This window comes from Bradyrhizobium sp. AUGA SZCCT0222, from assembly GCF_018130205.1.
In the GTDB taxonomy this organism is placed as follows: domain Bacteria; phylum Pseudomonadota; class Alphaproteobacteria; order Rhizobiales; family Xanthobacteraceae; genus Bradyrhizobium.
Map to the genome: position 1 here is coordinate 1 of NZ_JAFCLX010000025.1, position 57,671 is coordinate 57,671.

Below are 57,671 nucleotides of genomic sequence, written 5' to 3' on the forward strand. Positions count from 1 at the left end.
GAATGGGCGATTCGTCATGATCAGAATCGTACATCAACTCGCGAAAAAGCCGAGTTTCTTGCCCAGCCTCGACGGGCAAATCACTTCCGATTTACGGAAATTGTGTCAAGCCCCAAAACAAAAAATATTTCTGTTTACCAGAACTCCAATCAGGTGCATATGTTTGCCCATCCCGTCCCACTCAGAGGGCGTCGGCCGTCGTCACGGACGTTGGGCGGGTTGCGGTGGACGCCGATGTTGCGGAGACGTAACGCGACAGAGGCGTACGGCGAAGACGCGTGGTCCTGGCGCCCGTTGCTGGCGTCAAGTTCCTGAGAGGCCAAAAGCCGATTAGGGGCGACGGAGTCAATCGAGAACTCGTCTCCGGGGAGAGCGCGTTATAAGCCGTAAAGCCATTGCGCAGGGAATGTCGGATGTTCTCCGCTGCCCTGTATGCTCGTGTGCAGCCTACTTAGCACAATCCGCACACGAGACCGCGGGTGCAGCGCGCATCCGGCATTCCCTGCGCCCTCTGTTTGCAGAGGGCGGGAAGGTTACTGGCAAAGCTCGGGCGCAATGCGTCGCGAGATCGCGGCCACATATCCTCGTCGTCCCGGACAAGCGAAGCGCGATCCGGGACCCATAACCACAGGGAGAAGTTTTGCGAGCGGTCTCTGTTACCGAGCTTCATCGAGAGATCACGCGGTATGGGTCCCGGCCTTCGCCGGGACGACGTGAGAGATGGCGACTTCATCACCCCCCTCACCGCTCCCTGCCCGCTTCGTCGAGGGCCTGCATGATCGGCGAGAGCAGATACTGGATGACCCGCCGCTGGCCGGTCTTGATCTCGGCCTGCACCGAGAGCCCGGGGCCGAGCGCCTGCTTGCGGTCGCGGACGCGGATGCTGGTCTCCAGCAGGCGGATGCGGGCGGCATAGACGAGGCCGGGCTGGATCGGCCGGTTCTTCTCGTCGCGCTGCGGTCCGTTCGATTGCGATTGCGACAGGTCGATCGCATCGCGGCTGATGCCCTCGACGATCCCAGGCACGAGGCCATGGTCGGTGAAGGGGAACGCCTCCAGCTTGACCCGCACCGGCTGGCCTTCGCGGATAAAGCCGATGTCCTTGTTGAGGACATGGGCCTCGACCTCGATCTCGGCACCATCAGGGACGATGATCATCAGGGCCTGCGCCGGCTGCACCACGCCGCCGATGGTGGTGACGGCGAGCTGCTGCACCGTACCAGTGACCGGCGCGCGCAGCTGCAGGAACTCGCGGCGGCGCGTGGTCTTGCGCAATTCCTCGGCCGCGAGCTGCGCCTTGTCGCGGGCCTGGACCAGTTCGCTCACCGCGGTCTTGCCAAAAGTCTCGCGCAGCTTGCGGATCTCGGCCTCCAGCGAGCTCATCGCCGCCCGCGCCTTCACCGTATTGGCAAGCTGCACGTCGATATTCTGGATGTGTTCGATGCGCTGCTGCTCGTATTCGAGCAGCTTCAGGCGCGCGTAATTGCCCTGGTCGGTGAGCTTCCTGCGGGCTTCGAGCGACTGGTCGACCAGCGGGAGCGTGAGCCGGAGCTTGTGGATTTCGACTTCGGTGGACGCCAGTTCAGCCGCGCGCTGCGCGATCTGCTGGCGCAGGCTGGCGATCTGCGCCTCGTATTCCGCGATGCTGGTGCGGACGAACTGCTCCTCGACCGCGACGGTTGCGGGTGGTGCGTCTTCCGGCGCGGCGAAGCTGGTCGGATGACCGTCGAGATAGGCGAGCAGCGCCGCGTTGCGGGCATGCACCAGCCTCGACGCCAGCAGGTTCTGGCGCGCCTGCGACTCATCGGCCGTCGCCAGCGTCGGGTCGAGTTCGACCAGCGGCTGGCCCTCCTCGACATGCTGGCCGTTGGTGACATGGATGGCGCGCACCTGGCCGATTTCCATCGGCTGGATGGTCTTCACCTTGCTGGACGGGATGATCTTGCCGCTCGCCACGGCCACGACGTCGACGGTGCCGATGATCGACCAGACGAGACCCGCCGTGAAGAAGGCACAGGTCATCAGCAGCAGCATGCGCAGGCCGGGGCTCGCCGGCTTCTCCATGATCTCGAGGGCTGCGGGCAGGAATTCGTGATCGGAGATCGGCCGCTTGTTGCGATCGGCCTCGTTCTGCATGCCCCAGCTCGTCCGCAGCACCGCCCAATGCTTGGCGAGCGTCGGAAAACGACCGGCCAGCCACGCCATCATGTGCCGAGCCCCATTTGCTTGGTGTAGAGCTGCGCGTAGCGGCCCCCCGATTGCAGCAGCGTCGCATGATCGCCGATTTCGGTGATCTCGCCGGCCTCGACGGTGACGATGCGGTCGCACTTGCGGACGGCGGAGAGGCGATGGGCGATGATGATGACGGTGCGGCCGCGGGCGATGCCGGCGAGGTTATGCTGGATGACTTCCTCGCTCTCGGCGTCCAGCGCGCTGGTCGCCTCGTCGAGGATCAGGATGCGCGGATTGCCGATCAGCGCCCGCGCAATCGCGATGCGCTGGCGCTGCCCGCCCGAGAGGTTGCCGCCGCGTTCGTCGATCACGGTGTCGTAGCCATGCGAGAGGGCGAGGATGAAGTCATGCGCGCCGGCGAGCTGGGCGGCGGCGATGACGCGCTCCATCGGCAGGGTGGTATCGACCAGCGCGATGTTCTCGCGCACCGAGCGGTTGAACAGGATGTTCTCCTGCAGCACGACGCCGATCTGCCGCCGCAGCCAGGCCGGATCGACCAGGGCAAGATCGACGCCGTCGACCAGCACCCTGCCCTGCTCCGGAACATAGAGACGCTGCACCAGCTTGGTGAGCGTCGACTTGCCCGAGCCGGAGGGCCCGACGACGCCGAGCATCTCGCCGGCCTGGACCGACAGCGAGACGCCGCGCAGCGCTTCGGGCGCATCGGGACGATAGCGGAAACGAACCCGATCGAAGCTGACGGCGCCCTTGATCGGGGGAAGGCTTGCCCGGTTGGGATTGTGGTCGGGCTCGGCCGGCACGTTCAGCACGTCGCCGAGCCGGTCCACCGAGATGCGGACCTGCTGGAAATCCTGCCAGAGCTGGGAGAGGCGCAGGATCGGCTGCGCGACGCGCCCCGAAAGCATGTTGAAGGCAACCAGCGAGCCGACGGAAAGGTCGCCGGCAATCACCGCCTTCGCGCCGAAAAACAGGATAGCGACCGTGGTCAGCTTGGAGACCAGCTGGATGAGATGGCTGCCCCAGTTCGCCAGCGTGGCCACCTGAAATCCGGTGGCGGTATAGCCCGCGAACTGCTTCTCCCATTTCGCCCGCATCTGCGGCTCGACCGCCATCGCCTTCAGCGTGCCGATGCCGGTGACGGTTTCGACCAGGAAGGACTGATTCTCCGCCCCGCGGCGGAACTTCTCGTCGAGCCGGGCGCGCAGTGGCGGCGTGATGATGATGGAGATGGCGAGATAGAGCGGGATCGACAGCGTGACGATCAGCGTCAGCAACGGGCTGTAGGCATACATGACAGCGAAAAAGACGATCGTGAAGAACAGGTCGATCACGACGGTGACGGCGTTCGAGGTGAGGAATTCCCTGATACGATCGAGTTCGCGCACGCGGGCGACGCTGTCGCCGACGCGGCGGGCCTCGAAATAGGACAGCGGCAGGTTGAGCAGGTGCCGGAACAGCCGTGCCGAAAGCTCGCTGTCGACGCGGTTGGTGGTGTGCGCGAACAGCCAGTTGCGCAGCGCCGACAGCCCGGTTTCGAAAATCAGCACGGCCGCCAGCCCGATCGCCAGCACGTCGAGCGTCGTCAGCGACTGATGGACCAGCACCTTGTCGATGACGAGCTGGAAGAAGATCGGCGAGATCAGCCCCATCAGCTGCAGGAAGAAGGATCCGATCAGCACGTCGCGCAGCGCGCCGCGATATTTCACGAGGGCGGGAATGAACCAGCTGATGTCGAAGGGACGGGTGGCGCCGGCCATCAGCTCGCGCGTCGTCATGAGCAGCAAGCGTCCGGCATATTTGCCGTCGAAATCCTCCGCCGACCACACTTCCGGGCGGTCGCCATCGCCGCGCTGGATCAAAAAGCGCGTTCCGTCCGGCTGCTGGTCGATCTTGAGCAGGATGGCGGCCTCGCCGTCCTTCAATTCGGCGAGCGCCGGCAAAGGCACCTTGTGGAGTTCCGCGACTGCGCAAGGCTTGATCTTGGCGACGATGTTCAGGCGCTTGGCGATCCGGGCCAGGTCTTCCAGGCGGTAGCCCTCACCCGGCGCGCCGTGGTCATGGGCGATCTGGGCCGGATCGGCCGGCACGCCGAGGAATTTGGCGACCAGGATGAAGGAGAGCAGCGATACCGGGAATGCGGGACGATAGCCGTCCACTGCGTCCGCAGTCACGTTACGAGCATCGGCAACTATGTTCATCCGGACGTCACACCCAGCCAGCAGATTCCGGGTTCCGACGGACACTCGTACAGGATGTTGTCAGCCCCCCGCCCTTCAATGACTCGCGCAGAAAGCGAATGCAATGCAATGCATTCGATCCCGACCCGTCATCACGGCGCGCCCTTTCGAGCCACGGCGAAGGGGCTAACGCCATAGGCTTCGCGGAAATAGCGGCTGAAGCGACCGGACTTCCGTGATCTCCCGGTGCATATATCGTGCAAATATCGACTTCCAACCAATTGAAAAGATTGGACTCTCGCTCCAATCCATCATGGGGGCCGCGGCGTGAGCAAGTCTGTCTACGCCGCTTTTTCCAGGGTCATGGCCGCTCCGGTTGGAAGCCAAATCGTCGCATTTTGCATTCTTGATGCACACGCGAACCGAGTACACACCGTGGCAACCCACAAGGGTGGCTCTTTCAACTTGACCGTCCATCCCGCGTCGGTTGCGGTTCGGGTTCGCCGGCCCGGGTCGCGATCGCCGAGAAACTGATCGAGTACGGGTGCGAGCGGCTGTTCGGGCTGCTCGACCGGCACGGCATCAAAGCGACGGTGTTCGTGCCGGGTGCCCGCGCGGCTTCACTCAACCGCATCGGATTCGGACAATGCAGTTTCGCTGGAAGCATTCTTTCCCAATTCACGTCGCAACATTAGCGACGCTGAGGAAACGATGAGTCAGCCGGGCGACATCGCCCAGCTGGTCGAAACCGCTCTCATGCTGCCGAATAACGCCTCGGTCTCCGAACTGCTGGTCCACTGCCAGTTCGAGCCGATGCTGTAGCGATCATTTCGACCGCTGCGATTGGGCCGCGCGTAGCACTGGCACATGTCCGGATTCAAGTTCGCGGCTTGTCGAACCAGATCGCTCAGCCCATCTAAACGTGGGTCTTGCTCCCGCAATGGGAAACATGCTCACCGCCGCTTGCCGATCAGCTTGAGCGCGCCGGCGGCGGCCTTCTCATCCGTCACCAGCACTTTGCCGATCCGCCCCTGCAGCGCCGCCGCGATGACCGGCACCTTGTTGGTCCCGCCCGCAATCAGCATCACGGTCGGCGCCCGTGCCAGCTTCTCGATCGGCAATGCGATGGCGCGCGAATTGATGCCGTGGTTGATCTGCCGGCCGGACTGCTCGAGATACTGGCCGAGCACGTCACCGACGGCGCCGGCGGCGCGCAGATCCTCGATGCCGACATCGGGCGGCAGCCCGTGCCGCACCAGGAGCGAACGCGGCGAGAGGTCGCCCATGCTCAGCAGCGCAAGATCGATCCGCTCGACGCGGTCCAACACCTCCGCATAGACCTCCTGTGCCATGAAGGTGTCACGCGAGCGCCGGCTGCTGGCATAGATCGGGGCCGCCAGATAGCTGCACTTGGCGTGCAGCCGACGCGCAAGTTCGCCCGCGATCTCGAAAGTGTTGAGTTCGAGCCCGCGTGAGAGCCCGCCCATCATCGAGACGATCCACAGATCCGGATACTCCGCGGGCGTCACATGGCGGATGGTTTCGCGCAAGGTCGCACCCCAGCCGATGCCGATGGTGAGTGGCTTCTTCTCTTCCAGGAATTTCGACAAATAGGCACCCGCCGCCATTCCGATCAGGCTTGCCACCAGTTCGGGATTTTCCGGACTCGGGATCACCACCGCGTCGTCGAGCCCGCATTGCTGCCGCAACTGATGTTCGAGCTCGGTACAGCTTGCGAACGCCGAGTTCAGCCTGATACTCACGATGCCGCTGTGCCGCGCCTCCGAAAGCATGCGGTTGACGCGCGCCCGCGTCAGTCCGAGCCGCTCGCCGATCTCGGCCTGGGTCAGGTTCTCCATGTAATAGAGCCAGGCGACCCGCAGGATGGTCTGGTCACTCAAAGCGCAATCTCCTCGAGCAACCGCAAAAGCTCGTCATGGATGTGACCATTTGAGGCGATCTTTTGCAAATCGTCAAACTGCGAAGCCTCGCCTGCGATCGTGGTCACGCGTCCGCCCGCTGCGCGCACCAGCGGCATCGCGGCGGCGTGCGAGACGAGATCGGCCTTGATCGACACGAAGGCGTCGAGCCGACCGGCGGCGATCCATGTCATCTCGAGCGCGCCCGAGACCACGATGCGGACGCCGCGAACCGCCGAGCCGAGCCGCTCGATGATGGCAGCGGCCATCCGCACCTCGTCGGGTTGATAATGCGAGGTCAAGATCACCGATACCACCGCATCGGAAAGCGACCGCGTGCTCGACACCCGCACGGGTTCGCCGTTCACGGTGGCAAGCGCGCCCTGCACGTAGCGGGCGCAGACATCGGCCAGCGGCGATTGAACCAGACCGACCAACGCCTCATCGCCATCATGGTAGGCCGCACTGACCGAATACCACGGCAGCCCGGAGGCGTAATTCACGGTGCCGTCCAGCGGGTCGACGATCCAGCGCGGTCCGCTTGCGTTGCCGCTGAAGCCTCGCTCCTCCGACAGGATCGCCGCCCCTGGTGTCAGCGATCTCAATCCATCGATCACGATCCTTTCCGCGGCAAGGTCGGCGTCGGTGACGATGTCACGTAGTTCCTTGCGTGCGGTCGCAAGCGGCGCGCGCTGCATCGCGACCAGCGTCGCGGCCGCCTCCGCCACCACCGGCTCGGCGCCGCGCATCAGCGCCATCAAATCCGTCCTGGCGGATATCGGCATCAGGCTGCCTTCACGCCGGGCGCACCATCCTCGACCACGAAGGTCGCGAGCCGGCGCACACCGCTGCTCACGTCCTTGACGTCGTCGAGCGCCTCGAAACCGACCGTGCACGATCGCGCATCGAGTTCGACGGTCGCATAGCCACGCTTGTCGTCCCGCGCATAGGTCAGGGCCGGATTGTCGACGAGCGCCTTGGCCAGGCTGCTCTCGCTCGGCCCCTCGGAAGAGATCGAGGTGCCGACGAATTCGGTCGCGATGGTCGCTTCATGCGGCTGCGAATAATCGCGCTTGAGATCGGCGGCAAAGTAAGCGTGGCGGTCGCCCCCGATGACGACCGGGTTGCGCAATTTGTGCGACACGATCGAATCGAGCAGCCGGCGGCGGGCATTGGGGTAGCCGTCCCAGCCATCCATCCAGAAGCGGTTGCCGTCGTCCGCCTTGCGCTTGCCTTCGGCCATCAGAGTCTGCTGCGCCACGACAGTCCAACGCCCGCGACTGTCGCGCAAACGTGCGTCGAGCCACCGCTCCTGCGGCCGCCCGAGCATGGAGCGTTCCTCCTCGGTTCGTTCCGGACAGTCCGGCACCGTGGTCGGGCGCCCTCCCTTCACACAGGCGGGCGCGGAACGGTACTGCCGGTCGTCGAGCAGCATGATGTCCAGCATGTCGCCGAAACGATAATGCTCGTAGATGGTCGCATTCGGCCCGCGCGGGCGGGCGGATGGCGGCAACGGCATATGCTCGTAATAGGCCTGATAGGCGGCAGCGCGGATTTTCATGAACTGCTCCGGATCGCGCGTCGTGTAGGAGCGGTCATTGGCGTAATCATCCGCGACCTCGTGGTCGTCCCAGATCGACAACCACGGAAAGGCGGCGTGCGCCGCCTGCAGGTCGGCGTCGGATTTGTAGAGTGCGTAGCGATTGCGGAATTCGGCAAGCGACGTCGGAATCCCGACGCCGTGCTGACGTACGTGACGCGAGCCCCAGGACTTTTCGTAGATATAATCGCCGAGATGCACGACCAGATCGAGATCGCGCGCCGCCATGTCGCGATACGCGGCGAAATAGCCCTGCTCGTACTGCTGGCAGGAGGCAAAGGCGAAGCGGAAGCGGCTGTTGCCCCCGGCCGGCGCGGTGCGGGTACGCCCGACCGGGCTCACCGCCGCACCGGCGCGAAACCGGTACCAGTAGACGCGGCCCGGCCGCAGGCCTGTTGCCTCGGCATGCACCGAATGCGCGAGCTCCGCCGTCGCCTGCACGACGCCCTTCGTGGCGATACGCGCAAATCCTTCATCCTCCGCGACCTGCCACTCGACCTCGACCGGCGCAGGCGGCATGCCGCCCTCCTCGAGCGGTCGGGGCGCGAGCCGTGTCCACAAAATGACGCGGTCCTCGTGCGGGCAGCCGGAGGCCACGCCGAGCGTGTACGGGTCCGCGTTGAACGCCACCGGCGCACCGCGCACGATCCCGAATGGCGCGGCCATCGCGGCACTGGCCAGTGAGCCTGCGAGGAATCGCCGGCGCGGGATCGTGATGCCGCTCATGACGGCGCAGACGTGGACGTCAGTTCGCGCCTGATATTCACGGCGAGATCGGGCCGATCGGTGGTGATCTGCCGCACCGGCTGGGCGAGCCAGTGGGCGATATCCTGCGGCTCGTTCGTCACCCAGGCACCGAGCCGTTCGCGACCGAAGACTTTCAGCGCCAGCGGCAGGGTCAGCGTCAGCAGCGACTTCTCGACCGCCACGATGCAATCGGGTATCGCGGCGAGACGGTCGAACGCCGGCGAGATGCCGCCCATCATTTCCGCCGACCTGCGGTCCAGCGAGGCCAGCACCCGCGCCTGCGGCGACAGTCTCCGCAACGTCGCGATCACGTCAGGGACAAAGCAGGTGAGCACCGCGCGCTGTTCCAGCCCGCGCCGCTTGACCGCCTCGATGAGCCGCCCTTCGATTCCCGGATAGGGATTGCCGAAGGCGTCGGTCTTGATTTCGATGTGAAGCTCGAGCGGTGAGTCGCGGTACACGTCGAGCACGGCATCGAGCGTTGGGATGCATTCTTCGCCGGCCTCGCGCAGAGGGATGGCAGTCAATTGTTTCAGCGTCCGAACGCCGACCGGCCCGGTGTCATGCGCCGTGCGATCGAGCAGCGGATCGTGGATGACGACCAGCGAACCATCGACGCTCTGATGAATATCGAACTCGACCGCGTCAACACCAAGTCCACGCAGATTGCGAAAGCCGAGCAGGCTGTTCTCCGGCCAAAGGTCGCGGGCGCCGCGGTGTCCAGCGATAAAAACCATGATGGGTCCCCTATTTACTGCTGTCAACGAGCCCTTTGAGGAACCAGCGCTGCAACAGCAGAATCACCAGCGTTGGCGGCAGCATCACGAGCAGCGCGCCGCTCATGGCGATGTTCCAGGCCGGCTCGCTGTCGGCGCGCGGGATCAGGTTCTTCAGAGCGATCACGGCGGTCGCCATGTCCTTGTCGGTGGTGAACAGCAGCGGCCACAGATACTGGTTCCAGCCGAACAGGAACAGGATAATCGCGAGCGCGACGATGTTCGAGACCGACAGCGGCAGCAGGATGCTCCAGAAGAATCGCAGCGGGGACGCGCCATCGAGCCTTGCCGCCTCGCATAACTCATCCGGCACGGTGAGGAAGAACTGTCGGAACAGGAAGGTCGCAGTGGCGGACGCGATCAGCGGCAGGATCAGCCCCGGATAGGTGTTGACCATGTTCCATTCCAGCGCGATCGCCACATCGTGGCCGCTGATCCATTTCCAGAGATCGGCAACATGCAGCATATCGGCGAGCCACTGCAGCGGCAGCGCGGCGTTCGCCACCGCCTCGAACGTCGGCACGATCCGCACCTCGATCGGCAGCATCAGCGACATGAAGATCAGCCAGAACGCCAGCATCCGGTAGCGGAACCGGAAATAGGTGATGGCGAAGGCGGAGAGCAAGGACACCACGATCTTTCCGGCAGTGATGCCGAGTGCCACCACAATGGAATTGAGAAAGCTGCGGCTGAAGTCGGCTTTTACCCAGGCCGTCTGCAGATTGGCAAAAAACTGATCGCCCGGCAGCCACGGCAGCGGCACCTTCTGCACCTCGGCGATCGTCAGCGAGCCCGCGACGAACGCGAAGTAGAGCGGCACGCACACCAACATCGCGCCGGCGATCAGGATCGCGTGGCAGATCATGTCGAGGATGGGTGCGCGCTCCACCATGCGGTCAGACCCCGTAATTGACCTTGTGTTCGAAATAGCGGAATTGCAGCAGCGTGCAAATCAGCGCGAAGGTCATCAACAGCACCGACTGCGCCGCCGAGGAGCCGAGGTCGAGGTTGATGAAGCCATCGACGAAGACCTTGTAGACCAGGATGTTGGTCGCGCCGGCCGGCCCGCCATGGGTGACGGCATCGATGATCGCGAAGGTTTCGAAGAAGCCGTAGATAAAATTCATCACGGCGAGAAAAAAGATAGTCGGCCCGAGCATCGGCAGCGCGATGAGAAAGAACCGCCGTATCGGCCCGGCGCCGTCGACGGCGGCGGCTTCCATCAGCGAGACCGGCACCGCCAACAGGCCGACCACAAGGAAGATGTAGTCGTAGCAGATGTGCTTCCATGACGCGGCCATGATCACGAGCCACAGCGCGTCGTTCGGATTGCGATTGGGATCCCAGGAAATCCCGAGCGCGTGCAACATGTGTGCGAGCGGGCCAACGACCGGATTGAACAGGAACGCCCACAGGATGCCGGCGATCGCGGGCGCGATCGCATAGGGCAGCAGGATGAGCGTCCGGTAGACCGACCGCGCGCGCACCACCCGGTCGGTGGCGAATGCCAGAACGACGGCAATCGCCAGCGTAATCACGTTCTGCGCCACCGTGAACCAGGCCGTCGTCACGAGCGATTGGCGATACTCGCCGCTCGCAAACAGCGTCTTGAAGTTGTCGAACCACACGAAATGGACGGTGGTGCCGAACGGATCGCTCAACAGGACGGACTGCGTCAGCGCCCGCAGCGACGGGATGAAGAAGAAGAACAGCAGGATCAACACCTGCGGCAGCAGCAATAGCGTCGGCAGGCCGGCGCCGCGGCCGAAATTCGCTCGCTTCAGTCCGGGTTCCCGATCAGGCTGGCCACGCTTGGGCGCCCGCGCCTTACCGGCCCGTTCCGTCGCTACACTACGCCCGGCGGCAGGTTCGCCGGGCGACTTGTGCTGCGATCTGGTCAAGCCGGAAGGTCGGTCTGCCGGCGCTTCCGGCCAGATCGGCGAAGTTGCGATCGGGCTACTTGCCTTCATTTCGCTTCGGGGGCCCACTCGGTGCCTTTTCCGGCGTTGAGCTTCTCGAACTGGCGCAGGATCTCGTTGCCGCGCTTGACGGCATCGTCCATCGCCTGCTGCGGCTGTTTCTGGCCGGTGAACACCGCTTCCACCTCGCTGCGCTGCGCCAGCATCGTCTGCACGAAATTGCCAAAGCGGAAGCCGCGCGAATTGTCGTTGGGTGTACCGCGCGAGAGTTGCAGCACCGCGATCTCGCGTGTCGGATGATCCTTATAGTAGCCGCGCTCGCGCGCCAGCGCATAGGCCTTGTTGGTCGCCGGGACATATCCGGTCACGCCATGCCACCACACCTGCGTCTCCGCCTGGGCAACGAAATCGAGGAAGGCCGCGACCGCGTCGTAACGTTCCGGCGTGTGCCCCTTCATCACCCAGATGGCGCCACCGCCAATGGTGCTGTTGAGCGGAGGATTGATATCGCTCTCGTGCGGCAGGAAGGTGGCGCTCCAGTTGATCTTGGCGTTGCGTTCGATATTGCCGTGCGACGCGGTCGAATTGACGAAGGTCGAGCAGCGTCCGGAGGTGAACAATTGTTCCGGGCTAAAGCCCTGACCAGCGATCTGCATGACGCCATCATCGAGCCATTTTTTCAGACGCGTTACTTGCGAGACCACCTTGGTCTTGTTGTAGACGAATTCGGTGCCGAGTCCGTCGAAGCCGTTGGCCAACGTTCCGTAGGGCTGGTTGTTGATGGCACTGTAGTTTTCCAGCAGGCTCCAGAAGAAGTCGCCCGGCAGCACCGTGCCACACTCACTGACGCCCTTGGCCTTGATGGCGTAGAGCTGGGTCTCCAGCTCCTGCCAGGTCTCGGCCGGCTTGTCGAAGCCGGCTTTCTGGAAGTGGTCCTTGTTGTACCAGAAGATCGGCGTCGAGGAATTGAAGGGCATCGCCGACATGCGGCCCTTGTAGCTCCAGAAACTCGCCACCGGCTTGATGAAGTCGGAGAAGTCGACCTTGTAGCCCTTCTGGTCCAGAAGTTCCTGCACCGGCACCACGGCGCCGGACAGCAGCATGGTCATGTAGCCACGTTCGGCGATCTGCACCATTTCCGGCGGCCGCTTGGCACGATAGGCCGCGATCACGCCATTGGTCACTTCGTCGTAATTTCCCTTGGCGACCGCCACGACGGTATATTTATCCTGCGATGCGTTGAATTTCTCGACCAGTTCGCTGAGCCGTTCGCCCAGTACGCCGCTCATGGCGTGCCACCATTGCACCTCGACACGCGCCGCCTGAGCGGGCGCGGCCAACGCCAAAACCCCGAACAATGCCGCAATGAATGCAATCTTCTTCACGGGTGATCCTCCCTCAGCGGTCCAGTGAGCCGGCGCTTTAAAACCCAGCTTCGATCATTTGTATTTCTATAATGACATATGTGTCGCTTTGATGAAAGGGGGGCCGGGTGCAGGGATTTTATTGCGGGGGAGCGCTCGCGCTCGAGCCCGGCTGGTCAGTGTATGGTGGTGTATGGCGCAATCGACCGGAGCGCGGCGGCGCATTGGCCTTGAAGACCCCCACCATATCGCAGGAGTGGCGAGCAACTTGCTCAATCAGCCAAAGGATGCGCTGATGATCGGAGGCGTCGGTCTTGCTCGTGAGTCATGCGTCGATGACGAGATCGGAAAGTGGAACGGCCTGACATGTCAGGCAATGCCCCTCATCCAACTCCGAACAATCGACGAGATGGCGAACCTCGCCGGTCTTTACCGGAACGGCGCAGCTCTCGCATTGGCCGACACGGCAGCCGCTTGGAATCGCAATGCCCGCGCTTTCGGCCACCGCGAGAATGCTGGCCAGCGGCGCCTGCGGCGACCAGTTCAATGTGCGTCCAGAGCGGGCAAAATGAATTTGGCGCGACATGAGGCCATCGAGCGCAGGCGGCGGGGGCGAGCGGAAGCGCTCCTTGAAAATCTCGAAGACCGGCACGCCGCGCGCCTGCAGGCCTGCGGCTACCTCTTCCATCATCGCATCGGATGCGCACATGTAGATGCGCGCGCGCTTGCGCAGCAATTCCGCGTCGATATCCGACACGGTGAACCGGCCGAGCCGATCAAAACGGTCGCCGCTCCGTGGGCGGGTCAGATGCGTGACCAGCGTGAGATTCGGCAGGCGCTGCCGCAGCGCTTCGAGCCGATGATGGAACGGGCGGCTTGCGCCATCCCGGCAGCCATAATGCAGCGTGACCTGCGGCTCCTCGGCGGCGCCCTCGAGCGTATCGAGATAGGACAGGAACGGCGTGATGCCGATGCCGCCGGCAATCAGGACGACCGGAAACTCGTTGCGCAGCGGCAGCACGAAGCCACCCTTCGGCGACTGCAATTCGACGGTGTCATCAGGTGCGAGATCGTGCCTGATCGCCGTCGACACCTGCCCGCCCTCGATGTGCCTGACACCGATACGATAGGCATCGGGTGCCGGGATCGCTGCCCCGGTCAGCGAATACGAGCGGATCGCCTCGCCAATCCGGACGCCGACATATTGGCCTGGCCGGAATGCCGGAAGCGCCCCACCGTCGACCGGCCGCAATGTCAGCCCCACCACATCGGCAGATTCCTCGCGGCGCTCCGCAACGACGAATGAGCGCCAGCCCTGCCAGGCGGTGCTCTCGTCACGTTCGACGTCGCAGGTAAAGGAACGCAGCGCCAGCGATCCGCTGAGCGGATCGCGCCCGCGTTCCGAGATGATGGCGTTGAAACTGGCGCCGACAGGCCGCGTCTCGTCCGGCAGATAGCCCGGCAGGCCGAGATCCGGCGCAGGCTGCCACCAGCCGTAATCGCTCGCCACCACGTCTTGCGCGAGCGCGTCGTTGAAAGCGGCGCGGATCCGGATCGTGCCCTTGCGACTGCGCACCAACATCCAGTCGCCCTCCAGGATATTCTTGCGGCGGGCGAGTTCGGGATGGATCTCGGCGGTCGGCTCGGCGCGCTTGCGGCGCAGCGCGTTGATGCCGCGATGCTGGCTGTGGCAGAAATAACCGCTATTGGCGGAAAACAGCGTCAGCGGAAACGCGTCATCGCGGCGCTCGGCCGGCTCGATGAAACGCGGTACCGCCGGGTAGCCATGGCGATGCAGCAGTTCCGAATAGAGTTCGGCCTTGCCGGTCTGCGTGGCGAAGCCGGTCGTCTGGTATTTGCGATGGCCATGCTTGAGCGGCACGCGAATGCCTTCGGGCCTGGCCCGCAGCGTTTCGAGATCGAGGCCAAGGGGGGCGAGCAGATGCTCAAACCCCTTCTCGACATCGCCGCCAAAGAACAGTTCGCTCATGCCAAGCCGCTTGGCGAGCTGGAAGACGATCCACATATCCGAACGGGCCTCGCCCTGCCGCGGAATCATCTGCGGACGGAGTTGCACCAATTCCTGCGCCTCGGGCGAGATTTCGAAGCCGAGGCGCAATGCCTCATGCTCCCACGGGCTCGACACCGGCAGCACGATATCAGCCATCTCGGCTGTCGGGTTCAGGAACAGATCGCAATGGACCTGGAAGTCGAGCGCCTTCAGCGCCTCGCGCCCGCGCTCCGGCGCCGGATGCGACACCAGCAAATTGGAGCCGAACGCGAACAGCGCGCGCACGCGGTAGGGTTTTGCTGTCAGCGCCGCGTCGTAGAAATCGCTGGAGGTGATCCAGCCGTCGGCCGGCGGCCCGAGCGGCCGCGCCGACAGTCCGAGCGTGCGTGCGCGCGCCTCCGGCGGGATCATCGCCATGGAATGCAGCGACGGCACCGGAAGGCTCGGCATCCTGACATTGCCGCCCGGCGCATCGAAATGGCCGGTCAATGCATAGAGCGTTGCGACCGCGCGTTCGGTCTGGGAGGCATTGGTGTGCTGTCCGAGGCCGGTCCAGCCGTGATAGCAGACCGATGATGCCTTCGAGATCGCAGCCGCGAGTTCCTCAACTTGCGCCGCCGGGATGCCGGTGATGCGCTCGACCGTCGCGGGATCGTAGGGTTCGGCTGCCGCGACATAGTGATCGAAACCGGTGCGGCAGGCGATCGGGCCCTGAGGGCCGCTCACATCGAAGCATCCTTCGAGCGCGGCAGCCGCGAGCCCGCCCTCGGCCGGCACTGCTTTGCCCGCGACCGCGTCCCAGACCAGAAAGCCGCCGCCTTCAAGGCCGATATCGCCGGGGCGCAGGAAGCAACCGTCGCTATCGCGGATCAGGAAGGTCGCATTGGTCCAGTGCCGCACGAAGTCGGCGTCGTAGGCGCGGTTGACGATGAGCCAGCGCGCAAGACCGAGCGCCAGCGCCGCATCGGTGCCCGGGCGGATACGCAGCCACAGATCGGCATCGCGCGCTGAACCGGTCCGGCGCGGATCGATCACCGCAAGCCTGGCGCCCCTCGCCCGCGCGGCGCTGATTGCTTCTGCCTGGGCAAGCCAGACATTGGCGGGGTTGTGCCCCCAGAGCAGGATCAGTTCGGAGTTGCGATAATCCGCCGTGGGCAGACCGCACCCGAAGGTGAAGGCGTGGGCGTGGTCCTTGTGCCAATTGCAGATCTCCGTTGAGAAGCAATTGTTCGGGCTGCCGAAGCCGCGGATGAAGCGCTGGATCCAGTCGAGGCTGTCTGATGTCGACGACGAAGAGCCGGAGGTTACCGCGAACGCAACCGATTCCGCCCCACTCTCTTCCCGGTAGCGCCCCAGCCGCTCGGCGATCTCGGTCAGCGCCTCGTCCCAGGGAATCGGCACGAAGGCGGGATCGGCGGCGCCCTTCGGCGCGGTGCGTCGCAATGGCGTCTTCAGGCGGCGGGCCGAATGCGCGATCTCCGGCGCGGCCCTGCCCTTTGGGCATAGCGCCTTGCCGGTTGGGTGCGCCGGGTTCGGTCGTACCGCGACGAGCCTGTCATCCTCGACGACGTTGATCGTGCCGCAGCGGGAGCGGCAGAGCGTGCAGAAGCCAGGCTTTTCCTGCGTCGACATGGTCAGGCCTCGTTGCCGCACACCCTCACTCGGGAGGCTGCGCGCGTGAGTTCGGATTGGCCTCGTTCACCAGCAGGCTCGCGGCCGCAAGATCCTCGATCGCCGCGCCGACCGATTTGAACAGGGTGATTTCGTCGCGGTCAAGGCGGCCGGCTTTCGCGCCACTTGTCAGTTCATGCAGATCGCCGCAGATCCTGTCGGCGCTCCAGCGGCCGGCGGCGATCGGTTGCAGCAGGTCTCCTGCTTCGGCGAGCGCGCCAGGATAGGTATCGATGAAGACGCGGCAGCGCAAAATGGCCGCGTCATCGCTTTCGCGCATCTGCGGCGTAAAGGCACCGACCAGGTCGAGATGGGTTCCAGGCCGCAGCAGCGCGCCTTTGACCAGTGGCTCGGTCGACGTCGTGGCGCAGCTCACGATGTCGGCCTGCGGCAAGGCCAGGTCAAGGTCAGTCACCGGAACTGCGTTCGCGCCCTGCCGGACAAGCGTGTCGGCCAGAGCCCGCGCGCGCTCCGGATTGCGTCCCCATACCATCACCTTCTCGATCGGACGCACAGCGCGGTGAGCGGCGGCGAGATGACGCGCGACATGGCCGGTTCCGACGATAAGCAGCGTGCGGCTGTCCGCGCGCGACAGATAGCTGGATGCGAGCGCTGACGCAGCGGCCGTGCGGCGATTGGTCAGCGCCTCGCCGTCGATCGTCGCGCGCGGCTGGCCGGTCTGGCCGTCGAGCAGGAAATAAAGCGACGACACCGCACCGAGACCGCGCTCGGCATTTTGCGGAAACACCGTGACGAGCTTGACGCCGACGGCTTCGCCGCGGATCCAGGCCGGCATCGTCAGAAGACGCGCCGGCGCTCCATCGACGCCGACTTCATAGGCCTGCCGCAACGGCATCGGCTCGCCGTCGCGCTTGAAAGCCTCGCGCAATGCCTCGATCAGCTCGGGATAGCCGAGCGCGGCATGGACGTCGGCAGCGGAGTAGCTGCGCAGCATCGGGTTTATTCCTGTCCTACAATATCATGAGAGTGCGGTGATGCCGGTGCATATCCAGATGACCTCGGCATCTTCCTTGCTGATCGACACGATGGCGTGGCCCATCTTGCTGTCGAAATAGGTGCTGTCGCCAACCGCGAGCGTGACGGGGGCGTAGAATTCCGTGAAGACCTGGACAGAGCCGGACAAAACGCACAGGAACTCCTCGCCCTCGTGACGCACCCAGCCGGGGAACTCGTCGAGGCTGCGCGCCCTGATCCGCGCCTTGAATGGCAGGATATGCTTTTGCGAAAGGTCGGTCGCCAACACCTCGTAATCATAGGTGTCGGTGCGGTGCGGCTTGCCCTCGCCGGTGCGCGTGACGCTGCGACGGCCGAACGGCGCATTCTGGCGGCGCTGATCGAACAGCTCGACGATGTCGAGATCGACGCCGCGCGTGATCTTCTGCAGCACGTCGTAGGTCGGCGACATCTGGCCGTTCTCGATCTTCGACAGGGTCGAGCGCGCGACGCCGGTGCGCTCGCTGACCTCTTTCAAAGTCCACCCCTTGTCGATCCGTAACCGCTTCAACCTGTGACCGAGGTCATCGCTTCCCTCGGCCGGCGCGGCGTCGGCCGAGAAGCGGGCCGGTACAACCACTGTTGCCGTGGCCTCCCTCAGCGACGATCGCGTCGCAGTCTTCTTCATCGCGGCTCTCTCCCTTTTTTATCGCGGAAGTAAGGTCCCGGCGGCGGCCGTCGCCGCCGGGACCTTGCCTCACTTCTTGACGAGCGGACATTCGCTTTGGGCAAGAGACTGGAAGGCCTGCTCGCCGGGAACGGTAGCCAGGACATTATAGTAGTCCCATGGCTGCTTCGATTCGGAAGGTTTCTTGACCTGGACCAGCAGCATGTTGTGGACCATGCGGCCGTCCTCGCGCACCTTGCCGTCCTTGGCGAAGAAGTCGTTGACCGGCAGCTCGCGCATCTTGGCGGCGACGGCCTTGGCCTCATCGGTGCCCGCGGCCTGGATCGCCTTGAGATAGTGCGTGATCGACGAATAGACGCCGGCCTGCACCGACGTCGGCATGGCCTTGCGGGTCTCGAAGAAGCGCTTGGCGAAGGCGCGCGTCTCGTCGTTCTGGTCCCAGTAGAAACCCTCGACAAACGAGATGCCCTGCGCGGTCGGCAGGCCGAGGGCGTTGACATCCGTAATGAACACGACCGGCGCGGCGATGGCCTGCCCGCCCGCGATGATGCCGAACTCGTTGGCCTGCTTGATCGCCGTCGTCATATCCTTGCCGGCGGTGGCAAGCAGGATGACCTTCGCCTTCGATGCCTGCGCCGGCAGCAGGAAAGACGAGAGATCGGCTGCGCCGAAGGGATGGCGGACGTTACCCAGGACCTTGCCGCCATTCGCCTTGATCGCTTCGCTCGCGATCTTCTCGAGCGAATGCCCGAAGGCGAAATCGGCGGTAACGATAAAGAACGTATCGTTGCCCTTGTCGATCAGCGCCTTCAGCGGTCCGACCGCGTTTGAATAATTGTCGTAGACCCAGTGAAAGCCGGTGGGCGAACACTGCTTGCCGGTCAGGTCCGTCGTGCCGGGCGACGCGAACAGCGCCACGCGGCTGGTCTCGCGCGTCAACTGCTGTACCGCAAGCGCGATGGCGCTGTTGGTGACGTCTGAGATCGCGTCGACCTTCTCGTTCTCGATCCAGCGCCGGGCAATGCCGACGCCGACGTCGGCCTTCTGAAGATGGTCGGCGCCGATGATTTCGATCGGCTTGCCCAGAACCTTGCCGCCGAAATCCGCTGCCGCCATCTGCGCCGCCAGCAGCGAGCCTGGCCCGTTAAGGTCGGAATACTGGCCGGACATGTCGGTCAGCACGCCGATCTTGACGACGTCGTCGCTGACCTGGGCTGCGGCCTGGCCGGTGATGGCGCCGAGGCAGAGCGCGGCGGCTACACCACACAAGAGTCTGGAAGGCATCTTTCGCATGATCTATCCCCTGTTGTCGGATCCGCTCTTCCGAGCGGGGTTTGGTTCGGTCCTGTTCCACTTCCCCGGATGACGAAGTTTCTTATCGAGACGTCTCATTCCTTCGTCGCGACGGCCACTTTGCGAAGTACGGCTTGTGTCGCCGCTGGTGCCCGGCGCCGGCGATGCCAGAACTCGATCAGTTCGCCGACGATGCCGCGCCGGAAGGCGAGCACGCAGACGACGAAGATCAGGCCGTGAATGACGGTGACCCATTGTCCGAATGCCGCCAGATAGTTCTGCATGGCGACGACGATGAAGGCGCCGACGAGTGGGCCGTAGAGCGTGCCGACGCCGCCGAGAAACGTCATCAGCAATACTTCGCCCGACATCGACCAGTGCACGTCGGTCAGGCTGGCGATCTGGCTGACGATCGCCTTGGTCGAACCCGCAAGCCCCGCCAGCGCCGCCGAGAGCGTGAAGGCAACGAGCTTGTAGCGGCTCGTATCAAAGCCGAGCGACTGCGCGCGGGCGTCGTGATCGCTGATCGCCTTCAGCACGCGCCCGAACGGCGAGCCGACCAGGCGCATGATCAGGAAGAAGCCGCCGAGAAATATCGCCAGCACGAACGTGTAAAGGTTCGCCGGCCGCGAAAGGTCGATCAGGCCGAACAGCATGCCACGCGGAATCGCCTGCAGCCCGTCCTCGCCGCCGGTGAAGGGCGCCTGCAGCGCGACGAAATAGACCATCTGCGCGAAAGCCAGCGTCACCATGGCGAAGTAGATGCCGCTGCGGCGGATGGCGAGCCAGCCCGAGACAAAGCCAAGCACGGCCGCGGTTGCCGTTCCGGCCAGAATGGCGAGTTCAGGGGGCAGCCCCCAGGTCTTCGCCACATGGCCGCAGACATAGCCGGCGGAGCCCAGGAACATGGCGTGGCCGAACGAGACCAGCCGGCCATAGCCGGCGACCAGGTTGAAGGCGCAGGCGAACAGGGCGAAGATCATCGCCTTCATCATGAAGCCGGGATAAACGACGATCGGCGCGGCCGCGAGGCAGGCGGCGACCGTCAGGAAGATCAGGGTTTGCGTACGCGCTGACGGCGCCGGCGCCGACAGGCTCGACTGCGGTTGCCCCTGCGCGGCCTCGGGCTTCGATCCGAACAGCCCCGCCGGGCGGATCAGCAGCACCACCGCCATCACCACGAAGACAACCGTCGTCGAGGCTTCGGGATAGAAGGCCTTGGTCAGGCCCTCGATGATACCGACGAGGAAGCCGGTCAGGATCGAGCCCATGATCGAGCCCATGCCACCGATCACCACCACCGCAAAGACGACGATCAAGAGATCCGCTCCCATCAGCGGGCTGACCTGGTAGATCGGCGCGGCCAGAACGCCAGCCAGTGCGGCAAGCGCAACGCCGGCGCCGTAGGTCAGCGTGATCATGCGCGGGACGCGGATACCGAAAGCCTGAACCAGCATCGGGTTTTCGGTCGCGGCGCGCAGATAGGCGCCAAGCTTGGTCCGCTCGACAACGTACCAGGTGCCGAGGCAGATCACGACCGAAGCGGCGATCACCCAGGCCCGGTAGTTCGGCAGGAACATGAAGCCGAGATGGCTGCCACCCATCAGCGCCTGCGGAATCGAATAGGGCTGGCCCGAAGAGCCGAACCAGTCGCTGAACATGCCCTGCACCATCAAGGCGAGACCGAAGGTGAGCAGCATGCCGTAGAGATGGTCGAGCTTGTAAAGGCGTCGCAACAGCAGCATCTCGATCACGATGCCGATCGCGCCGACGGCGAGCGGAGCCAGGATCAGCGCCCACCAATAGCCGATGCCGAGATAATTGAGCAGAAACCATGCGCCCATCGCGCCCATCATGTACTGCGCCCCGTGGGCGAAGTTCACGATGTTCATCATGCCGAAGATCACCGCGAGGCCGAGGCTCAGCATGGCGTAGAAGGCGCCGTTGATCAGCCCGAGCAGGAGCTGGCCATAGAGGACCGCGGAAGGGACGCCAAGGATCGTGGTCATGATGCCCTTTCGGTCAGAGTCCGAGATAGCTTTTGAGCGAACCGAGCCTGCCTTCGAACGCCGCACCCGGGATTTCCTCGACGATGCGACCGAGCTCCACGATGTAGTGCCGGTCGGCGAGACCGGCGGCGAAGCCGACATTCTGCTCGACCAGGAGAATGGTGAAGCCGAGCGTCTTCAGTTCGGTGATGGTGCGGCCGATCTGGCGGATGATGACGGGAGCCAGGCCCTCGGTCGGCTCGTCGAGCAGCAGGATGCGCGCGCCGGTATGCAGAATGCGCCCGAGCGCCAGCATCTGCTGCTCGCCGCCGGACAGCTTCGTGCCCTGGCTGTCGAGCCGCTCCTTCAGGTTCGGAAACAGCTCAAGGATCTGCGCGACCGTCATGCCGCCGGCAGCGACCTTCGGCGGCAGCAGCAGGTTTTCGCGCACGCTCAGGCTCGCAAAGATGCCGCGCTCCTCCGGGCAGAAAGCGATACCCTTGCGCGCGATGTCATAGGGCGCGGCGCCGATGATCTCACGGCCGTTGAGCGCGATCGAACCCGAACGCTTGTCGAGCAGGCCCATGATCGCCTTCAGCGTTGTGGTCTTGCCGGCGCCGTTGCGGCCGAGCAGCGTCACCACTTCGCCCGCCCTGACACTGAAATCCATTCCGTGCAGGACCTTGGACTCGCCGTACCAGGCCTCGAGGTTGCCGACCGTGAGGATCTCAGGCATGCGCCTGCCCCGTATAGGCGGCCATCACGTCGGCGCGCGAGGAGACCTCCGCATAGCTTCCTTCCGCCAGCACTTCGCCGCGCACCATCACGGTGATCGTGTCGGCGAGTTCGGCGACCACATTCATGTTGTGCTCGACCAGCAGCACCGTGCGGCCCCGGCCGGCCTCGCGGATCAATTGCGTCACGCGCCCGATATCTTCGTGACCGAGCCCCGCCATCGGCTCGTCGAGCAGCAACACCTTGGGTTCGAGCGCAAGCGTCGTCGCTAGTTCGAGCACGCGCTTGCGGCCATAGGAAAGACTGCCGGCCATCGTCTCGGCATATTCCGACAGGCCGAAGCGCGCGAGCAACGCATCGGCGCGATCCAGCACACCACGATGGCGCGAAATCCGGCCGAGCAGATTCCAGGCGAGACCATGCTCAGGCAGCAAAGCGAGTTCGACGTTCTCGCGGACGGTCAGCCCGGCGAACACTGCCGAGATCTGGAAGGAGCGCACCACGCTGCGCTTGGCCATCGCCGGCATGCTGAGGCGGGTGACGTCATGGCCGTCGTGCAGGATCGTACCGGCCGAAGGCGGAAGGTATTTCGTCAGAAGGTTGAACAGGGTGGTCTTGCCGGCCCCGTTGGGGCCGATGACGGCGTGCATGCTGTTGCGGGCAAGGCGGAAGTTGACGCCATTGACGGCGAAGAAGCCGCCGAACTCGCGGCTGAGGCCGCGTGTCTCCAGAGCGTAAACGGCGCCATCCGTCATGCCTGTCCCCTGCTAGGTCTGGATCCCAGATTGGAGAGCCAGGTTAGATCCAGACCGCGCGTCCACCTTTGATCAAAAGTTTCCTATCGTCAACTAATTTCCGATGTGATCTTTTTGCTATTGTCCGGAATTCCGAAATCCGATGGCGGGACCTACCGCCGCGCCTGGACCAGATGAAGGAGCTGTGCCCCGACCTCGTAGTAGGCCGATTTGGCGTTCCGGAAGTTGGGCTTGGTCGGCGACGACGCCGGCAGCGGCAGATCTTTCTCGTCGAGTTGTCCAAGCGCGTGGAGCGCCAACAGGCGTCCGAAGGTCGTGCCGGGCGCAATGCCGCGCCCGTTGTAGCCGCTGAAGCCGATCACGTTTTCAGCGAGCTTGTGGAATCGCGGCAGGTTATCGTCGGTCATTCCGATCAGGCCGTACCATTCAGATTCGAATCTGACGTCGCCGATTTGCGGGAAAAGCTTCTTGAGCGCCCGCTTTGCCCAGGATCGGTGAACCGCCGCACCGGTCCCACGCAGCGCGCCACAGCTTCCGAACACGAGGCGGCCGGCACGATCGAAACGAAACGAACTCAGCACTTCATTGGTGTCCCAGGCCCCCTGCCGTTCGGGAAGAATGGACGCACGGATGTTGTCGGACAGCGGCTGGGTGGCAAAGTTGAAATAAGGCAGGTGGACCTGCTCCATCGTAACTTCGGACCAAGGGCCCGTCGCATAGGCATCGGTCGCCACGATGACGCGATCGGCGACGACGCTGCCATCAGCGGTTTGCAGCTTCCATTTGCCGCCAATTCGCGCGGCGGAGATAACTGCGCTACGGGTGAATATCTTCGCGCCGGCATTCAAAGCGATGCGAGCAAGACCCCGCGCATAGGCCAGGGGTTGGATCGTGCCCGCGCGCCGATCCCACAGCGATCCGGCGTAAGCCGAGGAGCCAATTTTCGCTTCGGTGTCAGCGGCGTTCAGCAACTCCACCGGCGCGCCGCGGCGGCTCCACTGAGCTGCGCGCGCCTCCAGTTCCTTCATCCCTTTGAGGCCGACGGCGCAATGCAGCGTGCCGGCACGCTCGACTTCGCATTCGATGCGATGACGGTCGATGAGATCGAACACAAGCTTCGGGGCGTCGCCCAGCAATCCGAGAAGACGCTCGCCGTAATCGCCGCCGAGCATGTCGGGCAGCACGTCCGGCATCACCCACATACCGGCATTGACCAGGCCGACGTTCCGGCCGGCCCCGCCAAAGCCGATCTCCACCGCCTCCAGCAATGCGACGTTGGCGCCGCCCTCGGCGAGATGGAGAGCGGCCGAGAGACCGGTATATCCACCACCGATGATGGCAGTATCGACCTTGATCGATCCGCGTAACTCAGCCGTTTCAGGCGCCGCCGGTGCGGTCAATTCCCAGAGACCGTGGGATCTGGCGTTATCTAGCATCGTCTGCGACGTCCTCGTCTGTTGCCGCCCGCAAGGTCTGGCTTTTCGAGGCGCGTTGACTGGTTCATTCCAATTCGGCAAGTAAGATGCCGACCGTTTGAAGACATGCCGACTGCGTGACTGCGAGGCCGGGTGGTAATCTAGCGTTGCCAGCGGCGCCGGGCCAAGTCATGTTTGATCAAGACCTCATTCGGCTGGAGAATGACGTGCAGGGCCCACGCCGCTTTTTGCCTTCGCTGCCTCTGCTGTCCGCCTTTGAAGCGGCGGCGCGGACCGGAAGCATCACGGCCGCGGCAAAAGAGCTGTCGCTGACGCAAGGCGCGGTGAGCCGTCAGGTCAAGGCGCTCGAAGAGCAGCTCGAGGTCGAGCTGTTTCATCGCGAGCGGCAAACCATCCGCCTGACCGTGGGCGGCGACGCCTATGCCCGCGAGATACGCGACGCGCTGCGCAAGATCAGCACGGCGTCGCTCAATCTGCGCGCCAATCCGTTCGGCGGCACGCTGACGCTGGCGATCCTGCCGACTTTCGGCACCAGATGGCTGGCGCCGCGGCTTCCCAAATTTCTCGCGGGCAACCCAGGCATCACCATCAACCTGGTCACGCGGCTATCGAATTTCGACTTCAGGCTGGAGCCCGTCGACGCCGCGATCCATTTCGGGCGCCCGGAATGGCAAGGGGGTGAACTGGCGTTGCTGCGGTCGGAGACCGTGATCCCCGCCTGCAGCGCCGAGTTGCGGGAGCGTTATGGTTTCAAGCAAGCAAGCGACCTGCGGAAGGCCCCTCTTCTGCACCTGACGACGCGCCCCGACGCCTGGGAACAATGGCTGACACAGCACGGCGTGGATGCCCATGCCGTCCATGGCATGCTGCTGGACCAGTTCGCCACCGCTTCCCAGGCGGCGATTTCCGGGCTCGGCGTCGCGCTGCTTCCCGAATTTCTCATCGAGGAGGAGTTGAGCACCGGCAAGCTGGTGCGCGCCCTCGATCTGCCGATGAAAAGCGCCGAGGCCTATTATCTGGTCTGGCCGACCGACCGGGCGTCCCATCCGCCACTTGTTGCCTTCCGGGAATGGCTTCTTCTGGAAACGGCGCCAGACCGCTGAAGCGTCGCGCTCAGACAAGGTCGGGTCTGCGACTCATCCTCAACTGTCAGCCGTTTTGGATTTGGCCCATGGTCATTCGGCGCTGGAATGACTTATTGAACTTCTATCGTTTGAAAATGCCGGACCATTGTCCTCTCTATGAGGCGGGACATCGCCTTCCGGCCCTGACGGAGAACGATGGTGACGTCTCAAGCCAATCGCTGACAGCCGCCTTCTCTGAAATCAACGCGAGCCCTCGGAAAGAGCCCCTCATGTCAGACAAACAATCCGCCAAAACCAAAGACCTCTCGCTCAAGGCCGACGTCGACGCGCTCCTGATTGAACTCGGTGTCGATCCTGTCAGCTATACCGGTGGCACGCTGGTCGCGAGAACCCCGATCACCGGTGAAACCGTGGCGCATGTCAGGGAGATCGACACCGCCGGCGCGACCTCGGCGATCGAAAAAGCTCAGGCGGCTTTCCTGCAATGGCGTCTGGTCCCTGCTCCCAAGCGCGGTGAACTGGTGCGGCTGCTCGGCGAAGAGTTGCGCGCCAGCAAGCGCGCGCTCGGCCGGCTGGTTTCCATCGAGGCGGGCAAGATCGAGTCCGAAGGTCTCGGCGAAGTGCAGGAGATGATCGACATTTGCGACTACGCCGTGGGGCTTTCCCGGCAGCTCTACGGCTTGACGATCGCCACCGAGCGCCACGAGCACCGGATGGCGGAGACCTGGCATCCGCTCGGTGTCACCGGTATCATTTCCGCATTTAATTTTCCGGTCGCGGTCTGGTCATGGAATGCCGCGCTGGCATTGGTCTGCGGCAACAGCATCGTGTGGAAGCCGTCGGAAAAAACACCGCTCACCGCTTTGGCGACCGACGCGCTGTTCGCCCGCGCCCTGAAGCGCTTCAAGACCGATGGCGGCGCAGCGCCCGACGGGTTGTCTGCCGTGCTGGTCGGGGGGCGCGAGATCGGTGAGGCCCTCGTGAACAACACCAGGGTTCCCCTGGTCTCGGCGACCGGTTCGACCGCGATGGGACGCGCCGTCGCGCCGAAGCTCGCGCAGCGTTTTGCCCGCGCCATCCTGGAGCTCGGCGGCAACAATGCGGCGGTGGTCACGCCGACCGCGGATCTCGACCTGACGCTGCGCGGCGTCGCCTTCGCGGCCATGGGCACGGCCGGCCAACGCTGCACCACGCTGCGCCGCCTGTTCGTTCACGAGAGCGTCTATGACAGCTTCGTGCCGCGCCTGAAGAAGGTCTATCAGTCCGTTTCCGTCGGCAATCCCCTCACCGGCAATCTGGTCGGCCCTCTGATCGACGGCCTCGCTTATGAATCGATGCAGCGCGCCCTCGGCGAAGCCAAGGCCGCCGGGGCGGCCATTGTCGGCGGCGACCGCGTCGCCGTCGCAGGCGCAGACACGGCCTTCTATGTCCGGCCGGCGCTGGTCGAGATCGGTGGACAGACCGGAACGGTCGAGCGCGAGACTTTTGCGCCGATCCTTTATGTCATCAAATACAGCGACTTCGATGCGGTGATCGAATTGCACAATGCGGTTCCGCAAGGACTATCGTCTTCGATCTTCACCAACGATCTGCGCGAGGCAGAAGCCTTCTTGTCGGCGCGCGGCTCCGATTGCGGGATCGCCAACGTGAATATCGGCCCTTCAGGCGCCGAGATCGGCGGCGCATTCGGCGGCGAGAAAGAAACCGGCGGCGGACGTGAGTCCGGGTCGGATGCCTGGAAGGCCTACATGCGCCGCGCCACCAACACGATCAACTATGGCCGCACGCTGCCGCTCGCCCAGGGCGTCAAGTTCGACGTGGATTGAATGGAAATCGCCGTGAACGCGCCGCTTCCGACATCATCGCATTTCCGCCCGGCCTCCCGGCTTTCGTCGATCGGGGTGTCGGAAATCCTGAAGATTACCGGCCTCGCCACCGATCTGAAGCGCCAGGGCAAGGATGTCATCATCCTCGGCACCGGAGAGCCCGACTTCGACACGCCCGCTCACATCAAGGACGCGGCGGCGCGCGCCATGCACGACGGCGCGACCAAATACACCGCGCTCGACGGAGCGCCAGAACTCAAATCCGCTATCCGAGCCAAGTTCCAGCGCGACAGCGGGCTTGAATTCGCCCAGGACGAGATCACGGTTTCCAGCGGTGCGAAGCAGGTTCTCTATAATGCGATGATGGCCAGCCTCGATCCGGGCGACGAGGTGATCATCCCGACACCATTCTGGGTGAGCTACGCCGACATCGTCCTCATCGCAGGCGGCAAGCCGGTTCTGGTGCCGTGTTCGGAAGCCAACGGCTTCCGGCTCACCGCCGGCGATCTCGAAGCGGCGATCTCGCCGCGCACCCGATGGGTGATGCTGAATTCGCCATCGAATCCCACCGGAGCCGCCTATCGCGAAGCTGACTATCGGCCGCTGCTCGACGTGCTGTCGCGACACCGGCATGTCTGGCTGATCGTTGACGATATCTATGAGCACATCGTCTACGACGATTTCCGCTTTGTCACACCGGCCGCGATCGAACCGGGGCTTCGCAACCGCATCCTGACGGTCAACGGTGTTTCCAAGGCCTATGCGATGACCGGCTGGCGCATTGGCTACGCCGGCGGGCCAAGCGCGCTGATTCGCGCCATGGCCGTCGTGCAGAGCCAATCGACGTCCTGCCCATCATCGATCAGCCAGGCAGCGGCCGTGGAAGCCCTCAACGGTCCGCAAGGGATCGTGCGCGACCATTGCAGGTCGTTTCAGGAGCGTCGCGATCTCGTCGTTTCCGCATTGAACGCGATCGAGGGCATTACCTGCCGCGTGCCCGAAGGCGCGTTCTATACGTTCGCCAGTTGCGCGGGTCTGATCGGCAAGAAGGCTCCTGACGGCGGCATCATCACGAGCGACACGGCCTTTGCGGAATATCTGCTGCGCGCCGTCGGCATCGCGGTCGTTCCCGGCTCGGCATTTGGCCTCGCGCCGTATTTCCGCATCTCCTACGCAACGTCGGCCGCCGAACTCATGGAGGCTTGCCGGCGCATCGCGGCAGCATCCGCGCAACTGTCCTAGGACAGTGAACCGGTCGCCGAATTAGCTCATCCGTTGTGAGCAGAGGCACAAACCTTCGCGTGAACGCTTGTTGACCCCTTCGCTGCGCAGGCCCGCAAAATGATCATAAATCTGAGGACCCGGGCTTAGCCTCGCACGTGCTCACCGCCCTCGCTTTTACCGGCGCGACGCGTCGCAGTCGCCCAACAACAGGCATCTTGTCAGGTTCCGTCAGTGCGCAGCCACCGGCGCTGCCACACCCGCGGTCGACGCCGGCCGGATCGTCAGGAGCAGGAGCAGCCCGGACAGAAGGTAGAGCGCAATCACGAAATACATGCTGTAAGTATTGTCACCCGTGCTCCTGACAATGAGCCCGTTGATCGTCGGACTTATCGCCGGACCGAGGTTGCCGAGGCTGCTGATGAGCGCGAGGCCACCGGCGGCAGCTCCGACCGAGAGGTATTCGCTGATCAACGCAAAGAACAGAGGCGTAGCCGACGCTATCCCGATCACGGCGAACGACAGCGCCAGGAGCGATCCGACCAGGTTGCCCTGCAGCAGCGTCGTCGCGAAGAGGCCGATCGCAGCAATCACCACACATGCTGCAAAATGCCAGCGCCGCTCGCGCCACTTGTCGGAATGCCGGCCGATCAGGATCATGCCGATGACACCGACCGCGTTAGGGATCGCCGCGTAGATGCCGACGAGCAACAGATCCTTGATCCCCCAACTCTGGATCAAGGTCGGCAGCCAGAACACCATCGTATAGGTAGCACCCAGCAGGAGCAGATAAACGAGCGACAGGGCATACACTTTCGGATCCCGCAGCAAGCCGCCGAATGTGCCGGCGGGTTCGCTTCCGACAGCCTTCACGCTATGCGCAAGGCTGTCTTCGAGCAGCTTCTTCTCGTCCTTCGAGAGCCAGGCAGCATTCGCGGGCTTGTCTTCCAGAAGGAAATACACCAGGAACCCAAGAATGACCGCCGGCAATCCCTGCACCAGGAACAGCCATTGCCAGCCGTAAAGCCCGCTGACCCCGTCGAAATATTTCAAGGTAGCGCCGCAAAGCGGTCCGGCAAGCACGGAAATGATCGTGGTAGCGGACATAAAGATCGCAATGACCTGGCCGCGCCGCACCGACGGATACCAATAGGTGAAATAAAGAATGACACCTGGGAAAAAACCTGCCTCGAAGACACCGAGCAGGAATCGCAACACGTAGAACTGCAACGGCGTGGACACGAACATCATGGCCGATGCGGTCAGACCCCAGAGCACCATGATACGCAACAGCGTCTTGCGCGCACCGATTTTCTCCAGCAGAAGGTTGCTTGGCACTTCAAACAAAAAGTATCCGATGAAAAATATCCCCGCGCCCAGGCCGTAGACGGCATCGTCGAACGGCAGAGTTTGCTTCATTTGCAGCTGCGCATAGCCGATATTGATGCGATCGAGATAGGCGATCATGTAAGCGATCAGCAGCAGCGGGATAAGGCGCCAGCTAACCTTCGAGAAAACCGCCTTGAGTTCCCCGCTCTCCAACGCCAGCGATTGCGGCGAAGACGTCTGCGCGCCAGTCGGATGCATGATCGTTCCCCTTCCAAGGATTTCCTATCTTTAGTCGAGTCAGCTCGTTATGCGGATCGCCGGGATGCATCGGCAGTCGGCGCGCCGCCGGGAGCTTGCTCGACCGGAGGCAGCGCCTCGATTTCGTGCAACGCGGCCCGCAGGTGCTCCACCAGTTCGTAGGACTCTTCCTGCGACAGCACGCGGCGACAGGCGGTGAGGCCAAACTCCAGCAGGCCGGCGTAGCTTTGCACCGTGATGTTCAGCGCGCTTCCATGATACGGGATCGACACCGGGTGGTAGTGCACCATCCGCGCTCCGGCCATGTAGAGCGGCATCGACGGGCCCGGGACATTGGAGATCAGGACATTGCCGGCCGCTGGCGCGCGACCCGCGAAATTGGAGCGGCCGAGCAGCGAGGCGAGCCCGGTCATCAGCCAAGGCGAGCCCGTGATCGGCACGTTCACCCCGAGAACCGGTTTGAGCTCCCGTACCACCGCCTTCGCGGCCTCGGACGAGGCATGGATCGCCTTGAAGCGCGCCGGCAGCTCCTTGATGTCGGTCGCCAGGTCGACGCGGACCATGGACACTTGATTGTTCATCGCGCTGTCGCCTTCCGCGCGAAGGCTCACGGGAACCACCGCGATAAGCGATTCCTTCGGGAGCAGATCGCGCTCCTTGAGGAAGCGATCCAGCGCGACACTGCACACGGCCATGACGATGGTGTTGACGGTGCCGCCGACCCGCTTACCGAGTTCCTTGATGTCCGCCAGCGGCAGCGACAACGTAGTGTAGGAGCGTTGGTTCGTGATTGATTCGTTGAAGATCGTCCTTGGGGCAAGGCCCAGATTCAGGGAGCGTTCGCCGCCGGCCGTACGCTGGCTTGCGACGACGGTTGCCGCTGCGGCTAGCGCCTTTGCAGCGGTAGGCAACAGATCCGCCAGCTTGCGATACTGTTGGGCCGAATTGGCAACTGCCGCTTGCAACAATTCGGTGACGCCAAGCTGGTAGGAAACGCCGCCGCGCTTGCGGCGGGGCGGCGGCACTTCGCGCATCTGCGGCGAGACATCATAGAGTACCTTTGCAAGCTCGACCCCGGCCTTGCCGTCGACGCCGCTGTGGTGCGCCTTGGAATAGAACGCGACCTGCCCGTTCTCGAGGCCCTCGATAACGTACATTTCCCACAATGGCCGGCTGCGGTCGAGCAGCGTGGAATGCAGCCGCGCGATCAACTGCTCAAGCTGCGCCATCGTGCCGGGGCGACGCAGCGTAACGCTGCGCACATGATAGTCGAGATCGATGTCATCGTCCTCGATCCATACCGGTTCGGCGAGTTCGAAAGGCATCTGCGCCAGTTTGCGGCAAAGTACGGAAGCCAGATGCAGGCGCTTGCCAAGCATGGTCTTCACTTCTTCGTAGTAGTCGCCCTGATATCCCTCGGGAAGTTCGAACACCATCAGGCTACCGACATGCATCGGCGTCTCCGGCGTTTCGAGATGCAGGAAGGAGGCGTCCATGCCACTGAGTTGATCCATCCTCATCGCTCCTTTGCGGTGTCGGGGGAATGCGCGCATCCCGCATTGAAGTTTTTCATCCTGCTGCTCCCACGCGCCTCACGTGTTGGCGCTCCTCTTCGTCGTACAAATCCTTCTTCGAAATCTTTCCCACGGCGGTCTTCGGCAACTCGGGGCGGATTTCGAGCGCCTGCACCATTTCGTGTTTGCCGAGCTTGTCCTTCAGGAACGCCTGAAGCTCGCCGAGTGAAGGCGTCACCGCACCGGCTTTCAGCTTGACGAAGGCCTTGGGTGACTGGCCGCGGTAGTCGTCATGGATGCCTATTACCGCGACCTCCTCGACCGAGGGATGCATGTAGATGGCTTCTTCGAGCACGCGCGGATAGACGTTGTAGCCGCTACACAGCAGCATGTCCTTGGTGCGATCGACGATGAATATGAACCCGTCCTGGTCCATGTAACCGACGTCGCCGGTGCGCAGGAAGCCGTCGGACGTGGTAACATCGGCCGTCGCCTGCGGATTGTTCCAATAACCCTTCATGACGTTGGCGCCCTTGACGCAGATTTCCCCGCGCTCGCCGAGCGGGACATACTGCGCCGGCCCGTCGAGACCGAGGAACCTGATCACGATGCCGGGCGCCGGCATCCCGCACGACCCGGCTTTCCGCATGCCACCGGGCTGCGCCGGCGTAAAGGTGCCGCTCGGCGAGGTTTCGGTCATGCCCCAACCTTCGGTCAGATGGCAGCCGGTGATATCCGCGAACCGTTGCGCCACTTCGAGCGGCAGCGGCGCCCCGCCCGAGCCGCAATATTTGAGCGAGCGAAGGCTGTGATTTGGCGTCTGCGGATGGTTGATCAGCGCCGTGAACATAGTCGGCACGCCGCAGAACACGCTAACCTGGTTGCGCGAAATTTCCGCCAGCGCCGCCTCCGGGTCGAAACGCACATGCTGGATGATTTCGGCGCCGGCGAGGATGCCGAACAGCACGTTCACCGTCAGCGCGTAGATGTGGAAGGGCGGCAGCACGGCGAGCATTCGTTCCTGCCCCTCGACCAGCACCGGCGGATTGCCGCGCGTCGTCTCCCAGAACTGCTGGCAGGCCGCCGACAGATTGCCATGCGTCAGCATGGCGCCCTTGGGCAGGCCGGTCGTCCCCCCGGTATATTGCAGCACTGCGATCTGTTCGCGCGGATCAGCGATCGGGTGCTGTTCCGGCGCGCCGTCATTGTCGAGCAGGTCGGCAAAGCGAATGCGACGGTCGTCCCACGTCACCTCGCTCACCTGCCTGGCCGCCTTCATCTCGCCTGCGACGACGTCCGGCGACCCCGTCATCTCGGCCAGGCTGCCGACGACCAGCTTCCGCAGCCTTGTCTTGCCGAGCATGGCCGCCATCTGCGGATATAGCGTGACATGGTCGAGCGTGATCAGGAAATCCGTCCGGCTATCCTCGATCTTGTGCTCAAGAACCTTGGCGGCATCGAGCGGCGAATAGTTGACCACCGTACCGCCCGCCTTCAGCACGCCGAAGAAGGCGATGACGTAGTGCGGCGTGTTGTGCAGGAACAGGCCGACATGCACGCCCGGCCGGACGCCGAGTTGCTGAAGCCCGCGCGCCGCGCGATCCACCTGGTCGCCGAGTTCGCGGTAGCTCATACGCTTGCCCATGAACTCGAGAGCGGGCCGATCCGGCCATTTCGCGATGGCGTCATCGAGAATCTTTTGCACCGGCATCGAAACGATCTCGGCGTCCCACCTCACCCCCGCGGGGTAGGATTTGATCCAGGGCATGTCGTTCATCTTGCGCTTCTCCCAGAAACGGCCGACCGGCGCCAAGCTACTTCGGCTGCAATAATTTCTGCAGGTTGCCGAGATTTTCCTGCAAACGGTCCTGAACGATCTTCCAGGCGCTGTTGCGCGACTGCACTTCCATCGCGGACAGCTCGCTGAAATTCGCCAAGGCCTTTTCAACGCCAAGCTTGGCCGCTTCAGCCTGCCTGGCCAGACCATCAGCGCCCGTCACATCCTGGATCGCAGCCTGCCATTGCGCGAGTGTCTCCTGCAGGATCTCGTTGCGCCGCTCGACAAGCGCTGTGACCCCCGCATAAGCCTGCCGGTTCGCCTCGACCAGCGTCTCCATGTCCTTGCGCTGCCATTCGATCAGCGCCGCGATATCGAGGCCGGGCGTTTGGAATTTCTCTGCCAGTTTCCTGAGATCATCGGACCACATCCCACCGGCCGGCTGCTTGCTGTCTGCTTCCATGAAAACTCCTCCTCTTCGATTGAACTCAGGCTGAGCACGTCGCGGCGGATGCCGCCAACGCTACGCGGCGAATGGGCCAGCATGGGACCCATCTGCGCCATCCTGTTGATGCCGCCGCGGGTCCGGAAACAGCAGGCGTTTTAGGCCGCTTCGGTCGAACGGCCGCCACTCGCCTTCCGGCATCGCGAGCCGGTCCGCAACCGCATAGAGCGCGACGGGGTTGTGCCCGAGCCCGCAATGGCTGCCTTCCACCTCGACATTCCCGCTCGTCGCGCTCTCTTGTTCACGACAGCCCTGCCACGCGACGATGCCATCGCTACGGCTATAGATCGCGGTGCTCGGTACCGGCGGCGGCAGCTTCATGGCTTCGCGCCCGGGCCAGTCTTCCGCCCGGCGCCCGCTGAGGGTTTCATAGAGCTGCCAGGCGTTGCTTGCTTTCGGTTCGTTGGCGAAGGGGCTGCCGAGCGTAATCACCTGGCGTACCAGCGATGGCGCCCGTCGCGCCGCCTCGCGTGCAAAGACGCCGCCGAGGCTCCAACCAATCAGGCTGACCTTGCGCTGATAGCGCGCAGAAAGTTCTGCTAGCCGTTCATCGATGCCGGCTTCTACGCCCGGATGTGGACCACGGTTCGGACCCTGCTTCCAGCCATGAGCTGCGTAGCCCAGGTCTTTCAGAAGCGTTCGCAGCGGTCGGGTCGAGACATCACTTGCCGCCAGGCCGGGCAACACAAGCACGGGATGGCCGTCGCCACGCGGCGCCTGCCGCAGCAACGGGTATGTAGCGAAGAACGCCTGCAACTCCCAAATGCCGCGCAACTCGAGCGCCAGCAACAGCCGCGACGGCGGCCCGACGGGTTCGGTTGTCCGATCCATCCCAATCCTCCCCTCTGAATGCCGCGCTCATGGCGCTGCTCACATCAAGTCTTTGGCTTGATCGGGATCGGAACGCTCAGGTTCGGATCAGACCTTTCGTGCAGCTTGATTTGAGGTCACGGTAACGAGCGCCTCCGACCCTCGAAAGGTGCGAATGACCCGCTTGCCCGGTGAGTTTGGGACACAGAAGGCGACGCGAAGCCCTGTCGGAATGTTGCTGCACTGCAATCGTTCAACGAGCGGCGACTGCCAGGGCCCGGATTCAAAATTGCGAAAACAACCCCATGCAAAGCAGGAATGGGCCCCGACTCGGCACCCGAGCTGCTTGCGTCCGGGGCACGAGAAGAAAGGAACATGGTCCGTCCGCGCGGCTCATCCCGCCCATCTAGATGCCAAGCGATAGCCGGAAATCAGAGGGTGACTTGCCTGTCCACCGCAGAAACGCGTGGCGGAAGTTGGCGGCGTCGCTGTATCCCAGCCGATTGGCGATTTCCTCATTGGTCATTTTCGTCTTGCGAAGGTACTCGATGGCAAGACGCATCCGCACCTCGGCCAGGATATCGCGGTAAGCCGTCCCCTCCACCTCCAGCCTGCGCCGCAGCGCCCGCGGATGCATCGAAAGCTTCTCGGCAACCACCTCGATGCCGGGGTACCGGCCGCGCAGTTCGATCAGCATCCGCCGAACGTCCGCCGCGACGCTGCCTCCGCGGTTGACCTCGGAAAGGATTTGCTCGCACATCTCGCGCGCCATGGCGTGGCTGCGCGGGTCCGCGAGTGACACCGGACCATCGGCTGTCGCCAAATCATAGCCATAGGTGTTGCTCCGCTGCGTGAACAGAACCGGACATGCGAACAGTTCGGCGTAGACAGCAGCATGTTGCGGTGCCGCATAGACGACGGAGACATGCGCGTATTTGAAGGATGGCCCCACCACATCGCGGGCAGTCGACAAATGCGCCGCCAGTGCGAATTCCACCGCAAACCGATAGGCGTCCTCGGTGGGGTCGATCCAATGCCGTGGCTCGACGGTGCACAGCACGGTCGTCTCGTCATAGACATTCCTGGCATCGCAGAACGGGCCGATCACACGGATGTAACGGTTGGCGAAATCGCGGGCGTCTGCGTAGGTTGGACTGCTAAGCAGCGCGTATCCGTACATTCCATATGTCGTGACGTGCATGCGCTGACCCGAGCGGAGTGCGACGGCAGAATCTTTCGACAGGCGGAGGGCATTGCGAATTACCCTATCGAGTTGTCGATACGAAATCTGAGTGGTGTGTGCCTCCAACTGAGAGCGATCGAGTCCGGTACCGTCAAGTGTTTCGGACGCATCGACACCTTGCGTATTCAACTCCGAAACGATGGCCGCGATCGAATGCGGTGAATAAATGCGCTGCACGAAGTCGGGCCGCGACTGGTAGCATGATTCACCGTCCTGTTTTCGTGACTTGGCTCCCTCGTTCATGGCCGTGCCCTACCCGCTCCGCTTCCCCGTTGCCTGCGGCCGGACGAAGACACTACTCATCGCTCGCGGCGCAGACAACGCCTTCTTGCTTCCGTCACTTACGGCAGGACCATTTCCCTTTCGTGAAGGCGCCTGACATGGCGGATTGCATGCTGCGTCGCACCAATACCATTGCCGAGCGATGCAGATAACAGGGGTCTTCCGCAAAAGGGCCCTAGCGATTTGCGCCTTGGTCAATGGTGTCCGGTTTGTCGTGGTGCCTTCACTCTGTCCAACGCTGGATACGATTTTATCGAAAGAAGAGCCGAAGGCTCTCTTCGAACAGTCCAGGTCAAGAAGAGATGATCTTTCACCTTTTGCCGAACAATGCTTCGGATCAGTGGCTTTCCGTCACGCGCAGGAATTTGTCCGCAACAAGCACCCAGGATGACGGCCAGCACGATGACGGTGCCATAACGATAGGCTTCACGTGGTCTTCCGCGCCGAGTACCTGGAGCCCCGTCGAAATAGCACCTGAAGAATAGAGAGCGATATCTTAACTCTTGATTGCGCGAATTGAGCATTCGGCAAGATCATTCTCGATGATCTAAGCGTGCCCCAGATGAACAGGAACCCCCGTCTCGGTACTGCTGACGTTGGCTCTGTCGCTATTTTCTTTGATCTCCCGGTGCACACATCGTGCACACGCCGCCTTCTAACTATTTGAAGTGCTCCAATCCATCATGGGGCAAGTTTGAGCTAGCCAGCCGGAGATAACCAAATCTAGCGCCGGGGCCTCAACGTCCGCTTTGCGCCAACGATTGTCCTACGGTTGCGCGGTGAGCGGATCATTGAGCGGCCGACCGGCCCGCGGCCAGTCGACGGCAATCAGACGGCCGGTCCCGGAGAGTGTGATGAAAGCGGTTCGCATCCCCTCGCCGCCGAAGCAGATGTTGGTGCAAAAGACTTCAGGCGCTTCACGGAACTCGACCAGATCTCCATCCGGCGAAAACACGCTGATGCCGCCGCGCACCAACGTCGCGACGCAGATATTGCCACTGGCTTCCACGGCAAGTGAATCAAAACGCTGGTAACCGGGAATGCCATGCAACAGCTTGCCGCCGTTCGGTGACGGCCATGGCATTTTTTCGACCTGCCCCTCCCCGGTGATGTCGAAACCCCAGATGCGGCTGGTTTCCGTCTCCGTGACATAGAGAGTGCGCCCATCAGGAGACAGGCCGACGCCGTTTGGCGTCATGATCGGAAAAATGACTTCCCTGATCAGCGATCCGTCGGTCCGCGCATAATAGACCGCACCCCGGTCCATCAGGCCGCCATAGGTCTTGCCGAGATCGGTGAACCAGAAACCTCCGGCCGCATCAAACACGATATCGTTCGGGCCCTTCAGCGGAATACCGTCACAGCTGTCATAGAGAACGCGCGCGATACCGGTCTCGATATCGACCTGCTCGATGCGCCCGGTCGAGTAGTCGTCGGCGCGGCCGGTTGGGCGAAGGTAATCGCGATCGTCCTTATGCCAGGAGAAGCCGCCATTGTTGCGGACGTAGCATTTTCCGTCTGGGCCGATGGCCGCGCCATTCGGTCCGCCTCCGAGTTCGGCAATGCTGTGCTGCTTTCCCGACGGTGACACCCGCGTCAGGCGGCCGCCCGCGATCTCCACCACGATGACACTGCCATCGGCCAGCGCGATCGGCCCTTCCGGGAAAGCCAGACCTGACGTGATCTCCCTGCCCCTGAGTTGCATGGCTGTCCTCCCGTCACGCCGGCGCAGGTTGGCTTGCGCCCAAATAAGCTTCGACGGCTTCGGTTCGGCTGGCAGGCGTGTCGAGGTCGGATGCGGTGCGATGACCGACGATGGTTCCGTTGCGGACGAAACACATCGCGTCGGCAACTTTCATAGTCATGCGGAAATTCTGTTCGACCAGGATGATGGCAAGGCCCGACTCCTGCTTGATCGTGACGAGGCGCTCGAACACGCGCCGGATCAAGAGTGGTGCAAGACCGAGCGACGGCTCGTCGAGCAGCAGCAGCCGCGGCGCGCTCATCAGGCCGCGTCCGATCGCGAGCATCTGCTGCTCGCCGCCGCTCAGCATCCAGGCCGGCGAATGAACCCGGCCAGCGATTTCAGGAAACAGCTCCAGCATTGCCTCGCGGCGCTGCCGCAGCGTGCGACCGTCGAGGTAGAAGCCGCCGAGCAGCAGGTTTTCCGCAACCGTCAGCGAGCCAACGATCTGGCGCCTTCGGGAACATAGACGATGCCGCGGCGGACGCGCTGCCGGGCGTTCAACCGCGCCAGATCCTCGCCGGCAAAGGACATTTTCCCCTCGGCGGGAATAAGGCCCGCGATCGCCTTGAGGATCGAGGATTTTCCGGCGCCATTGGCGCCGAGCAGCGCGACCACGTGGTTACGCGAAGATCCACGCTCGCTATTGATACTGTCAGCTCGCCTTCTCCCTCACGTATCGGCCAGGCGCGGCTTCACCGGGAGAATAGAGGTTGCTGCCCAGTTGCGTGCGCGCCGGCAGTTGCTCTTCCGCCCACGGCTTGAGCCAGGCAATCCAGTCGTTCCACCAGCTGCCGGGCTTTTCATCGGCGCCGGCCAGCCAGGTCGCCGGGTCGTCGCATCGATCGGTCGACACCCAATAGCTTCGCCTGTTCTTCGACGCCGGATTGATCACACCGGCGATATGTCCGCTCGCACCGAGCACGAAACGCGTGTCGCCGCCGAACAGACCTGTTGTTCGATAGGCCGACCGCCACGGCACGATATGGTCCTCGGCAGTCGCCAGAACATAGGCCGGCAGGTCGACCCGCCCCAAATCGACTGGCGTGTTGCACATCGTCAACCTGTTCGGTTCCCGGAGATTGTTCTCCAGGTACATGTTCCTGATGTACCAGCAGTACATCGGTCCCGGCAGATTGGTTACGTCGGCATTCCAGAACAGGAGATCGAAACGCTCGGGCGATTTTCCCTTCAGATAATTGTTGATCACGTTCGGCCATATCAGCTCTTTCGAGCGCAGGGTCTGGAATACGAATCCGAGTTCGGCACCGCGGTAGATACCGCCATTCCCAATGGTCTGCTCACGCTGTCGCACGCTCTCCTCGTCCACGAATACGCCGAGATCACCTGGTTCGCGGAAATCGAGCATGGTCGTCAGCAGAGTCACGCTGGCGACCGATTCGTCGCCCCGCGTCCGCAGGATAGCGAGCGCAGACGACAGGATGGTTCCCCCGACGCACCAGCCGACAACGTTAACCTTGTCGGCGCCGGAAATCGATCGGGCGATCTCGATGGCGCGCATGGCGCCATGCTCGACGTAATCATCCCATCCAAAATGTCCGCAAGAGGCATCCGGATTGCGCCAGGAAACGATGAAGACCGTCATGCCGTGCTCGACCGCAAACCGGACGAAGGAATTGGCCGGCTGAAGGTCGAGAATGTAGAACTTGTTGATGCAGGGCGGCACGATCAGCAACGGCCGAACGGCCACCTGCTCCGTCGCCGGTTCATATTGAATCAGTTGAAAAAGATCGTTCTCGAACACGACCGCGCCCCCGGATGCCGCGACGTCCTTTCCGACCTCGAATGCGCCCTCGTCCGTGATCGTCAGGCTGCCCCGGCCCAGATCCAACATCAAATTGTCGAGGCCTGCCTTGAGGCTTTGGCCTTCGGTGTCCGTTGCAAGCTTGATGATTTCGGGATTGGTGGCGAGAAAATTGGTCGGACTCATCGCCTCGACGAGTTGGCGCGTGAAGAAGCGCAGCCGTTGCTTTTCCTTTTCGTCCAGATCCAGCGCTTCTACGAAGTCAGTGCAATAGCGCGAATTCAGCAGATAGCATTGCTTCAGCAGACTATGGAGCGAATTGTCCCGCCATTCCGTGGCGTTGAACCTGCGATCGCCGCGCGCCGGCTCGACGCTGCCTTCACCCTGCACGCCTGCAGCCGATTTGATGACCTGTTCCGTGAGTTGGTACAGACGCATCAGGTGGTCAGCCTGCAATTCGGCGATGCGCCCCGATGAATTCAGCGTTGCACCAAGGCTCGCGCCGTCACGATCGCCGTTCGGTGTCCAACCCAGCGACCGCCAGAGGCTCGCGCCTGCCTTCATGAAACCTTCGACAAATTCGTCAGGCATATTGAATGGCCGATCCATCACTTACCCTCGCTCAGCAAGATTGAATGTTTCGTTCGTTTCCTCTTCGGGCAGCTTCTGTCTGGTGCCCTTCGCTCTCGTATACGCCGAGACCGTGTCAGCTATCCGGCCGGACCCGTCGCAATGGCCGCTTGTTGTCGTCAGGAGCCGGAGCGAACACTTGTCCCCTCCCTGATCCCGTCAACGTTGACGGAAAGGCGTTTGATCTTGTCGTACAGCGTCTGCTTCGGGATGCCCAAAAGCGTTGCCGTCGCCTGAACATCGCCCTGCTTGCGCCGCAACGCGTCCTCAATGATCGACCGCTCGATGTTTTCCAACTGTCGAGGCAACGACACATCGGATGCACCCAACCCGGGCTTGTTGATGGCCTTGCCGTCGAGCACGCCAAGCACGAAGCGATCGGCGACGTTACGGAGCTCCCGTACGTTTCCCGGCCACGAATAGGCCAGCAAGATGGACAGCGTCTGCTCGTCCAGTATCGGCGCGTCGCGCTCGAACCGTCTGGCGGCGTCCAGCGTGAAGTGCTCGAACAGCAGGGGAATGTCTTCGCGCCGCTCGCGAAGCGGCGGCAGTTCGATGAATGCGACGCCAAGGCGATAGTAGAGATCGGCGCGAAACAGCCGCTTCTCGCTCAACTCGAGCAGATTCGTCTTGCTCGCCGCAACGACGCGGCAATCCACCGAGATCGGCTTGTTCGTTCCGACGCGTTCGATCGATCGATCCTGCAGCGACCTCAGCAACTTCACCTGCACGCTCAGCGGCATGCTCTCGATTTCGTCGAGGAACAGCGTTCCGCCATTCGCATATTCGATCTTTCCGATACGCTGGCGGGTGGCGCCGGTGAACGCCCCTACCTCATGGCCGAACAACTCGCTCTCGACCAGCGATTCGGGGAGGCCGCCGCAGTTCACCGCGACATAGTGGCCGCCGCGTCGCCCGCTGTGATTGTGGAGACAGCGCGCAACCACATCCTTGCCGGTTCCGGTCTCGCCATAGATCGTGACGTCGACGTTCGTCGCGGCCAATGTGGAAACGAGCCGGCGCACTTCCTGTATTTGCGGCGAGCGGCCCAGGAGGCTAGCCTCGATTCCCTGGCGGTCTGCGAGGGCCGATCGGAGCGAGCGCACCTCCAGGGTCAGTCGCCTCTTTTCGGTCGCCCTGCGTACCACCGAGACAAGTTGCTCCGACGAGCACGGCTTCTCGATGAAGTCGTAGGCACCGTTTCGCATCGCCTGCACGGCCATGGAAATATCTCCATGCCCGGTGATCAGGATCACTGGCAGATCCTGATCCAACCGGTGCAGATCGGACTGCCATTCAAGGCCGCTCTTGCCGCGCAGGCGCACGTCGCAGACCACGACGAACGGCATGTCGGCACGGACGGACACGCTGGCGCTCTCGACCGAGGCGAACCCCGAGACGGAAAACCCGGCAAGTTCAAGCGCCTGAACGCCGCCGATCCGGACATCGTTGTCGTCCTCGACGTAGATCACGCCGATCGATTGGTCATCGCTCATGCGAAACCTCTGATGTGCCAGCCAATGGAAGGATCACCGCAAATTCGGCGCCGCATGGCGTCAGGTTTCGCGCGCGCAGTTCGCCGCCAAAGGAGTGCGCGATGTGGTTGGAGAGCATCAGACCAAGACCGAGCCCTTTGCCCGCAGGCTTGGTCGTCACAAAAGGTTCGAACATGCGCTGCAGGACATCGGGCGCGATTGCAGGACCGCTGTTGCTGATGACGATGCGGCAGCGTGCGGTCTGCCCCTGTTCCCGGCTCGCGCGGATCAGGATCGACTTCCGGTCGGCGCTCTCCACGGCGTCCAGCGCATTCGCCACGATGTTGCACAACAGCTGCTCAAGCCGCGTCTGATCGGCGATGACGCAGATATTCGCGTCAACGTCGGTTACGACGGTCACTCCCCCTTCCTTGACGCGCCCGGCGAGTATCTTGAGCGATTCGGCCACGGCATGTTCGACGGGGACCGCCTCAAGCGGGCTGCTCGACTTGTATGCGAAAGTCCGCAACTGACCGGTCAGGCGTCCGAGTCGGCGCACCAATTCGCCAATCCGGGTCAGATTTCCGCGGGCATCGCCGATCGACCCGCGGTCGACGAGCAGAACCGCATTGTCGGCGGCCGTCTGCAGGGCGGCCAGAGGCTGGTTCAGTTCATGCACGATTCCGGCCGACATCTGGCCGAGGGCGGCGAGCTTGCCGGCATGGACCAAATCATCCTGCGCGGCCCGCAGTTCGGCGGTTCGTTCCTGCACCCTGATCTCGAGCATGTCGTTCGCCGCCTGCAACGCCGCCTGGTTGGCCAGGCGTTGCTTGATCGCTCGCCTGCGCTGCTCGACCAGACCAGCCGCCAGCAACGCAACGATGCAGGCGAGGCCCGACATCGCGCCGATGATCAGCGCAGTCTGCCGCGTTGGCGCCTCATCGTCGAGCAGGACCAGCTTCCACAGACCGCGGTTGATTGGCCGTTCGCTGAGGGTGTAGGCCACGCCGTTTTCTGCGGTGACGCGTGCAGCGCCGTCCGAGAACTGAGCGACGAAGGTCCATCCGAGCGGCGTCAGTTCGTGGTTTCCGTATGGCTTGGATCGCGAAATCTCTTCGTGCATCTGAGGCGACAGCGGCGCCATCGGATGAAAGCGCCACGCGTCCCGGGACGAGAGTATCGTGACCCGGCGCTCGTCGAGCAGAAGGATATCGCTCTCAATGTCGCGCCACGCGCGCTCGAACGAATCCAGGTTGACCTTGACGGTGGCAACACCCCTCGTCTCCCCGCCGTCCTTCAGGGCGTAGGAGAGATAGTAGCCGGCGCGCGCGCTGGTAATGCCGACGCCGAAGAACGTCCCTCGACCCTTCGAGAGAGCCTCGCTGACATAGGGACGGTACGACAGGTTTTGGCCAAACGGTGTACCCGGCTGCTCGAAATCAGCCGCGGCCAGTGTATCGCCGGAGACGCCGAGGACGTAGAGATTTTCGGCTCCCGCAAGCAGATTGATCGACTTCAAGTACTGGCTGACGGCTTCCCGCAGTGCGGGATCGCCGGGCGCGCCGAGCAGCCGGAAGACGCTGGGGGACGTCTCGAGCAAGGACGGCAGGTATTCAAATCTTGAAAGATGACCGTCGAGCCGGGCGGCCTCCACGGCCAGCCGCTGCTGCGCTGCCGCGCGCAAATGCTCCAGTCCGCGCTGGAAAGCCACGGCGTATCCGAGCCAAGAAGCGGCCACGACCAGCCCGGCTGCAATTGCTCCGCGCACAAGCCAACGCGTGGAACCGGGCGCCACCGAACTGATTGCGGGACTCCCCTTGATGTTCACCAGCGATGGAAGGTCCGTCATCTCGGGAACCAGACAAATCCGAGGAGCGCCGGCCACGACGGACGACCGCTCATGCATAGTCTAACTCTATGGTCTTGCCCCGGAATACGCGATAGGAAAATCCGGTGTAGGCGATAATGACAGGCAACGTGACGCAAACGCCGATCAGGATGATCTTGAGCGATTCGGGGCTGCTGGCGGCCTGCCAGACGGTAAGCCTGTCGATCACCACGAACGGATAGATGCTGTAGCTGAGGCCGAGGAAGCTCAGGAAGAAGACGAGCACCAGCAATGCGAAGGGCAGCCAGCACAGGCTGCCGCGTACGGCCGGCGACCCGAGCAGGAGGCGCGCCGTCAGCAGCGCAATGCCCGTCGTGATCGGGATCGACGCCACCGCAATCATCGCCGGCAAGGTAAGCCACCTGACACGAACGGTCTCGCTGATCCACGGCGTTGCCATCGAGATCAGTATCAAGCCCACGACCATGGGCGGCCAGGCGATCTTGCTCCACTCGATCGCCTTGTCCTGGAGCTGGCCATCCGTCTTCATCACCAGCCATGTCGCACCGAGCAGCGCGTATGCCATCGGCAGCGCTACCGCAATGGCGCCTGCAAAGATCGGATAGTTCCAGCCCTCACCGAAGCCGCTGATATAGCGACCAAGCATCCAGCCCTGGCACATGGACGCAAGCATTGACCCCGCGATGAAGAGGCGGTCCCACATCGCCTTCCGGCTGGCCTTGCCCTTGACCCTGAAATCGAAAGCTGCGCCGCGCAGGATCAGGCCAACCAGCATGAGGGCAGTCGGCAGGTACAGTTCCGACAGAACCAACCCATGCGCCTTGGGGAAAGCGACAAGGAGCAGGCCGACGCCAAGAACCAGCCAGGTTTCGTTGGCATCCCAGAACGGACCGATGGATGCGACCATGGTATCCCGCTCTTCGGGCGTCGCCCGATGCATCAGCATGCCGACCCCGAGATCGTATCCGTCGCTCACGACGTAGACGAGCAGCGACACCCCCATCAACCCGATGAAGATCAGCGGGAGCAGTTCGTCGAACGACATCGAAATCATGCGAATTCTCCCCGGCGCTGATATTCCTGCGGGCTCTCCGCCAAGCCTTCCGATGTGATCATGCCCGGTTTCTTTTCCGATGTTTCCGACATGTGCTTCAGCACGCCGACATAGGCCACGAGCAGCGCCAGATAGACCGCAATGTAGATGCTGAGCGTCAGGGCAATGCTCGACGACGGAACACGAGAGGCGACGTCGCTGGTTCGAATGAGGCCGGCGACGATGAAGGGCTGGCGTCCGATCTCCGTGACGTACCATCCGGCAATGGTCGCGACCCAACCTGAAAAGGTCATCGCGGCGAACAGCTTGAGCATCGGCCGCGGCATCCGGGCGAAATCCCAGCCATCGCGCCAATGCCGCCACAAGCCGATCCAGCTGACCAGCAGCATCAGGATGCCAGTCCCCACCATGATCCGGAAGCACCAGAACACCGGAAAGACCGGCGGATGGGCCGATGGAAACTCGTTCAGCCCCTTGATTTCGCCGTCAGCATCGTGCCGGAGGATCAGACTCGCGAGTTTCGGCACCGCCAGTTCGAAGCGGTTCGTTCGCGTCGCGTCATCCGGGATCGCAAACAACAGAAGCGGGGCTCCCCGCGTTGTTTCCCAGATACCTTCCATCGCTGCGATCTTCTGCGGCTGATGCTGGAGGGTATTGAGCCCGTGAAGATCACCCGCCACTATTTGCGCCGGCATAGCCAGGGAGGCGAATACCAGCCCGGTCCGCAGCACGCGCGACGCACTGGCCGTCGCGACACCTTTCAGGATCTGCCAGGCGCTGATCCCGATCAGCAGGAACGCGCAGGTCAGCGCGGATGCCAGCATCATATGGACGAAGCGGTACGGGAAGGACGGGTTGAAGATGATTTCCAGCCAGCTCCGCGCGTGAAACTGGCCGTCGACGATCTCGTAGCCCGCCGGCGTCTGCATCCATGAATTCAAGGCAAGGATCCAGAATGCGCTCAGCATTGTGCCGAAGGCGACGAGGAACGTCGACCCAAGGTGGATCATCTCCCCGACCCGGCGGTGGCCGAACAGCATCACGCCGAGAAAACCCGCTTCCAGAAAAAATGCGGTCAGCACTTCATAGCCGAGTAGCGGGCCGGCGATATTGCCGACGCGCTCCATGTAGCCCGGCCAGTTCGTGCCGAACTGGAAGCTCATGGTGACGCCGCTGACGACCCCGAGCGCGAATGTCAGGGCGAATATTTTCGTCCACAGCCGGTAGGCGCGCAGCCAATCGAGCTTCTGCTGCGGGTCGGTCGCGCGCAGGTGCTTCAGCCGAAAAAACAGCAGAACCCACCCCAGCGCGATCGAAATCGAGGGAAACAGAATGTGGAACGTGATATTGGCGGCGAACTGGATGCGCGCAAGGACCACGACGTCCATCAGCATTCCCTCCAGGTTCGGCGCAGTGCCTCACCCCCAATCAAGTGCGCAACGGCCGACACAGCACCCATCCCATCCATGCCCTGCAATCAATGGAGCTTCACGTGCGGCTCGGTGCGCCGGGTGATCAGGCGGGCCAGCGTGTCGAGCGCCACCTTCACCGAACCATGCAACGCGTGTTCGTGCATCTTGTAGAGCGACAGGTACATCATCCGCGCGAAGATACCTGCGAAGACCAGATTGCCGCCCACGAGCGCTCCCATCATCGAGCCGACCGTGCTGAATTCGCCGAGCGACACCAGTGATCCGAAGTCCCTGTAGCGATAGGGCTTGAGCGGCTCACCGCGCAGATAGCGCGGAATCTGTGAATACAGGTGAGAGGCCTGCTGGTGAGCCGCCTGTGCGCGAGGCGGCACATTGCCGCGCTCGCCCCACGAGCAGGCCGCGCAGTCACCGATGGCAAAGATGCCGTCGTCGCGCGTTGTCTGCAGCGTCGGCCGAACCACGAGCTGATTAATGCGGTTGGTTTCGAGTCCGGCGATATCCTTCAGGACGTCGGGCGCCTTGACCCCCGCAGCCCAGACGATCAATTCGGCGGGGATCGTCCGGCCGTCCGTCAGGTTCACCTGGTCGGACCCGACCTCGGAGACCTTGGCACCGACCAGCACATTGACTCCGAGCTTGCCAAGCAACTTGTCCGTCTCTTTCGAAACCCGCTCGGGCAGTGCGGGCAGCACCCGTTCGGCGGCTTCGATCAGCGTGATCCTGATGTCCTTTTGGGGATCGACCTGATCGAGGCCATACGCCACCACTTCGCGCGTTGTTCTGTGGAGCTCGGCCGCAAGCTCGACGCCGGTCGCACCGGCCCCGATGATTGCGACTTTCAACTGGTGCGCTCCCAGAGGCTCAGATTGGGCATGCGCGCGGATACATGCATTGACCATTCTTTCGTGGAACCGACGTGCGTCCGACTGCGATTCGAGCTTGATCGCGTGATCCACGACTCCGGGCGTGCCAAAGTCGTTGTTCTGGCTTCCGACGGCGACCACGAGGACGTCATAGTCAAAGGCCCGCTTCGGGGTAACCTCGCGGCCCTCGGCGTCGAAATACGGCGCCACCTGCACCTGACGGCGATCCCGATCAATCCCGATCATCTCCCCGATCCGGTAGCGAAAGCCATGCCAGTAGGATTGGGCAAGATAATCGACCTCGTGGGCTGATATATCCATGCTACCGGCGGCAATTTCGTGCAGCTTCGGCTTCCACACGTGCGTGCGCTTTCGCTCGATCAGTGTGATGTCGAGCTTTCCCTTGCGTCCGTACTTGTCGCCCAGGCGCGTCGCCAGCTCCAATCCGCCGGCTCCGCCTCCGACGATCACGATGCGGGATTTTCCCAACTGTGGCTCACTCATGATGGCCTCGACCGATCAGTTCACAACCCGCCCAAACGCGTCCTCCTGATCAGCCTCTCTCGGAGACTGCATCTGCGACGGCGACGGCGGCCATGTTCACGATTCGCCGGACCGTCGACGATGGCGTGAGAATGTGGGCCGACTTTGCCGCCCCCAGCAGGATGCCGCCGACCGTCAGTCCCTGGCCCGCGGCCATCCGCAACAAATTGTAGGAGATGTTGGCGGCGTCGAGATTCGGCATCACCAGCACATTCGCCGGACCCACGAAGCCGGAATCGGGAAACTCGTGATCAAGTACAGACTGCGACAGCGCGGCATCCCCGCGCATCTCGCCTTCCACGGCCAGATCGGGCGATCGCTCGCGAATGATTGCGCGCGCCTCCCGCATCTTGTGCGCTTCCGGGACCGCGGAGCTGCCGAAGCTCGATTGCGACAACAGCGCAACCCTCGGCGTGACGCCAAACCGCCTGACCTCGGCAGCCGCCAGCAACGCAATGTCGGCGACCTGCTCGGCGGTCGGATTGAGATTGCAGTGGGTGTCGCAAATGAAAAGCTGATGCTGCTGCAGAATGAGCATCTGCATCACAGCCAGCGTCTTCACGTTCTCCCGCGTCCCGATTACGCTGCGTATGGCGGTCAGGTGATCGGCAGTCCTTCCGATGACCCCGCACAGCATCGCATCGCCGACACCCCGCTCAAGAAGGATCGACGCGAGCACCGTCGCGTTGCTTCGCGTCTCCGAGAGCGCCAGCGCGGCCGACACGCCATCGCGTTTCCGACGCGCATGGTACACGTCCGCGCATTTGGAATAGACCTCCGTATCGTGCGGATCGATGATCTCGCAGTCGCTGCCTGGGTTGAGCCTGAGACCGAACGCCTTGATCCGCTCCTCGATCGTCGATGGCCGACCGAGAAGCATCGGTTTTGCAATCCGCTCGTCAACAACCACCTGTGCCGCACGCAGCACGCGCTCGTCCTCGCCCTCCGCCAGAAGCAACGACCTGCCGCTTCCTTTCGCCACCGAGAAGACCGGCTGCATCGCGTTGCCGGAATAGTAGACGAACCGGCTCAGTTGCTGGCGATAGGCTTCCATGTCGGCGATTGGGCGCCTCGCGACGCCGCTGTCGGCGGCGGCCTTGGCGACCGCCGGTGCAACTAGCTCGATGAGGCGCGGGTCGAGCGGCTTCGGAATGAGATAGTCACGGCCGAAGCGAAGCTTCTCTCCCTTGTACGCGGCGGCCACCACCTCGGGCACTTCCGCCATGGCCAAGTCCGCCAACGCGCGGACGGTCGCAAGCTTCATCTCCTCGTTGATCGTGGTCGCTCCGCAGTCCAAAGCGCCCCTGAAGATGAATGGAAAACAGAGCACGTTGTTGATCTGGTTGGGGTAGTCGGAGCGTCCCGTACCGATGATCGCATCCGGACGAACCGCCAGCGCATCTTCCGGCATGATTTCCGGGATCGGGTTGGCCATGGCGAAGATCAGCGGATCTCGCGCCATCTTCTTGACCATATCGGGCGTGAGCACGTTTCCGGCCGACAGGCCGAGAAAGATGTCGGCATCCCGGATAATCTGGTCCAGCTTTCGCGCGTCCGTCTTAACGGCATAGCGCGCCTTATTGTCGTCCATGCCTTCGGTGCGCCCGGCATAGACCACGCCCTTCGCATCGGTCACGATGATGCAATCCTGCGGCAATCCGAGGCTGACGATGAGATCGAGACAGGCCAGCGCCGCGGCGCCGGCACCGGAGCAAACCAGCTTGACGTCCGTGATGTCCTTCTTGACCAGCTTCAGGCCGTTGAGGATCGCCGCTGCCGCGATGATCGCGGTGCCGTGCTGGTCGTCGTGAAAGACCGGAATCTTCATGCGCTCGCGCAGCTTCTGTTCGATGTAGAAGCATTCCGGCGCCTTGATGTCCTCCAGGTTGATGCCGCCGAAGGTCGGTTCCATCCTGGCGATCGTCTCGATCAGCGCGTCAGGGTCCTCCTCGGCGAGTTCGATATCGAATACGTCGATCCCGGCGAACTTCTTGAACAGGCACGCCTTGCCTTCCATGACCGGCTTGCTGGCCAACGGGCCGATATTGCCGAGACCAAGCACGGCGGTGCCGTTCGTGACGACAGCCACGAGGTTGCTGCGTGCGGTCAGTTCATCGGCCTGCAACGGGTCCTTGGCAATGGCCAGGCAGGGTTCGGCTACCCCGGGTGAATATGCGAGCGACAGATCACGCTGTGTTGCCATGGCCGTGGTCGGCACGACGGAAATCTTTCCAGGCCTCGGCAGGCGATGATATTCAAGAGCGGCTTCTCTCAGATTCTGATCCATCGTATTCCCCGATATTACCCTTGGTTCGAGAGGCGATGCCGCCCCTCCTGATCTTGCGCGGCCGGCAGCTTTCAGGCGCTTCCGCCACGTGTGCGCATCGATGCCATCCCTTCCTCGAAGCGCCGGCGCAGTATTTCGATCGTCTGCTTCTGGGACTCGGTCGCGGTCTCGGCGAGCTGGCGCATGTTGGCAAGAGCTTGCTCGAATCCCTGCCGGGCGATTTCAGTACGGCGGCCGGTTGCGGTTTCGCTGCTTGCCTCGGCAGCGATCGCCTTCATGGTTTCCTGGAAAACCTCGGTCTGGCGTGCCATCAGGTTTCGCCAGCTCTCATATGCCGAGCGGTTGACCTCGGTGAGCGCGTCGATGTTCTTCTTCTCCATATCGATCAGTGACATCATGTCGACGCCGCTGATCTGGCAGGATTCGATGAGCTTGGCGAAGTCGAACCCGGGAAGACCCCAATCGGCGCCACCAGGCATTGACTTGTTGTCGGACATGTTCCCCTCCTTCATTGGTCGTTGGTGCAGTCATGGTCGCGATGCTTCCTCACGTCGATCAGGTGCGATCGGTGCGGGTCGTCCTTCGGCGTCGAGCGCGACGAACGTAAAGATGCCTTCGGTCACCTTCACACGGTCCCCCAGGCGGCGGCGCAACGCCCAGGCCTCCAGGCGGATCGCCAGCGATGTCCGCCCCACACGCTCGGCCGCGGCGTAAACGCACAGAACGTCTCCGACATGGACCGGCTTGATGAAATGCATCGCCTCGATCGCAACCGTCGCGACACGCCCCTGCGCACGCTGGCCGGCATGGATGCCACCCGCGATATCCATTTGGGAAAGCACCCAGCCGCCGAAAATATCGCCGCTCGGATTTGCATCCGCGGGCATGGCGAGCGTTCGCGTCGTCAGATCCCCTTGTGGCTGCATCGACATGGCGGCGCCTCAGACCATGCTCTGCCCACCGTTTGCGGATATCGTCGAGCCCGTGATGAAGCCGGCATCGTCGGATGCGAGGAACAGCACCGTGCGCGCGATTTCGTGCGGTTCGCCCAGACGGCCGACCGGGATCAAGGGAAGGATGTTCTTGGCCACGACCTCGGGGTTGATCGCCTTGACCATCTCGGTGGCGATGTAGCCGGGACAGATGGTGTTGACGGTGATGCCGGAGCGAGCCCCCTCCTGGGCCAGCGCCTTCACGAAGCCCATGTCACCTGCCTTGGCGGCGGAGTAGTTGACCTGGCCCATCTGGCCCTTCTGGCCGTTGATCGAGGAAATGCAGATCACGCGGCCGAACTTGCGCTCGCGCATTCCTTCCCACACCGGCCTCGTCATGTTGAACAGCGAGTTCAGGTTGGTGTTGATGACGGCATACCATTGGTCCGGCGTCATCTTGTGGAACATGCCGTCCTTGGTGATTCCAGCGTTATTGACCAGCACATCCACCGGGCCCAGATCGGCCTCAACCTGCTTGAGACCTGCGACGCAGGCGTCGTAGCTCGACACGTCCCATTTGTAGACGTTGATGCCGGTCTCGCCCTTGAACTTCGCGGCCGCCTCATCATTGCCGGCATAGCTCGCAGCCACCTTGTAGCCGGCCGCCTTGAGCGCGATCGAGATCGCCTCACCTATGCCTCGCGTACCGCCCGTCACTACCGCAACTCTGGACATGGTCTCCTCCTGATTTTGATCGGTTGAACTTGTGTTTGCCGGCTCTCGGGGAGCCGTTGTCGTTCGCGGTCGGCCCGGTGCCGTCCGCGCCTCGCTCCGGCCGGAACGACCGGCCCGTCCGCCGGTCTAACGCTCGACCGTCAGGGCGACGCCCATGCCGCCGCCGATGCACAGCGTGGCAAGCCCCTTCTTCGCGCCACGTTTCTGCATCTCGAACAGCAGCGTCGTCAGAACGCGCGCGCCGGATGCGCCGATCGGATGCCCGATGGCGATGGCGCCGCCGTTCACGTTCACGATCGACGGATCCCAACCCATGTCCTTGTTGACCGCTATGGCCTGCGCCGCGAAGGCCTCGTTGGCCTCAACGAGATCGAGATCCCCAACCTTCCATCCGGCCTTTTCGAGCGCCTTGCGCGACGCCGGAATTGGTCCCGATCCCATCACCGCGGGATCGACGCCCGCGGTCGCCCAGGAGACGATCCTGGCAAGCGGCGTGAGGCCACGTTTTTTGGCTTCATCGGCGCTCATCAGCACCAGCGCGGCCGCGCCGTCGTTGAGACCGGAAGCATTGCCGGCGGTCACGCTGCCCTCCTTGTTAAAGGCGGGCTTCAGCTTCGCGAGCGCGTCCTGTGTCGTGCCCGGGCGGATATATTCGTCCTGTTCGACGACGACGTCGCCCTTCCTGGTCTTGACGGTGACGGGAATGATCTCGTCCTTGAACCGGCCGGCCTTCTGCGCATCCTCGGCCTTGTTCTGCGAACTGGTGGCGAACGCGTCCTGCTCTTCCCGGGTGATCTGCCATTTGGTGGCGATGTTCTCCGCGGTGACTCCCATGTGATAGCCGTGGAACGCATCGAGCAGGCCGTCCTTCAGCATGGAGTCGATGAACTTGGTGTCGCCCATCTTGGTGCCGTTCCGCATGTGCGACAGATGCGGCGCCATCGACATCGACTCCATGCCGCCGGCGACAATGACCTTTGCATCCCCGTTGGCGATCTGCTGCAGTCCGAGCGCCACCGACCGCAGGCCCGAACCGCAAAGCTGGTTCATGCCCCACGCCGTCTTCTCCTGCGGAATGCCGGCCGCCATGGCGGCCTGCCGCGCCGGATTCTGCCCCTCGCCGCCGGATAGGACCTGGCCCAGGATCACTTCATCGACTTCTTCCGGCGAGACCTTGGCGCGCTCCAGCGCGCCCTTGATCGCCACAGCCCCGAGCTCGTGGGCGGTCAGCGAGCCGAACGCTCCATTGAAAGAGCCAACCGGCGTCCGCGCGGCGGATACAATCACTACATCAGTCATATTCAACTCCTCGTTTCGTGTTCCCTGCGCTTCCCAAGCCGTTGCCAAGCGCCGTAACAGGCTCCAGGCTGACAGCCTCTGCCGTTTTCAAGGTCAAGCGACGACTGGCCGGGGTGTGCCTGCCTCTATCTCATCATCCGCAATCTTTACGGACTCCGGATCATCAGCTTCGGCATCGCTCTCCTGGTTCAGACGTTGATGGAGCATTTTTTCATCAAGCGCCCCTTCCCATTTGGCGACAACGACTGTCGCAACGCCATTTCCTATGAGATTGGTGAGCGCGCGCGCCTCCGACATGAAGCGGTCAATGCCAAGGATCAAGGCGATGCTCGCGACCGGAATCGTTCCGACCGATGCAAGTGTTGCGGCTAGGACGATGAAGCCGGATCCCGTGACACCAGCGGCGCCCTTGGACGTAAGGAGCAGAACGCCAATGATGCCGAGCTCTTGCCAGATCGTCAGGGGCGTGTTCGTCGCTTGCGCCAGGAAGATCGCCGCCATTGTCAGGTAAATACAAGTGCCATCGAGATTGAACGAATAACCGGTCGGAATAACCAATCCGACGACCGACTTTTCGCAGCCAAGATTTTCGGTCTTGGCGATCATGCGCGGCAGCACTGATTCCGATGACGAAGTGCCAAGCACGATCAGGAGTTCTTCCTTGATGTAACGGATGAACTTGAAGATCGAAAAGCCGCTAAGGGCTGCAACGGAGCCGAGCACGACGAAGACGAACAACAGGCATGTTACGTAAAACGCCAGCATGAAGTTTGCCAGCGAGATCAGCGTCGCCACGCCATACTTGCCGATCGTGAACGCCATTGCGCCGAACGCTCCGATCGGCGCAAGTTTCATGATGTAACCCACGATCTTGAAGAACACGTGGCTCACGACATCAATCAGCCGCAGCACGCCCTCACCGTGTTGGCCGAGAGCTTGCAGGCCAAATGCAAACAGGATTGCAAAGAACAACACCTGCAGGATTTCGCCATTGGCAAAAGCGCCGACGACGGTCGACGGGATGATGTCCATCAGGAACTGGACCGTGCCCTGCTCCTTCGCTTTTGCGGTGAAGGCCGCGATCGATTTTGTGTCGACGGTCGACAGATCGAGGTTCATGCCGACGCCAGGCTTCCACAAATTGATGACGATAAGCCCGATGATCAGCGCAGCCGTCGTCAGCACTTCGAAATAGATCAACGCCTTCAAGCCAACCCGTCCGACCTTCTTCATGTCGCGCATGCTGGCGATACCATGCACAACCGTGAAGAAGATGATCGGCGCGATGATCATTTTGATGCATTTGATAAACGCATCGCCGAGCGGCTTCATCTGCTCGCCAAGCTGAGGATAAAAATGGCCCAGTAATACGCCGGCTGTGATTGCAGCCAGAACCTGCACATAGAGGTGCTGATACCATTTTACGGAATGGGGACCGCCTGTCGTTGCTGCTGTTGCCATATCTTATTCCCTCCCTAAAGACTGCTTCTCAGTCCGCATTCACAACCCCGGGCGTAAGCCTGCTGCGATACCAACTGACAGCGCCGCCATGCAGCGGAATGAAGTTATTGCGCGTGATGTTCGAGGGGATTGTTTCCGCCGCTGCCGGATGAAATTCGATCATCTGCTCGTTATTGGCGAACACTGTATTGACGATGGCTGTGACCAGATCGTCCGGCAGATCCTTGTGCGCAACGGCAAAATTGAACAGCCCGACCGTGTCGTAACGGCGCCGCAAGGTAGGATACGAACCCGCAGCGACAACGGATGCGGAGAGTTCCGGCATCGTCAGGCGCAGCGTTGCGATCTCTTGCCGCGTGAGAGGCAGGTAGCGCACCTTCGCCTTTCGCTCGATATCGATAAGCATCGGAGCCGGTACGCCGGCGCCGACCGCGAGCGCATCGATGCTTCGCGCCACCGACTTCTCCGCGAGCTCCGCCCAATCACCATGAACCAGGGTGGCGTCGATCTTCAGCGCCTTGAGGAACTCGGGAAAGTAAGCGGCGGTGGTGCCGCCCTCGGGGCCGACACCGATGCGTTTGCCGGCGAATTCGGCAAACGATTGAATCGGCGAGTCACTGAGCACCTGAAACTGAAACGGCGTATCATACATCGCGAACATGGCGCGCATGCTTCGGTATTGCCGCCCACCGGTCCAGGGCGCGACGGCGTTCCAGGCCTGCAACGCCACGCCTTGTGTGACGAAGGCAAGCTGAATTTCGCCGGCCTCAATCAGCTTGATATTGTCGACCGGGCCGCCGGTCGGTCGCGCCACCACCGCAATGCCGAGTTCTCGCGAGAGCAATCGAGCCAACCCTTCGCCATAGACGTAATAAGTGCCGCCTTCCGACGCGGTGCCGAGAGTGAGCGTCTGGGGCCAATGCGCCTCCGCCGCCGACGCCAATTTGGGCGGAAGCAAAACAAATGCGAGAAGGATCACAATCCGCCACGTTGTTGAAACCATGACTGCCTCCTTCATTTCAACCGCACCCTTGTTCTGGCAATTGGTTGGACTTCAGCGTCACTTTTTCTTTTGTGGCGGAAGGTCCGTGCAATGGCCCTCGAACACCTCGGCCGCCATGCCGATCGACTCGCCGAGGGTCGGGTGCGGATGAATGGTCTTGCCTATATCGGCCGGCTCGCAGCCCATCTCGATCGCAAGGCAGATTTCGCTGATCAGGTCGCCGGCATGGGTGCCAACGATGCCGCCGCCGACCACGCGATGGGTCGCCGTATCGAACAACAGCTTGGTGAAGCCCTCGTCGCGGCCGTTGGCGATGGCGCGGCCCGAGGCCGCCCATGGAAACACCGCCTTGCCGACCTTGAGACCCTCGGCCTTGCACTGCTCCTCGGTCTTCCCGGCCCAGGCTACCTCAGGATCGGTGTAGGCGACAGACGGAATCTGCCGCGCGTCGAAATACGACTTCTCGCCATGCGCTACTTCCGCGGCGACATGGCCTTCATGCACCGCCTTGTGCGCCAGCATCGGCTGGCCGACGACGTCCCCGATCGCAAAGATATGCGCCACGTTGGTGCGCATCTGCCTGTCGACGTCGATGAAACCTCGCTCGGTCACGGCAACGCCGGCCTTCTCGGCGCCGATCTTCTTGCCGTTCGGGCTTCGGCCGACCGAGACCAGAACGAGATCATAGACCTGCGGCCCGGAAGGCGCCTGCTCGCCCTCGAAGCTCACCTCGATCCCGGCTTCGATCGCCTTCGCGCCCACCGTTTTGGTCTTCAGCATGACCTTGTCGAAACGGCCCGCGTTCATCTTCTCCCAGACCTTGACCAGGTCGCGGTCGGCCCCCTGCATCAGCCCGTCGAGCATTTCGACAACGTCGATGCGTGCGCCAAGCGTCGAATAGACCGTCGCCATTTCGAGACCGATGATCCCGCCGCCGATCACCAGCATGCGCTTGGGGATCGATTTCAACAGCAGCGCACCGGTCGAATCGACGATGCGCGGATCGTCGGGCAGGAACGGCAGTTTCACGGCCTGACTGCCGGCGGCGATGATGGCGTTCGCGAACCTGACGGTCTTCTTGCCGCCCGGCGAAACGACTTCGAGATGATGCGGGTCGAGGAAAGTCCCGACGCCGGTCACGACCTCGACCTTGCGTGCCTTCGCCATGCCGGCGAGGCCACCCGTCAGCTTCTTGATCACGCCGTCCTTGAAGCCGCGCAGCTTGCCGAGGTCGATCTGCGGCGGGCCAAAGGAAATGCCGTGGTCGGGCAGATGTTTGACTTCGTCGACTACGGAAGCCGTATGCAGCAGCGCCTTGCTCGGGATGCAGCCGACGTTGAGGCACACGCCACCGAGCGTGTCGTAACGTTCGACCAGCACGGTCTTCATGCCGAGATCGGCGGCGCGGAAAGCGGCCGAGTAGCCACCGGGACCGGCGCCCAGCACCAACATATCGCATTCGATGTCCGCCTTGCCGGCATAGGACGCGGCGGAAGGCGCGGCCGGCGGCGGGCTGGCGGTCGCCGCCGGCTTCGATGCTGGCGCGGGCTTCGGCGCAGCGGCCGCGCCTTCTGCCTCCAGCACGAGGATGGTCGATCCTTCGCTCACCTTGTCGTCGATCTTGACCCTGACTTCCCTCACGACGCCGGCGTGGGAAGACGGAATCTCCATCGACGCCTTGTCGGATTCCACCATGATGAGGCTGGTGTCGACCGCGACGGTCTCGCCGGGCTTCACCAGGACCTCGATGACGGCAACGTCCTTGAAGTCACCGATATCGGGGACCTTCACTTCGATCTGCTGTGCCATGCTGCTTCCCCCGATCTCAGAACAGCACGCGCCGCAGATCGGCGAGCACGCTGGCGAAGTAAACGTTGAAGCGCGCGGCCGCCGCACCGTCGATGACACGGTGATCCCAGGAGAGCGACAGCGGCAGTGTCAGCCGCCAGTTCGATATCTTGCCGTCGGAGGAGTGCTGCTTCCAGTAACCCTTGCAGACGCCCATGATCGCGACTTCGGGCGCGTTGATGATCGGCGTGAAATAGATGCCGCCGATGCCGCCGAGCGACGAGATCGAGAACGTCCCACCCTGCATCTGGTCGGGCTTGATCTTGCCTTCGCGCGCGAGCTTGGCGAGGGCGTTCATCTCCTTGGCGATTTCCGGCACCGATTTCTTGTCGGCGTCACGGATCACAGGCACCATCAAGCCGTTCGGTGTATCCGCGGCAAAGCCGATGTGCCAGTAGTTCTTGTAGACGAGCGTGTCGCCGTCGAGGCTCGCATTGAATTCCGGGAATTTCTGCAGCGTTGCGACCGCGGCCTTCACCATGAACGGCAGCAGCGAGAGTTTTACGCCACTCTTCTCCAACTCCTTGTTCATCGTCACCCGGAATTGTTCGAGATCGGTGATGTCGGCCTCGTCGTGGGTTGTGACGTGCGGGATGACGACCCAGTTGCGGTGCAGGTTGGCCGCGGAGATCTTCTTGATGCGGCCGAGTTCCTTGCGTTCGACCGGCCCGAAC

At 62.8% G+C, this 57,671-nt stretch carries 42 protein-coding genes and 2 pseudogenes (1 of these 44 running past the window's edge); 3 read left to right on the forward strand and 41 right to left on the reverse strand.

What is annotated here, in order from left to right; translation table 11 throughout:
* Window positions 1-741 precede the first annotated feature (741 nt).
* From JQ629_RS21480 to JQ629_RS21560, 18 genes and pseudogenes are all read right to left on the reverse strand, one after another.
* Entirely contained in the window at window positions 742-2,208 is a 1,467-nt protein-coding gene (locus JQ629_RS21480) for an HlyD family type I secretion periplasmic adaptor subunit (RefSeq protein ID WP_212414365.1), read from the reverse strand.
* The gene (locus JQ629_RS21485) at window positions 2,205-4,364 is read right to left on the reverse strand and encodes a type I secretion system permease/ATPase (protein WP_349631298.1); all 2,160 of its coding nucleotides are present in this window, start codon (window positions 4,362-4,364) and stop codon (window positions 2,205-2,207) included. The genes JQ629_RS21480 and JQ629_RS21485 overlap by 4 nt, the downstream gene beginning before the upstream one ends.
* 959 nt (window positions 4,365-5,323) lie before the next feature.
* Complete coding sequence (locus JQ629_RS21490; RefSeq protein ID WP_212414367.1) at window positions 5,324-6,271, reverse strand: sugar-binding transcriptional regulator; 948 nt, start codon at window positions 6,269-6,271, stop codon at window positions 5,324-5,326.
* The gene (locus JQ629_RS21495) at window positions 6,268-7,074 is read right to left on the reverse strand and encodes an inositol monophosphatase family protein (protein WP_212414368.1); all 807 of its coding nucleotides are present in this window, start codon (window positions 7,072-7,074) and stop codon (window positions 6,268-6,270) included. Before JQ629_RS21495 ends, JQ629_RS21490 begins: the two co-directional genes overlap by 4 nt.
* Window positions 7,074-8,615, reverse strand: a complete 1,542-nt coding sequence (locus tag JQ629_RS21500; RefSeq protein ID WP_212414369.1) for an alkaline phosphatase D family protein — start codon at window positions 8,613-8,615, stop codon at window positions 7,074-7,076. Before JQ629_RS21500 ends, JQ629_RS21495 begins: the two co-directional genes overlap by 1 nt.
* On the reverse strand, window positions 8,612-9,373 hold the full coding sequence (locus JQ629_RS21505; protein ID WP_212414370.1) for a glycerophosphodiester phosphodiesterase family protein: 762 nt from the start codon (window positions 9,371-9,373) through the stop codon (window positions 8,612-8,614). Before JQ629_RS21505 ends, JQ629_RS21500 begins: the two co-directional genes overlap by 4 nt.
* 10 nt (window positions 9,374-9,383) lie before the next feature.
* Window positions 9,384-10,304, reverse strand: a complete 921-nt coding sequence (locus tag JQ629_RS21510; RefSeq protein WP_212414371.1) for an ABC transporter permease subunit — start codon at window positions 10,302-10,304, stop codon at window positions 9,384-9,386.
* Between the two features lie 4 nt (window positions 10,305-10,308).
* On the reverse strand, window positions 10,309-11,382 hold the full coding sequence (locus JQ629_RS21515; protein WP_212414372.1) for an ABC transporter permease subunit: 1,074 nt from the start codon (window positions 11,380-11,382) through the stop codon (window positions 10,309-10,311).
* On the reverse strand, window positions 11,379-12,716 hold the full coding sequence (locus tag JQ629_RS21520; protein WP_349631299.1) for an extracellular solute-binding protein: 1,338 nt from the start codon (window positions 12,714-12,716) through the stop codon (window positions 11,379-11,381). Before JQ629_RS21520 ends, JQ629_RS21515 begins: the two co-directional genes overlap by 4 nt.
* A 304-nt stretch (window positions 12,717-13,020) precedes the next feature.
* Window positions 13,021-16,338 (reverse strand): molybdopterin-dependent oxidoreductase, encoded by a 3,318-nt coding sequence (locus JQ629_RS21525; RefSeq protein ID WP_212414373.1) that lies wholly within the window; start codon window positions 16,336-16,338, stop codon window positions 13,021-13,023.
* A gap of 25 nt (window positions 16,339-16,363) precedes the next feature.
* Entirely contained in the window at window positions 16,364-17,332 is a 969-nt protein-coding gene (gene lhpI, locus JQ629_RS21530) for a bifunctional Delta(1)-pyrroline-2-carboxylate/Delta(1)-piperideine-2-carboxylate reductase (protein WP_349631300.1), read from the reverse strand.
* 24 nt (window positions 17,333-17,356) lie between these two features.
* Window positions 17,357-18,019 carry a helix-turn-helix domain-containing protein gene (locus JQ629_RS21535; protein WP_212269148.1) on the reverse strand — a complete coding sequence of 221 codons (663 nt, stop codon included), beginning with the start codon at window positions 18,017-18,019 and terminating at the stop codon, window positions 17,357-17,359.
* Window positions 18,020-18,088: 69 nt separating this feature from the next.
* Window positions 18,089-19,312, reverse strand: coding sequence for an ABC transporter substrate-binding protein (locus JQ629_RS21540; RefSeq protein WP_212414374.1), 1,224 nt, complete (start codon window positions 19,310-19,312; stop codon window positions 18,089-18,091).
* Window positions 19,313-19,407: 95 nt separating this feature from the next.
* Window positions 19,408-20,307, reverse strand: a complete 900-nt coding sequence (locus JQ629_RS37765) for a branched-chain amino acid ABC transporter permease (protein ID WP_312012323.1) — start codon at window positions 20,305-20,307, stop codon at window positions 19,408-19,410.
* Window positions 20,308-20,445: 138 nt separating this feature from the next.
* Window positions 20,446-21,321: pseudogene (locus JQ629_RS37770) on the reverse strand (branched-chain amino acid ABC transporter permease); the annotation flags it as partial.
* A 13-nt stretch (window positions 21,322-21,334) separates the two neighbouring features.
* Entirely contained in the window at window positions 21,335-22,036 is a 702-nt protein-coding gene (locus JQ629_RS21550) for an ABC transporter ATP-binding protein (protein WP_212414376.1), read from the reverse strand.
* Window positions 22,029-22,790, reverse strand: coding sequence for an ABC transporter ATP-binding protein (locus JQ629_RS21555; protein WP_212414377.1), 762 nt, complete (start codon window positions 22,788-22,790; stop codon window positions 22,029-22,031). The genes JQ629_RS21550 and JQ629_RS21555 overlap by 8 nt, the downstream gene beginning before the upstream one ends.
* Window positions 22,791-22,942: 152 nt before the next feature.
* Window positions 22,943-24,226, reverse strand: coding sequence for an NAD(P)/FAD-dependent oxidoreductase (locus JQ629_RS21560; RefSeq protein ID WP_212414378.1), 1,284 nt, complete (start codon window positions 24,224-24,226; stop codon window positions 22,943-22,945).
* Window positions 24,227-24,396: 170 nt separating this feature from the next.
* On the opposite strand from JQ629_RS21560, the gene JQ629_RS21565 reads away from it, so the two are divergent.
* From JQ629_RS21565 to JQ629_RS21575, 3 genes are all read left to right on the forward strand, one after another.
* Complete coding sequence (locus tag JQ629_RS21565) at window positions 24,397-25,329, forward strand: LysR family transcriptional regulator (protein WP_212414379.1); 933 nt, start codon at window positions 24,397-24,399, stop codon at window positions 25,327-25,329.
* A gap of 251 nt (window positions 25,330-25,580) precedes the next feature.
* On the forward strand, window positions 25,581-27,137 hold the full coding sequence (gene amaB / locus JQ629_RS21570) for an L-piperidine-6-carboxylate dehydrogenase (protein WP_212414380.1): 1,557 nt from the start codon (window positions 25,581-25,583) through the stop codon (window positions 27,135-27,137).
* Between the two features lie 12 nt (window positions 27,138-27,149).
* Window positions 27,150-28,379 (forward strand): pyridoxal phosphate-dependent aminotransferase, encoded by a 1,230-nt coding sequence (locus JQ629_RS21575; RefSeq protein ID WP_502753228.1) that lies wholly within the window; start codon window positions 27,150-27,152, stop codon window positions 28,377-28,379.
* A gap of 210 nt (window positions 28,380-28,589) precedes the next feature.
* On the opposite strand, the gene JQ629_RS21580 is transcribed toward JQ629_RS21575, so the two are convergent.
* From JQ629_RS21580 to JQ629_RS21690, 23 genes and pseudogenes are all read right to left on the reverse strand, one after another.
* Window positions 28,590-29,945, reverse strand: a complete 1,356-nt coding sequence (locus tag JQ629_RS21580; RefSeq protein WP_212414381.1) for an MFS transporter — start codon at window positions 29,943-29,945, stop codon at window positions 28,590-28,592.
* A gap of 47 nt (window positions 29,946-29,992) precedes the next feature.
* Window positions 29,993-31,459, reverse strand: a complete 1,467-nt coding sequence (locus JQ629_RS21585) for a WS/DGAT/MGAT family O-acyltransferase (RefSeq protein WP_212414382.1) — start codon at window positions 31,457-31,459, stop codon at window positions 29,993-29,995.
* Between the two features lie 55 nt (window positions 31,460-31,514).
* Window positions 31,515-33,236: a long-chain-fatty-acid--CoA ligase gene (locus JQ629_RS21590; protein WP_212414383.1), complete on the reverse strand. Its 1,722-nt coding sequence runs from the start codon at window positions 33,234-33,236 to the stop codon at window positions 31,515-31,517.
* 37 nt (window positions 33,237-33,273) lie between these two features.
* A complete protein-coding gene (locus tag JQ629_RS21595) occupies window positions 33,274-33,699 on the reverse strand; it encodes a phasin family protein (RefSeq protein WP_212414384.1) in 426 nt (141 codons plus the stop codon).
* 60 nt (window positions 33,700-33,759) lie between these two features.
* Complete coding sequence (locus JQ629_RS21600; protein ID WP_212414385.1) at window positions 33,760-34,572, reverse strand: esterase/lipase family protein; 813 nt, start codon at window positions 34,570-34,572, stop codon at window positions 33,760-33,762.
* Between the two features lie 385 nt (window positions 34,573-34,957).
* The gene (locus JQ629_RS21605) at window positions 34,958-36,037 is read right to left on the reverse strand and encodes an AraC family transcriptional regulator (protein ID WP_212414386.1); all 1,080 of its coding nucleotides are present in this window, start codon (window positions 36,035-36,037) and stop codon (window positions 34,958-34,960) included.
* An 805-nt stretch (window positions 36,038-36,842) separates the two neighbouring features.
* The gene (locus tag JQ629_RS21610; protein WP_212414387.1) at window positions 36,843-37,781 is read right to left on the reverse strand and encodes an SMP-30/gluconolactonase/LRE family protein; all 939 of its coding nucleotides are present in this window, start codon (window positions 37,779-37,781) and stop codon (window positions 36,843-36,845) included.
* Between the two features lie 13 nt (window positions 37,782-37,794).
* Window positions 37,795-38,438 (reverse strand): annotated as a pseudogene (locus JQ629_RS21615) (ABC transporter ATP-binding protein).
* A 37-nt stretch (window positions 38,439-38,475) separates the two neighbouring features.
* A complete protein-coding gene (locus JQ629_RS21620; RefSeq protein WP_249135200.1) occupies window positions 38,476-40,176 on the reverse strand; it encodes a PHA/PHB synthase family protein in 1,701 nt (566 codons plus the stop codon).
* Window positions 40,177-40,334: 158 nt separating this feature from the next.
* Entirely contained in the window at window positions 40,335-41,711 is a 1,377-nt protein-coding gene (locus JQ629_RS21625; RefSeq protein ID WP_212414389.1) for a sigma-54-dependent transcriptional regulator, read from the reverse strand.
* Window positions 41,701-43,401: a sensor histidine kinase gene (locus JQ629_RS21630; protein WP_349631303.1), complete on the reverse strand. Its 1,701-nt coding sequence runs from the start codon at window positions 43,399-43,401 to the stop codon at window positions 41,701-41,703. Before JQ629_RS21630 ends, JQ629_RS21625 begins: the two co-directional genes overlap by 11 nt.
* A 187-nt stretch (window positions 43,402-43,588) precedes the next feature.
* Window positions 43,589-44,593, reverse strand: coding sequence for a cytochrome d ubiquinol oxidase subunit II (locus JQ629_RS21635; protein ID WP_349631304.1), 1,005 nt, complete (start codon window positions 44,591-44,593; stop codon window positions 43,589-43,591).
* Window positions 44,590-45,981: a cytochrome ubiquinol oxidase subunit I gene (locus JQ629_RS21640; RefSeq protein WP_212414391.1), complete on the reverse strand. Its 1,392-nt coding sequence runs from the start codon at window positions 45,979-45,981 to the stop codon at window positions 44,590-44,592. The genes JQ629_RS21635 and JQ629_RS21640 overlap by 4 nt, the downstream gene beginning before the upstream one ends.
* 89 nt (window positions 45,982-46,070) lie before the next feature.
* On the reverse strand, window positions 46,071-47,393 hold the full coding sequence (locus JQ629_RS21645; protein WP_212414392.1) for an NAD(P)/FAD-dependent oxidoreductase: 1,323 nt from the start codon (window positions 47,391-47,393) through the stop codon (window positions 46,071-46,073).
* A gap of 49 nt (window positions 47,394-47,442) precedes the next feature.
* Window positions 47,443-49,719 (reverse strand): NADP-dependent malic enzyme, encoded by a 2,277-nt coding sequence (locus JQ629_RS21650; protein WP_212414393.1) that lies wholly within the window; start codon window positions 49,717-49,719, stop codon window positions 47,443-47,445.
* A gap of 71 nt (window positions 49,720-49,790) precedes the next feature.
* Window positions 49,791-50,216: a phasin family protein gene (locus JQ629_RS21655; protein ID WP_212414394.1), complete on the reverse strand. Its 426-nt coding sequence runs from the start codon at window positions 50,214-50,216 to the stop codon at window positions 49,791-49,793.
* Between the two features lie 30 nt (window positions 50,217-50,246).
* Entirely contained in the window at window positions 50,247-50,651 is a 405-nt protein-coding gene (locus JQ629_RS21660; protein ID WP_212414395.1) for an acyl-CoA thioesterase, read from the reverse strand.
* Window positions 50,652-50,660: 9 nt separating this feature from the next.
* Window positions 50,661-51,386 carry an acetoacetyl-CoA reductase gene (gene phbB, locus JQ629_RS21665; RefSeq protein ID WP_212269430.1) on the reverse strand — a complete coding sequence of 242 codons (726 nt, stop codon included), beginning with the start codon at window positions 51,384-51,386 and terminating at the stop codon, window positions 50,661-50,663.
* Window positions 51,387-51,512: 126 nt separating this feature from the next.
* Window positions 51,513-52,685 (reverse strand): acetyl-CoA C-acetyltransferase, encoded by a 1,173-nt coding sequence (locus tag JQ629_RS21670; RefSeq protein ID WP_212414396.1) that lies wholly within the window; start codon window positions 52,683-52,685, stop codon window positions 51,513-51,515.
* A 93-nt stretch (window positions 52,686-52,778) separates the two neighbouring features.
* Entirely contained in the window at window positions 52,779-54,146 is a 1,368-nt protein-coding gene (locus JQ629_RS21675) for a dicarboxylate/amino acid:cation symporter (protein ID WP_212414397.1), read from the reverse strand.
* Between the two features lie 28 nt (window positions 54,147-54,174).
* On the reverse strand, window positions 54,175-55,149 hold the full coding sequence (locus tag JQ629_RS21680; protein ID WP_212414398.1) for a TAXI family TRAP transporter solute-binding subunit: 975 nt from the start codon (window positions 55,147-55,149) through the stop codon (window positions 54,175-54,177).
* A 57-nt stretch (window positions 55,150-55,206) separates the two neighbouring features.
* Window positions 55,207-56,958 (reverse strand): dihydrolipoyl dehydrogenase, encoded by a 1,752-nt coding sequence (gene lpdA / locus JQ629_RS21685; protein ID WP_212414399.1) that lies wholly within the window; start codon window positions 56,956-56,958, stop codon window positions 55,207-55,209.
* Window positions 56,959-56,974: 16 nt separating this feature from the next.
* Window positions 56,975-57,671: the 3' portion of a dihydrolipoyllysine-residue acetyltransferase gene (locus tag JQ629_RS21690; RefSeq protein WP_212414400.1), read on the reverse strand. 860 nt of this gene lie beyond the right edge of the window; 697 of the gene's 1,557 nt are visible here — the last part of the coding sequence; its start codon lies off the right edge, out of view; the stop codon is at window positions 56,975-56,977.

What these genes read in the sequence shown, in the direction of transcription:
- JQ629_RS21610 (WP_212414387.1), bottom strand. Translation starts at nt 37,781, where the DNA reads ATGCAACTCAGGGGCAGGGAGATCACGTCAGGTCTGGCTTTCCCGGAA.
- JQ629_RS21495 (WP_212414368.1), bottom strand. Translation starts at nt 7,074, where the DNA reads ATGCCGATATCCGCCAGGACGGATTTGATGGCGCTGATGCGCGGCGCC.
- JQ629_RS21670 (WP_212414396.1), bottom strand. Translation starts at nt 52,685, where the DNA reads ATGACTGATGTAGTGATTGTATCCGCCGCGCGGACGCCGGTTGGCTCT.
- lpdA (WP_212414399.1), bottom strand. Translation starts at nt 56,958, where the DNA reads ATGGCACAGCAGATCGAAGTGAAGGTCCCCGATATCGGTGACTTCAAG.
- lhpI (WP_349631300.1), bottom strand. Translation starts at nt 17,332, where the DNA reads ATGCTGCGCAGCTACTCCGCTGCCGACGTCCATGCCGCGCTCGGCTAT.
- JQ629_RS21640 (WP_212414391.1), bottom strand. Translation starts at nt 45,981, where the DNA reads ATGGACGTCGTGGTCCTTGCGCGCATCCAGTTCGCCGCCAATATCACG.
- JQ629_RS21560 (WP_212414378.1), bottom strand. Translation starts at nt 24,226, where the DNA reads ATGCTAGATAACGCCAGATCCCACGGTCTCTGGGAATTGACCGCACCG.
- JQ629_RS21515 (WP_212414372.1), bottom strand. Translation starts at nt 11,382, where the DNA reads ATGAAGGCAAGTAGCCCGATCGCAACTTCGCCGATCTGGCCGGAAGCG.
- JQ629_RS21675 (WP_212414397.1), bottom strand. Translation starts at nt 54,146, where the DNA reads ATGGCAACAGCAGCAACGACAGGCGGTCCCCATTCCGTAAAATGGTAT.
- JQ629_RS21585 (WP_212414382.1), bottom strand. Translation starts at nt 31,459, where the DNA reads ATGGATCAACTCAGTGGCATGGACGCCTCCTTCCTGCATCTCGAAACG.
- JQ629_RS37765 (WP_312012323.1), bottom strand. Translation starts at nt 20,307, where the DNA reads ATGATGAAGGCGATGATCTTCGCCCTGTTCGCCTGCGCCTTCAACCTG.
- JQ629_RS21535 (WP_212269148.1), bottom strand. Translation starts at nt 18,019, where the DNA reads ATGAAGAAGACTGCGACGCGATCGTCGCTGAGGGAGGCCACGGCAACA.
- JQ629_RS21645 (WP_212414392.1), bottom strand. Translation starts at nt 47,393, where the DNA reads ATGAGTGAGCCACAGTTGGGAAAATCCCGCATCGTGATCGTCGGAGGC.
- amaB (WP_212414380.1), top strand. Translation starts at nt 25,581, where the DNA reads ATGTCAGACAAACAATCCGCCAAAACCAAAGACCTCTCGCTCAAGGCC.
- JQ629_RS21505 (WP_212414370.1), bottom strand. Translation starts at nt 9,373, where the DNA reads ATGGTTTTTATCGCTGGACACCGCGGCGCCCGCGACCTTTGGCCGGAG.
- JQ629_RS21650 (WP_212414393.1), bottom strand. Translation starts at nt 49,719, where the DNA reads ATGGATCAGAATCTGAGAGAAGCCGCTCTTGAATATCATCGCCTGCCG.
- JQ629_RS21480 (WP_212414365.1), bottom strand. Translation starts at nt 2,208, where the DNA reads ATGATGGCGTGGCTGGCCGGTCGTTTTCCGACGCTCGCCAAGCATTGG.
- JQ629_RS21500 (WP_212414369.1), bottom strand. Translation starts at nt 8,615, where the DNA reads ATGAGCGGCATCACGATCCCGCGCCGGCGATTCCTCGCAGGCTCACTG.
- JQ629_RS21590 (WP_212414383.1), bottom strand. Translation starts at nt 33,236, where the DNA reads ATGAACGACATGCCCTGGATCAAATCCTACCCCGCGGGGGTGAGGTGG.
- JQ629_RS21625 (WP_212414389.1), bottom strand. Translation starts at nt 41,711, where the DNA reads ATGAGCGATGACCAATCGATCGGCGTGATCTACGTCGAGGACGACAAC.
- JQ629_RS21550 (WP_212414376.1), bottom strand. Translation starts at nt 22,036, where the DNA reads ATGCCTGAGATCCTCACGGTCGGCAACCTCGAGGCCTGGTACGGCGAG.
- JQ629_RS21595 (WP_212414384.1), bottom strand. Translation starts at nt 33,699, where the DNA reads ATGGAAGCAGACAGCAAGCAGCCGGCCGGTGGGATGTGGTCCGATGAT.
- JQ629_RS21620 (WP_249135200.1), bottom strand. Translation starts at nt 40,176, where the DNA reads ATGCCTGACGAATTTGTCGAAGGTTTCATGAAGGCAGGCGCGAGCCTC.
- JQ629_RS21555 (WP_212414377.1), bottom strand. Translation starts at nt 22,790, where the DNA reads ATGACGGATGGCGCCGTTTACGCTCTGGAGACACGCGGCCTCAGCCGC.
- JQ629_RS21565 (WP_212414379.1), top strand. Translation starts at nt 24,397, where the DNA reads ATGTTTGATCAAGACCTCATTCGGCTGGAGAATGACGTGCAGGGCCCA.
- JQ629_RS21655 (WP_212414394.1), bottom strand. Translation starts at nt 50,216, where the DNA reads ATGTCCGACAACAAGTCAATGCCTGGTGGCGCCGATTGGGGTCTTCCC.
- JQ629_RS21510 (WP_212414371.1), bottom strand. Translation starts at nt 10,304, where the DNA reads ATGGTGGAGCGCGCACCCATCCTCGACATGATCTGCCACGCGATCCTG.
- JQ629_RS21605 (WP_212414386.1), bottom strand. Translation starts at nt 36,037, where the DNA reads ATGAACGAGGGAGCCAAGTCACGAAAACAGGACGGTGAATCATGCTAC.
- JQ629_RS21635 (WP_349631304.1), bottom strand. Translation starts at nt 44,593, where the DNA reads ATGATTTCGATGTCGTTCGACGAACTGCTCCCGCTGATCTTCATCGGG.
- JQ629_RS21525 (WP_212414373.1), bottom strand. Translation starts at nt 16,338, where the DNA reads ATGTCGACGCAGGAAAAGCCTGGCTTCTGCACGCTCTGCCGCTCCCGC.
- JQ629_RS21580 (WP_212414381.1), bottom strand. Translation starts at nt 29,945, where the DNA reads ATGCATCCGACTGGCGCGCAGACGTCTTCGCCGCAATCGCTGGCGTTG.
- phbB (WP_212269430.1), bottom strand. Translation starts at nt 51,386, where the DNA reads ATGTCCAGAGTTGCGGTAGTGACGGGCGGTACGCGAGGCATAGGTGAG.
- JQ629_RS21660 (WP_212414395.1), bottom strand. Translation starts at nt 50,651, where the DNA reads ATGTCGATGCAGCCACAAGGGGATCTGACGACGCGAACGCTCGCCATG.
- JQ629_RS21600 (WP_212414385.1), bottom strand. Translation starts at nt 34,572, where the DNA reads ATGGATCGGACAACCGAACCCGTCGGGCCGCCGTCGCGGCTGTTGCTG.
- JQ629_RS21680 (WP_212414398.1), bottom strand. Translation starts at nt 55,149, where the DNA reads ATGGTTTCAACAACGTGGCGGATTGTGATCCTTCTCGCATTTGTTTTG.
- JQ629_RS21540 (WP_212414374.1), bottom strand. Translation starts at nt 19,312, where the DNA reads ATGCGAAAGATGCCTTCCAGACTCTTGTGTGGTGTAGCCGCCGCGCTC.